A 57671-nucleotide genomic window follows, 5' to 3' on the forward strand; every position below is an offset into this window, starting at 1 on the left:
ATTCCTAGACAGTTCTCACTGACCATCGCACGATGGCTCACCAACGTCTACGACGAAGGCGACCCTGCCGGAAACCCCACCACCCCAGGGGACGTCACCCACAACTTCGGCCGTGAACCCTGCGGCAACCTCCAGCGCTGCTACATTCGTGCCACCCTCAGGGACTGCGGTACCCGGCGGCACCGACGATGGTGACGCGCCATTCGCATGTCGGCCCTCCTGGCGGCGCGACATCCCGCAGATAGCGCGATGCGCACTCGATGACCCGCACCGTCATCGTCTTGCACCCACCCCGGGCGATGACGTGCGCCGTCGCGCCCGAGCGACCACAGGAGCCCTCAATGACGAGATTCGATTCCACAGCACACCAGCACGGCACGGGGGTGAAGGTCACGGCCGTGATCCTCGCGATCGCGCTCGTCGCACTCGCCGCGTTCTTCCTGCTCACGACCGGCAAGCTGCACGACGGAGCCACGCTGCTCTCTTCGGGCGCTGGAAAGGTCGGCGACGGTTCCACGCAGCTCGCCGACGGGGCCGCCCAGCTCTCGGCGGGCGCCGGTGACCTCGAAGACGGCGCGGCGAAGGCCGACGCGGGGGCCGACAAGGTCGCTGCAGGAGCCACGTCGGCAGCTGCCGGTGCCGCGAAGCTCCAGGCTGGTGCCGACAAGTCCGCAGCGGGCGCCTACGCCCTGGCCGACGGAGCCGCGACGAGTGCGAACGGGGCCTCGGAACTGAGCAACGGCGCCGGCCGGCTCGTCGCCGGAGCCGGCGACCTGGACAGTGGTGCCCAGCGATTGAACGCGGGCATCGGCTCCGCGAACTCCGGCGCCAATCGACTTTCGGCCGGCATCGGCGCCGCGAACACCGGCGCCGGCCAGCTCGCCGCCGGGATCGGCCGGGCGAACACCGGCGCCAACCTGTTGTCGGCCGGAATCGGCGCCGCGAACACCGGCGCAGGCCAGCTCTCCGCCGGAATCGGCGCCGCGAACACCGGCGCCGGACTCCTCGCGACCGGCAGTGCCGATCTCGCCGCCTCGACCGGCACGGTCGCCGCCGGCAACACCGCGCTCGCAGCGGGTGCCGCGAGCCTGTCCGCCGGGGTGTCGCAGCTGGCCGGTGGGGCGGCCCAGGCGAAAGCCGGTTCCGACACACTTGCCGGCGGCCTGACATCGCTCAAGACCGGCGTGGCGTCATTGCGGTCGAACGCGGCGACACTCGCGACGGGCGCAGCGACAGTGCATGGCGGTGCCCGGCAACTTGCGACGGCGAACAGTGAGCTGGCCTCGGGCCTCTCGGCCCTTCACTCCGCGCTGGTCGCCTCGGGCGCCGACGCCGCGCTCGTGGCGCAGGTCGCGCAGTGGCGCGACGGGTCGATCGCCGCCCGCGACGGCGCGTCGGGTCTCGCTGACGGAGCAGAGACGGTCGCATCCGGCATGACGCAGTTGAGCGGCGGCATCGCAGCGGCGAAGGGTGCAGTGGACTCGTTGGATGCGGGTGCCTCGACGCTCGCAAGCGCGCTCGGGCAGATCACGACGGGTAGCGCCGATGCGGCAGCGGGCTCGTCACGCCTCGCCGAGAACGCCGTCCTCCTCGCGAACGGATCCGGCCAGCTCGCCGCAGGAGCCCAGCTGCTCGGCACCAAGGCCGGCGAACTCGCCGCAGGCACCAACACCCTCTTCACCAAATCCGGCGAACTCGCCGCCGGCACCAACACCCTCTTCACCAAATCCGGCGAACTCGCCGCCGGCACCAACACCCTCTTCACCAAATCCGGCGAACTCGCCGCCGGCACCAACACCCTCTTCACCAAATCCGGCGAACTCGCCGCCGGCACGGATCGCCTTGCGACAAAGTCGGGCGAGCTCGCCGCAGGCGCCGGTCGACTGGCCGACGGCACGCAGCGACTCTCGACCGGAGCAGGCACGCTGTCGGTCGGCGCGAGCGCGCTGAGTGCGGGTGCGGGAAACCTCGCCGCGGGCACGAGCACCCTCTCGAGCGGCGCGGCAGAGCTCGCCGACGGCACGCAGCAGCTCGCCGACGGCAGCGCGACCCTCGCATCGGGCGCCGGCGAGCTCGCCGATGGCGCCGGCGAACTCAGTGACGGCAACGGGCAGCTCGCCACCGGCACCGAGACCCTCGCCGCCGGCACGTCGACGGTCTCGCCGATGACGCTGCTCCCCTGGCTGCTCGTGCTGCTCGGAGTGGCCGCTGCCGCAATCGCGGCGTGGATCGTGCACCGCGTACGGTTCCGCAGCGCGGAGACCGCGACGGCGTAGTCAGACACCGAACGGGGCGGTCGAGATCCTCGACCGCCCCGTTCGTGCGCCCGAGTTCAGTCGCCGCCGTCACCGCCGTTGCCGTTGCCGCCATTGCCGTTTCCGTTGCCCTGGCCGCCTCCGGGCCCATTGCCGTCGCCGTTGTTGCCGCCACCGCCGTCGGAATCGTCTCCGAAGGACTGGACCGGGCCGGGCGCTGCCTCGGTGAACCCGTCCCCGCCGTACTTCGCCGCGGCGACCGACATCACGATGGGCCACATGCGGTGCCGGGCCGTCGCCGCCTGCCCGCTGTCGAAGAACGTGCCGCGTTGATTGCGGTCGCCGGTGACACTGACGACCGCCGCCACGGTCGCGACCTTCGTGCTCGCGCCGGCCATCCAGGTGTCCTTTGCGCCATCGGTCGTTCCGGTCTTGCCGATGAGCGGCACGTACGGCACGGTGTTCTGGTCGGACTGCTGGGCGGTGCCGCTGGTCATGACGCGTCGCAGTGCGTAATGCATGCTGGCGGCGACCTCGGGCGAGACCGATGTCGAGCAGACGGACTTCGGCGGCGCGACCTCTTCGCCGTCGCGGCCGACGATGCGGTCGATGGCGATCGGGCTGCACGTCACGCCGTTGTTGGCGATGCCGGCGAACGAGACAGCGAGGCTCAACGGAGCAATCTCGTTCGTGCCGATCACCGTCGACGGAAACTGCTGGAGCGGGGTGCCATCCGCACGGTGCATCCCGAACGCTTCCGCCGTCTTCCGGATGCCGCAGAGGTCGAGCCTCTTCGCCATACCGACGAACCCGGTGTTGATCGAACCGATCGTCGACTCGAGAGCCGAGTAATTGCCGCCGGATTCGTTCGCGTCGTTCCTGGGGTTCCACCCTTCAGCGTTGGTGTTCCAGTCGCCGAGGCAGCTGTCGCGGAAGGTTCCCCAGTTGGACTTCACCGCCGAGTCGACGCGCTCATTGAGCGAATGACCCTCGTTCAGCCATTGTGCGAGCGTGAAGACCTTGTAGGTCGACCCGGGCTGGAACCCGCTCGACCCGCCCTGCGAGTAATCGGTGTTGTAGTTGATGCTCGTGTACTGCGGCCCCTTCTGCAGCACGAGCGGGTCTTGGCTGTACAGCTTGTTCTGCACCATGGCGAGCACCCGACCGGTGCCGACCTGCACACTCGAGATCACTCCCCCGACATCCCACCCGGGATAGGTCATCGGCACGTTCTCGCGCATCGCACGATCGGCGGCGACCTGCAGATCGAGGTCGAGCGACGTGTACACGTCGTAGCCTCCGCGTCGGAAGTTCATCATGCGCGTCTCGGCGTCTTCACCGAAGATCGGGTCGGTCTGGAGGATGTTCTTCACGTAGTCGCAGAAATACGCGTTCGTGCCCGCGGTGTGGCAGCCGGTGCTCGGCTCGACGATCTTCGGCTCGACCGGGGTGGCGACCGCCTCGTTGTACTGCTCGCGGGTGACCTTGCCGAGGGCGAGCATGCGGCCGAGAATGTAGTTGCGCCGGCCGAGGTTCTGCGCATAGCCGTTCGCCACACCGTTGGTCTCGCTGTTCGGCTTGTCGAGCTGGAACTTCACGGGGTTGTTCACGATCGCCACGAGCGACGCCGCCTGCGCGAGCGTGAGGTTCGACGCCGAAGCTCCGAAGTAGTAGTTCGCTGCCGCCTCGATGCCGTAGACCGTGCCGCCGAAGCCTGCGATGTTCAGGTAGCCGAGCAGGATCTCGTCTTTGCTGTAGCGCTTCTCGATGCCGATTGCGAGGCGCATCTCTTTGATCTTGCGATCGATGGTGGTCTCGGTCACTGCGTCGTAGCAGTCGTCCTGGACGGCTTCGTCGGGATTCAGCTCGCATTCCTGGACCCGCACGTTCTTGACGTACTGCTGGGCGATCGACGACCCGCCCTGCGTCTCGCGCCCGCTCGCGGTCGTCACCGCCGCACGCAGCGTGCCCTGGATGTCGACACCGCCGTGATCGTAGAAGCGCGGGTCTTCGCTCGCGATCGTCGCGTCCTTCACGTCCTGATCGATCGCGCTCCAGCTGACCTCGACCCGATTCTGGTCGTAGAACGACGCGAGCAGCACCGGCTTCTTGTCGTTGCCGATGGCGTAGATGTTGCTCTTCTCGGACAGTTCGTCGATCTCGAGGTATCCCGGCAGGTTGTCGAACATGCCGATGGTGCCGGATGCCGCAAGGCCGACCATCGCGATCGCCGGCGTCGCGGCGGCAACGACGAGCGCGGCGACCGCCGTGGAGGCAGCGACGAGCCCGATGAGCCCGCCGATGACGCCGACCGGAGTCCGCGTCTCGGCGAAATCCCGGTTGCGCTTGTTTCGTTCGACCATGGGCAGGGTCCCCCGCGGTGAGTGTGCGATCCGTCTGCATCAATGGAACCTCAGCGAACGCGCGCTGTCCAGCAGCGAGCGACGTGAGTCGCCGGGCGTCGGCCCGATGGGGCGGTGCTCAGCGGTGTGTTGCCGGCGGCTGGTGGGCGGGAGGCCGCTGCGGCTGCGGCATCCGTCGGACCGACCCGAACCGCTCGGCGACCGGTACCAGCAGCAGTGGCCGGGCGAGCACCCACCCGCCGACCATCGCGACGATCGAGAGCGCGAAGATCACGAACCCGACCCAGTCATCGCCCTCGCGCGCCGCGTACATGTGGTTGAGGTTGCGCAACGTGTTGGTCGCGAGCACGAGCACGACGTGCACGAACGTGAACAGCAGGAAGAACAGCATCACCGGGTAGTGCACCGCCCGGGCGAAGCGCTCAGGCGGGGCCTTCGCGAGCGCGCCCCGCATCGGCCAGCCCGGGGAGAGCCGAAGCCCCGTGAGGATGGCGAGCGGTGAGGCGATGAAGACGACGGCGAAGTAGGCGAGCACCTGCGCGTCGTTGTACGACACCCATGAGTTCTCGACAGGCCAGTCGAGCGAGAGGTATTGCAGCGCGACCGAGATCGAGTTCGGCACCACCGACCAGTCGGTGGGAACGATGCGCACCCACTGGCCCGTGGCGAACAGCAGCACGACGTAGACGACGCCGTTCAGCACCCAGAATGCGTCGACCACGAGGTGCAGCCACACCGAGATGCCGAGGCGGCGCGGAGCGCCGTCGGTGCGCGGCCAGCGGGTGTTGTCGCGCGTCCAGAACGCCGGCGGGCGCACTTTCGACCGGACGATCAGGCCCGTGCGCACGATCATCACGAGCAGGAAGGCGTTGAAGAAGTGCTGCCACGCCAGCCAGGCCGGGATGCCCACCGGTGCATCGTCGGGCAGTACGCTGTGGCCGGGATACTCCGCGATGAACGCCTGCACCCCCGGCAGGGTGCGCAGACCGCGCGCGATGAGGACGGCGATGCCGAGCAGGAGCACCGCGCCGCCCGCGATCAGGAGGAGGCGCTTCACGGAGAGACCCGCGAACGCGGAGCGCGAGGATGACGGCACGCCTCACAGCGTGACAAACGCGGCGGTCGGATGCAAACCCGGATGTCACGCAGGCTCGCATGCGCGGCGAGTGGCATCGTGGGCGCTGCTTCGACTCAACCCGGCAGGAGCCGCGTCGTGCCACCTCGAGGCCTGGGGCGCGGGGCGCGCGAGCCCCGGCCGCGGGTCGCGCATGCGACCCGGAGCATGAAGAAAGCCCGGAATTCCCGGGCTTCGATCACTGCAGAATGTGCTGGGGTACCTGGACTCGAACCAAGAACAACGGTACCAGAAACCGCCGTGTTGCCAATTACACCATACCCCAATGGCCTGAAACCGAAGCCTCGGGCCGAGAGTCAACTGTAGCCTACCGGGCTGCCCCCGGCCAAACTGAGCTGGTCTCGATACGTGCCGCCCCGGGCGGCGCTCCTCGGCCGCCGGGCGGGCTACGCGATGAGCGCGGCGAGCCGGTCGATGCGTGCGAGCGAGTCGACCTTGCCGAGGATCTGCATGGACTCGAACAGCGGCGGTGAGACGCGCCGCCCCGAGACCGCCGTGCGCACCGGACCGAACGCCACGCGCGGCTTCAGCCCGAGTCCGTCGATGAGGGCGCCGCGCAGCGCCTCCTCGATCTCGGCGTGTGTCCACGCCTCGGCAGGAAGCCGGTCGAGTGCATCGCGAGCGGCGACGAGCACGGCGGACGCGTCTGCCGGGAGCGCACCGACGGCGGCTTCGTCGAATTCGAGCGACGCGGCATCGGTGAACAGGAAGCCGAGCATGCCGGGTGCCTCGCCGAGCAGGCCGATGCGCTCCTGCACGAGCGGCGCGGCCTCGACGAGGATCGCCTCCTCGCCGGGCGTGATCGGCGAGGAGACGGCGCCCGACGCCTGCAGGTAGGGCACCGTGCGTGCCGAGAAGTCGGCGACGTCGAGCTGGCGGATGTGGTCGCCGTTGATGGCCTCGGCCTTCTTGAGGTCGAATCGTGCCGGGTTCGGGTTGACGTTCTCGACGTCGAACGCGGCGACGAGCTCGTCGCGGCTGAACACGTCGCGGTCGGCCGAGAAGCCCCAGCCGAGAAGCGCGAGGTAGTTGAGCAGGCCCTCGGGGATGAACCCGCGGTCGCGGTGGTGGAAGAGGTTCGACTCGGGGTCGCGCTTCGAGAGCTTCTTGTTGCCATCGCCCATGACGTAGGGCAGGTGGCCGAAACGCGGGATGAACGACGTCACCCCGATGTCGATGAGTGCGTGGTAGAGCGCGATCTGCCGCGGCGTCGAGCTCAGCAGGTCTTCGCCGCGCAGCACGTGCGTGATGCCCATGAGCGCATCGTCGACGGGGTTCACGAACGTGTAGAGCGGCACGCCGTTCGGGCGCACGGCCACGAAGTCCGTCGTCGATCCGGCGGGAAAGTCGATACGGCCCCGAACGAGGTCGTCGAAGGCGAGCTCGACGTCGGGCACGCGCATGCGCAGCGCGGGCTCGCGCCCCTCGGCGCGGAATGCCGCACGCTGCTCGTCGGTGAGGTCGCGATCGAAGTTGTCGTAGCCGTGCTGCTTGGGACGGCCGTTGGCCTCGTTGCGTGCGTCGATCTCTTCGGCGGTCGAGTAGCTCTCGTAGAGGTGGCCTGCGGCCTTCAGCTGCTCGATGATGCCTGCGTAGACGTCACCGCGCTGCGACTGCCGGTACGGGCCGTGCGGCCCGCCGACGTCGATGCCCTCGTCCCAGGTCAAGCCGAGCCAGGTGAGCGCGTCGATGATCTGCTCGTAGCTCTCTTCGCTGTCGCGCGCAGCGTCGGTGTCTTCGATGCGGAACACGAACGTGCCGCCGGTGTGGCGTGCGTAGGCCCAGTTGAAGAGGGCGGTGCGCACGAGACCGACGTGCGGCGTGCCGGTCGGTGAGGGGCAGAAGCGCACACGGATGTCGCTACCGGTGGCCTGGGTGAGGGGGTGGGCTGTCTCAGACATACCCTTCAATGCTAGCGACCGGCGAGCCCCTCGAGCGCGGCGATCGCGGCACCGACGGCGGGCACCCGTTCGGCGCCCTTCGCGGTGACGAGATGCAGCGACCGCACATCGGCGTGGGCGGTCGGCCGCACGACGACTCCGCGATGACGCGGTGAGGCGGCGAGCGCGAGGTCGGGCAGCAGTGCCACCCCGAGCCCTTGCGCGACCATGCCCTCGACGGCGACGAAGTTGTCGGTCTCGAACGCGATGCGCGGCACGAAGCCCGCGGTGGCGGCCAGCTCGAGCAGGTGACCGCGGCAGCGGGGGCAGCCGGCGATCCAGGGTTCGTCGCGCAACTGCTCGAGACCGACGACCTCATCAGCGGCCGCAGGGTGAGTGACGGGCAGCACCAGTCGCATCGGCTCGTCGCCGAACGGGCGAACCTCGAGGCCGCGGGCGCTCGCCCGATGGGGGTCGTCGCGGTCACCCGGATAGCTGAACGTGAGCGCGAGGTCGGCGCGATCGACGCGCACGGCCGCCACCGCCTCGGGCGGTTCCGCCTCGACGTAGGTCAGGTCGAGACCGGGATGCGAGGCCGTAAGCCGCGCGATGAGTCGCGGCACGAGCGTCGCCGACGCCGACGGGAAGGCGACGAGCCGCACCCGTCCCGTGCGCAGGCCGCGGATCTCGGCGAGCTCGCCGGCTGCCTCCTCGAGTGCCGTCGCGACGGCGTTGGCGTGTCGCGCGAGCACCCGGCCCGATTCGGTCAGGCGGATGCCCCGGCCCACGCGCTCGACGAGCGCGATGCCGGTGCGCTCCTCGAAGCGGCGCAGCTGCTGGCTCACGGCGGGCTGGCTGTACCCGAGCGCCTCGGCGGCTGCGGTGAGCGAGCCGCGCTCGGCGATCTGGCGCACGACGCGCACGGTCTGCAGGTCGAGCGCGGCGGCGAGTGCTTCGGTCGAGGCATCCGACATGCCTGAATCATAATCGAAGGGAATGCATGTGATCCAATACTGGCGGTTGTCGAATGAATGTCTCCCGCCAAGACTTGACGGCATGCACCCATCACGCGATCGTTTCTCGGCCGGTCGGGGCTATCTCGCGGCCTGCACGCTCGGCCTGCCCGCCGACGTGACCCGCGACGCCGTGCGCCGTGACCTCGAACGCTGGTCGGCGGGCGAGGCGACCGCCGCCGACTACTCGTCGGCACTCGAACGCGCTCGCGGCCACGCCGCAACCCTGCTCGGCACGCGCGCCGACCGCATCGCAACCGGTTCGCAGGTCTCGGTGTTCGCCGGGCTCGCCGCGGCGTCGGCTCCGGCGGGCGCCGAGGTACTCTGCGTCGACGGCGACTTCTCGTCGGTCGTCGCACCGTTCCTCGCGCGGGGCGACCTGCGGGTTCGGCACGTGCCACTCGGCGCGCTCGCCGATGAGATCACCCCGTCGACCTGGCTGGTCTCGTACTCGCTCGTGCAGTCCGCCACGGGCGAGGTCGCCGACGCGGCATCCGTCGCCGAAGCGGCTCGCGCGGCCGGCGCGCTCATCCTGCTCGACACCACGCAGGCCACCGGGTGGATGCCGACGACCGGCCTCGACGCCGACCTCATCGTCTGCCACGCCTACAAGTGGCTCGGTGCTCCGCGCGGCGCCGCGTTCGCCGCCGTCAGCGACCGCGCCGTCGACGAATTCATTCCGCACACCGCGGGCTGGTACTCGGGCGACGACCCGTGGGCGTCATGCTACGGCCCGGAGCTTCACCTCGCCGAGGGTGCCCGCCGGTTCGAGGTCTCCCCCGCATGGCATGCCTGGGCCGGGGCCGAGGCGGCCCTCGGGTTCGCGGCCGCGCTCGACATGCGCGAGGTGCAACTGCACGATGTCGGGCTCGCGAACGCATTCCGCGAGCGGCTCGGGCTCGCGGCATCCGACAGCGCCATCGTGACGTGGCCCGACGCCGACGGCAGCGACCTCGCGGCGCTCACCGCGTCGGGCGTGGTCGCCTCGGGGCGCGCAGGCCGGGCGCGCGTCGCCTTCCACCTCTGGAACGACGAAGACGATGTCGCAAGCGCGGCCGCCGCCGTCACCGGGCGGCGGATGCCGCTCAGCGCCTCGCGCTGAGCGCGACGAGGCAGCGCTCGGGCGTCACGAAGGGCATCAGGCGCGCTTCGATCGGCGGGTGGTTCGCGTCGGATGCCTCGCCCGCGAGCACTTCGCGGATGAGCCCGTCGTGCACCGAGCAGACGATGTTGCGGTGAGCTCGCGCAGACTCGCGGAACGGACAGGCGTGCAGTGCGATACCCTCTGGGGTCGCCTCGGGCGCGAAGCCGAGCTCATCGAGGATGCGGGTGAGGCGGACCGGCGGATCGGCTTCGTGCGCCTCGAGGCTCGCCGCCCAGCGTCGCCCGGCCGAGCGAGCGAGCGAGCGCCCCGCGTCGGCGCCCTGCGCCTCGAGCGTCTCGGCGAGCACCTCGATGAGTCGGTCGCGCGCGCGCTCGTCGCGGGCGCGGGGATCAGCGTCGGCGACGAGTGCGTACCGCAACCGCGGGCGTCCCCGGCGCGCGGTGCGTTCGGCGGTCGCGGCGACGACGCCGGCCTCGACGAGTTGATCGAGGTGGAAGCGCGCCGTCGTGACGTGCACGCCGAGCGCCTCGGCGAGAGCGGCGGCGTCGACGGGCGCTGACACCTCGCGCAGCGCGGCGAGCACGCGACGCCTCGCCGACGACAGGAGGGCGAGCGAAGCCGGCTCGCCGTGGCCGCCGCGCGGGGGGACCTCGTCAGTCGCGGCCGAGCGCATCGAGAACTCCCTCGTACTCGAGCTTTCCGCGGGTCGAGAGCGTCTCGAAGCTCGAACCCGAGCGCCCCTCCAGGCGGCGGCGGATCGACCCGGCGATGCGCCGGGCCTGCGTCTTCGCCCGTTCGGCCGCATCGCCCGTGAACTGCTCGTCGACGTTCGCGACCCAGAGGTCGAGCCAGCGGTCGAAATGCGCCGCGCCGAGCGGGGACTTCGCGTGAAGACCGACGTGCAGCGCGAGCGCGTTGCGCCGGTAGGCGCCCGTGCGGAAGAGCACCGTCTCCCAGAAGTCGCACATGATCGGGAGATGGTGGTTGAGGTCCATCCGCGCCACCTCGGTGAAGATGGGGCCGATGAGCGGGTCGGCGAACGCTTTGCGGTAGAAGGCGTCGACGAGCCGGGCGATGTCGTCGCGGTCGCGGATGTCGCGGGATTCGCGTCCCTCACTGGGTTCGCGGCGTTCGCTCGGCTGCGGTGTCATGGCTCAAGCCTAACGATTTTCCGCGAATAAACCGGACTCTGATACGTTAAATTCAACTGGATCTCGAGCGATCGGGAGTCGAGACATCGGATTCGTCGGAAGGATCGGGCTATGGACTCGGGCTATCGGATCATCGCCGCGGACGAGGCGCACCTCTTGGATGAGCTGCCGCCGGAGGACGGCGAGGTGCGCACCCGCCGGGTCTTCGCACACGACGGAGTCTCGCTCGTGCTCATCAGCCTCGGCCGCGGTGCCGTGCTGCGCGACCACACTGCGGTGGCGCCGATCCTCATCCGCGGGCTGTCGGGGCGCTCGGTGGTCACGATCGGCGATGACCGCGTCGACCTCGCGGTCGGCGCGATCGTGCAACTCGACACCGGTGTGCGGCACGCCGTCGAGGCGATCGGGCCGGCGCAGCTCCTGCTCACCGTGCTCGGCACGGGGCGCGGGCGCGCACGCGGGGGGCGTGCCTCGATCGCCGCCGACAGCGGCGCGCCCGCAGCGGCAGCGGGCGCGATTTCGGTGGCAGAGCCGGTCGATTCGGCTGAGGCCGGGCGGTGACCGCTGCATCGACGGTCGCCGTCAGATCCAGCATCCGGCCCACCGCCGTGGGCGAGGCGCTCGGCGTCGCACTCGTGATCGCCGGCGGGCTCGTCGCTGCAGTAGCCGGGCCGCTGCAACTCGAGCGCGGCAGTTGGCTCGCCGCCTACCTCGTGCTCGTCTGCGGCGTCGCCCAGTGCCTCGTCTTCCGATCGTTCGCGCACGTCGGCTGGGCCAACGGCCGTCGGGGGTGGGGCGCGCTCGCGGCCTGGAATGCGGGCAACCTGCTCGTCATGGTCGGCGCGCTCGCACGTCTGCCGTTGGTCGCCGATGTCGGCGGGCTGCTGCTCGTCGTACCGCTCGTGGCCGCACTGAGGGCGACCTTCGCGACGCCCCCGGCTTCGCGAGTGTCGGCGGGGCGCTCGACCCGTGTACTCGCGAGACTCGTGCTGGCCGCGGTGCTCATCGGCGTACCGGTCGGTCTCGTGCTGACGCACCTTCGTTCGGCCGGCTGACGAGCCGAAACGCCATCAGCCGCCGCCAAGCGCCGCTCAGGCGGAGCGCACCGAATTCGAGAGCGTGCCGAGGCCCGAGACCGTGACCTCCACGGTGTCACCGTCGACGATCGGGCCGACACCCGCTGGGGTGCCCGTGAGGATCACGTCGCCGGGCAACAAGGTGAACACGCTCGAGGCGTAGGCGACGATCGCGGGCACCGAGTGCACGAGGTCGGCGAGCCGCCCCTCCTGCTTGCGCACGCCGTTGACGCTCGTCTCGATGGTTCCGCCGACGAAGTCGACCTCGGTGTCGATCACCGGACCGAGCGGACAGAAGGAGTCGAACCCCTTCGCCCGCGTCCACTGGCCGTCGCGTCGCTGCAGGTCGCGAGCGGTGACGTCGTTCGCGATCGTGTACCCGAAGATCACGTGCTCGGCATCGGCCTCGCTGACGTTCTTCGCGATGCGCCCGATGACCACTGCCAGTTCGCCCTCGTGCTCGACCCGCTCGCTCTGCTTCGGCAGCACGATGGCGTCGTCTGGCCCGATCACCGACGTGTTCGGCTTCAAGAACAACAGCGGCTCGGCCGGGGCCTCGCCTCCCATCTCGGCGGCGTGGTCATGGTAGTTCCTGCCGACCGCGACGACCTTCGACCGTGGGATCACCGGAGCGAGCAGCTTCACCTCACCAAGGGGCACACGCTCGCCCGTGGGCTCGTAGCCCGCGAACATCGGGTCGGCCTTCAGCACGACGAGTTCGTCCTCCTCCTCGTCGATGATGCCGAACGAGATGGTCTCACCATGGCTGAACCGCGCGATCTTCATGCGCTCAAGACTAGAGCTTGGCGCTCGGGGGTGGTCAGGCACTCAAGGCGTCGAAGAACTGCAACATCGACCGGTGTTCGCATCGAGCACGGTGCCCCGAGATCAGAAGGGCGGCGGGTCGGTGTATGCGCGGCCGGTGGGACTCAGCCAGGTGACGGTGTCGTCGCGGTTCTTGGTGTGAGTGAACTGGCTGGCATGTTTGAGGCGGTGATCGCCCCGGCATGCGGGGCTGAGGTTGTCGGCGTTCGTGGCTCCGCCGTGTTGCCAGTCGATCTGGTGATCGATATCGGCGCTGATGGCGAGTCGATCGCAACCCGGCCTCGTGCAGCGGCCGTGCGTGAGGGTGAGCCAGAGGCGTTGCGCCTTCGTGGGCCGGTATCTCGTGCGGTCGAGCGCCAGCGGAGCCGCGGTGATCGGGTCGACGGCGAGCCGCAGGAACGAGGGCGCATCGGCGAACAACTGCCGGGCGGTCGCGACATCGATCGGGCCGACCCCGTCGAGCATGCCCGGCGCCGTGTCGACCCCTGCGATGCTCAACACCGGGACGGTGACGATCACTTCGGCGCGAGCCGCGCTCGGGGTGCCGTCGCCGGCCAGCCACGCCACCGCGGCGTCAGCACGCAACTGGTCGAGGTTGCGCGGCTCGTCGGCCGCGCCGACGTCGCGTCGGGCGGTCGCGTCGAGCCTGGCCCACACTCGGGCCGCGTCGACCTGGCTGGTGTACAGGCTCACCCACGCCATGCCGTCATCGACATGCTCGACCACGACCCGACGCTGCGCGAACGCGCGCGTGTGCCGCACCTCGAGGCGGTCGCGCTCGAGCCCGGCTCGCACCGTGCGAGCCCGCTGCCGGAACCGCGCCGTGCTCACGGTGCCGATCACCGAGGAGAGCGCGTCGTCGAGCTCGGCAAGACGCGCATCACCCGCGCCGAACCCGGCCGCCGCGTCGACCGCGACCCTGGCATCGACATACCCGGCGACCCCATCGACGAACCGGGCCCACACTCCCGGCAACCGGGTCTGCAACACCGTCGCCTCGTGCGCCCGGGTTCGGATCGTGCCCGCCGGAACCTGCAACCGCATCGACAACTCGGCTGCCGCCGCCCGCACCGCCAGCTCCGCCGCATCCGACCCCGCGCACGCGTGGCCCCGCAGATACAGCCCCGGTTGCCGCGCCGCCAGAGCGAGAGCCCGGGCGACCGCATCAAGATGGGCGGCCATCGCCCAGTTCACCTCGAACTGCGCCGACTCGGCCGCATCCAACGCGGAACACAATTCCGCGAACGCGTCAGCCGGAGCTGACGCCTCCGAGAACTCGAACCACGCATCCGACTCGAACGGAGACACGTCGAACGACGTCGCATCTGAATCAGCGGCCCCTTCTGGACCCACGGCCGCCTCGGACTCGAAGAACGCAGTCAGATCGACACCCGCGAGCGGGTCGAGCAGCCCGGCCCCTGCGTTGTCGAATGTCTCTGCCATGGAACGATGATCCCAGCACCCACCGACATCGAACGCAATTTCGAGGCATCCGAATCGGTCTGCACCCGCGACGACGACAGCGGCCTCGAGCAGATCGACGCGCACCCCCGCGCCCCCTGGTCAGGTTGAGCTTCGCGCAGCCGGACTCACGCGTCGAGGCGGGTCAGCCAGCCGTGACGGTCTTCGACGCGGCCGTATTGGATGCCGGTGAGCTCTTCACGGAGCGACAGTGCAAGCTCTGAAGCGGCGTCGCCCGCGTGCACGATCTCGAAGTCCTCTGCGAGCAAGCGCCCGATGGGCGTGATCACGGCGGCAGTACCGCACGCGAACGCACCCACGATGTCTCCGGATGCCGCTCCTTCGCGCCACTCGTCGATCGTCACCCGCCGGCTCTCGACCGCGTGCCCACGGTCGCGCGCGAGCTGCAGCACCGAGTCGCGCGTGATGCCCTCGAGGATCGAGTCGGACTCGGGGGTGACGAGCGTGCCGTCCCTGTAGACGAGCACGACGTTCATGCCGCCGAGCTCCTCGAGGTACGTGCCTTCATCGAGGAACAGCACCTGCTGGCAGCCGTGCTCGGCCGCCTCGGCCTGCGGCAACAGCGAAGACGCGTAGTTGCCGCCGGTCTTCGCAGCACCCGTGCCGCCCTTGCCGGCTCGCGCGTACTTCGTCGACAGCCAGATCGACACCGGCTGCACACCGCCGTGGAAGTACGCGCCGGCGGGGCTCGCGATCACGTAGTAGGCGACCTTCTTCGCGGGACGCACGCCGAGGAACGCCTCTTTCGCGAACATGAACGGACGCAGGTACAGGCTCGTCTCGGGCGCGCTCGGCACCCAGTCGGCGTCGACCGCGATGAGCTGCTTGAGCGACTCGATGAAGATCTCGCTCGGCAGCTCGGGCAGCGCGAGACGCGCCGCCGATCGCTGCATGCGCGCCGCGTTCTCGTAGGGCCGGAACGTCCAGACCGATCCGTCGGCGTGACGGTAGGCCTTCATGCCCTCGAAGATCTCCTGCGCGTAGTGCAGCACTGCAGCCGAAGGGTCGAGTGCGATCGGGCCGTAGGGCGAGACGCGCGGGCGATGCCAGCCGCCCTTCTCACTCCAGCAGACGTCGACCATGTGGTCGGTGAAGTGGTTGCCGAAGCCCGGGTCGGCGAGGATCGCGTCGCGCTCGGCGGGCGTCTTCGCCTGCTCGTTGCGCGTGACCTGCCAGATGAGCCCTGCGGCCGACGGTGCCTGGAGCGGGAGGTTGATCGTCATGATGGTCTTCTTTCGTGCGCTGGATCAGTCGAGTGCGCCGATTCGGGCGACGATCGCGTCGCCGACCTCGGAGGTCGATCGTTTCGCGTCGCCGCGTTCGGCGACATCGGCGGTGACCGCCTCGCGGACCTTCGAGGCGACCTCTGCCCGACCGAGGTGGTCGAGCAGGAGTGCGATCGAGAGGATCGCGGCGGTGGGATCGGCGATGCCCGTGCCGGCGATGTCGGGTGCGGAGCCGTGTACCGGCTCGAACATGCTGGGGAATCGGCCGTCGGGGTTGATGTTGCCCGAGGCTGCGAGGCCGATGCCGCCGCTGATCGCGCCGGCCAGATCGGTGAGGATGTCGCCGAAGAGGTTGTCTGTGACGATGACATCGAATCTAGCAGGATCGGTGACGAGGAAGATCGTCGCCGCGTCGACGTGCAGGTAATCGACGGTCACCTCGGGGTACTCGGCCGCGACGGCGTCGACCGTGCGCTTCCAGAGCGAGCCGGCGAACACGAGCACGTTGGTCTTGTGCACGAGGGTGAGCCGCTTGCGCGGGCGAGCGGATGCCGCGGCGAACGCGTATCGCACGACCCGTTCGACCCCGTAGGCGGTGTTGACCGAAACCTCGTTGGCCACCTCATGCGGCGTACCCGCACGGATCGCGCCGCCGTTGCCGACGTAGGGCCCCTCGGTCCCCTCGCGAACGACGACGAAGTCGACGTCGCCGGGATCCGCGAGCGGGCTCGCGACACCGGGGTAGAGCACCGACGGCCGCAGGTTGACGTAGTGATCGAGCTCGAAGCGCAGCCTGAGCAGCAGCCCGCGCTCGATGTTGGCGCCGACGAGTCGCGGATCGCCGGGCACGCCCCCGACCGCGCCGAGCAGGATCGCGTCGTGTCCCTTGATCGCCGCGAGGTCGTCGTCGGTCAGCACGTCGCCGGTTTCGAGGTAGCGCTGGGCACCGAGTGAGAAGCGAGTCTGCTCGAACACGAGATCGGTGCCCTCGGTCACCGCGGCGAGCACCCTGAGTGCCTCGCCGACGACCTCTGGACCGATCCCGTCACCGGGAATCACCGCGAGCTTGACCGCTTCACCCATGAATGCTCCTCCGAATGTCAACCCCTCCAGCGTACTGTCCACGAGTGTGGCCTCTCGATACACTCGGGCTCAAGACGAGGCATCCGCCTCATCGAGAGCCGCGGCCCACGAGACCGCCGAAGAGAAAGCAGGACCCACATGAGTATCGGCCTCGGAATCGTGCTCGTCGTCATCGGCGCGATCCTCACCTTCGCGCTCAACATCAGTGTCGAATGGATCAACCTGCAACTGGTCGGCTACATCCTCATGGCGGCGGGCGTCATCGTGATCATCTTCGGCATCGTGCTGCTGGCACGCCGCCGCCGAACGGTGGCGACCTCTCGCACCACGGTCGACCCGGCGACCGGAGACCAGGTCACCCGCAACGAGCGGTCCACGCCCGAAGAGCTCTGAGCGGTTCGCTCACTCCACGTGCGATTCCGCCCGCGCGGGCGTCGGGTTGCGCAGGGATACCGCCCCGATGATCGCGGCGACGACCATGAGCGCGACCCCGATCAGCGAGGTCACGACGACCCCCTGGTCGAAGGCGAGCGCAGCGGATGTCGCAAGCTGGTCGGCGATCGATGCCGGAAGCTGCTCGGCCACGGTGACTGCGCCCGCGAGCGTCTCGCGAGCCGTTTCGGCTTGGGCGGCCGTCAGTGCGCCGGGAAGTTCGATGGCCGCGCGGTAGTGCGCCGCCAGGATCGACCCCAGCGCAGCGGTTCCGAGCACGGCGCCGAGCTCATAGGCGGTCTCGGAGACCGCTGACGCGGCGCCCGCCTTCGCCGGCGGTGCGCTCGAGAGGATGAGCTCGTTGGAGACGGTCTCGGCCGCGCCGATTCCGACGCCGAGCAGCACGAACGCGATGACGAGCGGGGCGATCGAGTCGGCGGTCGCGTTGGACGCGACGATCGCGTACCCGGTGGCCGAGAGCCCGAGCGCCACGGGAACGATGACACGGGGCCGCACCCGTCGGGCGATCGGCACGACGACGAGGCCCGCGACGATCATCGCGACGAGCCCGGGCAGGAGTGCCAGCCCGGCCGCGACCGGACTGAGTCCAGAGATCAGTTGCAGGTGCTGCGAGACGAAGAAGAGGAACCCGACGAGCGCGATGACGCTGAACAGGTTGATGAGCACCGCACCGCCGAACGATCCCTTTCGGAACAGCCGCACGTCGAGCATGGGCGAGCCGCTGCGCAGCTGACGGCGTACGAACCAGGCGCCTGCGGCGACGCCGACCGCGATCATGAGGATGCCTCCCCCGGCGACCCCCTCGGTCGCGAGCGACTTGATGCCGTACACGACCGGTCCCATTGCGGCCAGCGAAAGCAGCACGCTCACGAGATCGATGCGACCCGGCGCGGGATCGCGGCTCTCGGGGATGAGCAGCGGCACGAGGATGAGCATGGGTACCAGCACCGGCACGGCGAGCAGGAACACCGATCCCCAGTGGAAGTGCTCGAGCAGCACCCCGCCTACGATGGGGCCGAGGGCCGAGCCGGCCGCGAATCCCGACGCCCAGATCGCGATCGCGAGTCTGCGCTGCTCGCGATCGGCGAAGACCGTGCGCAGCAGCGAGAGCGTCGACGGCATCAGCATCGCGCCGAAGAAGCCGAGGGCCGCCCGCGCCGCGATCAGCGCCTCGGCGGTCGGCGCGAACGCCGCGGCGACCGAGACCACGGTGAACCCGATCGATCCGACCAGCAGCATGCGACGGCGACCGTAGCGGTCGCCGGCGCTGCCCATCGCGACCAGCAGCCCGGCGAGCACGAGCGGATAGGCGTCGATGATCCAGAGCTGCTGCGCCGCCGTGGGAGCCAGGTCACGCGAGATCGCGGGCAGGGCGAAGCTCAGCACGGTGTTGTCGACCGAGACGAGCAGCGTCGGCAGCATGAGCACGGCGAGGGCGAGCCAGGCTCGGCGAGGTGCTCGGGCGCGCGCAGCGGAGCTCGGCGCCTGTACCGGCGCGGGGCGTGTCGTCTGGGTGAGGTCGGTCATGCTCTACTCGTTCGTCGTGGTTCTGTTACTGTACCGTCCGGTTGGTATAGTAACAGCATGAGCACCCAGCCGTCCACCACAATGGGGTCATGAGCCGCCCCCCAGTCGCCCGCGAGGCGGTTCTCGACGCCTTCGAGCGCATCATCATCGCCGAGGGCGAGCGCGCCGCGACGCTCGACGCCACCGCCCGCGCCGCCGGCGTCTCGAAGGGTGGTCTGCTCTACCACTTCGGCTCGCGGCATGCGCTCATCGCCGGGCTCATCGAGCGGTTGCATCGACTCGTCGACGACGACGTCGACCTCATCCACACCGCTCCCGAGGGCGCGATCTCATACTTCGTACGCTCGTCGGTCGACGTCAAGTCGCCCCTCGATCACAGCTTCGTCGCCACCGTGCGCCTCGCGCAGGGCGGCGACCTGCAGGCTGCCGAGGCGATCGATGCCGTGCAGTCGCGGTGGCTCATCGAGATCAGGCGGCATGTCGCCGACCCGTCGCTCGCCCTGGCGATCACGCTCATCGGCGACGGGCTCTACCACCATGCCGCGCTCCAGGCCGACCTCGGTTCCCGCATCGACGCCGACGACCAGGTCGGCCCGGCAGAGATGGACGCCCTCGTCGCCCTGCTCGAGCGCATCGCCCGCGACGCACGTTGACACGACGGATGCCCCGACACCAACGCTGCGGACAGCGCCGCGCCGAGGCATCCGGAACATCGATGGTCTCGATACGGCCCTGGCGGGCCGACTCGATCGACGAAGTCGCTACTCGGTGATGTCGACCTCGACGAAGAGCGTCGCGTCGATCGCCTCGCGCACGCGGTCGAGCACGTCGGTCGGCACGGGCGAATCGACCGTGAGCACGCTCAGTGCCGAGCCGCCGGCCTCGCGGCGCGCGATCTGCATGCCGGCGATGTTGATGCCGGCGTCTCCGAACTCCTGGCCGTAGACCGCGACGATGCCCGGGCGGTCGGTGTACTCCATGATGATGTGCGTCGTCGCGATCGGCACCTCGATCTCGAAGCCGTTCACACCGACGAGCTTCTCGATCTGCTTCGGACCGGTGAGCGTGCCCGCGACCGAGACCTGCGTGCCGTCGGCGAGCGCGCCCGTCAGCGTGATGACGTTGCGGTACTCGGGCGAATCGGGCGAGGTGATGAGGCGCACCTCGATGCCCCGTTGCTCGGCGAGCAGCGGCGCGTTCACGTACGACACCGTCTCGCTCACGATGTTCGTGAACAGGCCTTTGAGGGCGGCGAGTTTCAGCACGCTCACGTCGTAGTCGACGAGCTCGCCGCGCACCTCGATGTCGATGCTCGTGAGCCGGCCGTGGGCAAGACCCGCGAACAGCTGGCCGAGCTTCTCGACGAGCGGGATGCCCGGACGGACGTAGGGGTCGATGACCCCGCCGGCCACGTTGACCGCGTCGGGGACGAGTTCGCCGGCAAGGGCCAGGCGCACCGACTTCGCGACCGAGACGCCCGCCTTCTCTTGCGCCTCGTCGGTCGACGCGCCGAGGTGCGGCGTGACGATGACGTTGGGCAGGGCGAGCAGGGGTGACTCGCGCGGCGGCTCCGCGACGAACACATCGAGGCCGGCGCCGCCGATGCGCTTCGCGACGAGCGCGTCGTGCAGCGCTTCCTCGTCGATGAGGCCGCCGCGGGCGACGTTCACGATGAACGCCGTCGGCTTCATCTTCTCGAGCTGCTCGGTGCTGATCATGCCCGTGGTCTCGGGGGTCTTCGGCATGTGGATGGTGATGAAGTCGCTGCGCTCGAGCAGCTCGTCGAGACTCACCGTCTGCACGCCGAGCTGCTGCGCCCGTGCCGCAGTGATGTAGGGGTCGTAGGCGATGATCTCGGTGCCGAACGCCTGCAGGCGGGCGGCGATGAGCGCGCCGATGCGGCCGAGGCCGATAATGCCGATGGTCTTCTCGTAGAGCTCGGTGCCCGTGTAGTGCGACCGCTTCCACTCGCCCTGGGCGAGCGCGGCGTGCGCGGCGGGGATGTGCCGTGCGAGGCTCAGGATGTGCCCGACGGTGAGCTCGGCCGCCGAGATGATGTTCGACGTCGGGGCGTTCACGACCATGACGCCCGCGGTCGTGGCGGCCTTGATGTCGACGTTGTCGAGCCCGACGCCCGCGCGGGCGATGACCTGCAGCTTCGGTGCCGCGGCGATCGCCTCGGCGTCGACCTTCGTCGCCGAGCGCACGAGGATCGCGTTCGCATCGGACAGCGCGTCGAGCAACGCTGGACGGTCGGTGCCGTCGACGTTGCGGATCTCGAAGTCGGGCCCCAGGGCGTCGACGGTGGCGGGCGAAAGTTCTTCGGCGATCAGCACGACCGGCTTTGACACGTACGGTTCCTTCGGGACGATGCGCGACTCGCGCGCCAACGAGAGCGCCCCCGCCTTTGGCGGCGCCGATACCGGCACTACTTTACGGGAGAGGCTGTCGCGCAGCCGACTCCGTGACGTCACGGGACGTGCCGTCAGGGGACGACGATGCCGCCACTGACGTTGAGCAGCACCGTCAGCGTGAGGAACAGCGCGGCCGAGACGGCGAGGCCCGCCAGGTACAGCGCGGCCTTCGCGACGACCCCACGCCGCCGGCCGAGCGCGAACGCCGCGACGAACGAGGCGACCGGCGCGAGCAGAGCCGCAATGAGCAGCACCCAGCCGACGGCCGAGAAGGCGAGACCCAGGCCGGTGAGCTGCACGATCGACCCCACGACCTCCCACACGTCGTAGGCGAAGAAGAGCCCGAACAGCACCGCGAGCGCGACGTCGAGCCAGAGCGGGGTGCGGGATTCTGCCGCCGATGGCATCACGTCTGCCGATTCGGCACTCATGCGGTCACCCCCAGCACGAACGCCACGGGCACGAGCACGATCGCACCGCCGATGAGCCACAGCAGGCGCGAGCGCCGACTGCCCGAGAGCCAGAACGAGAGCCCCAGCCAGAGCGCCGGTGCGAGCACCGCCAGCCACAGCCCGAGGGTGTACATCGCGTCGTCGACGATGCCGAGGCCAGGTGCCGGAGTGCGCATCGCGGTGATGAACCACCCGATCGTGTACAGCAGGTAGATGCCGCCGAGAATGCCGAGCACGACGAGTTCGACCGAACCGGTCTGCGCTGCGCCGGTGTGTTCGCTGTCGGATGCCTCGGCACGGGCTTCATCGTCGAGCGTCGTCGTCGAGTCATCCGTCGAGCCTTCAGTGTTGCCGACGAGCGGTACGGGCGTGCCGACGGTTTTCCACCCGGGGGCGAGCGTGGGGTCGTCGTCGCCCTCCCAGCGCAGTGCGTCGTCGTCGGGGTCGGGCGTCATGCGACCAGACTAGCCAGTCGGATGCGCCGCGACCCGCGTCGACGCACTGCCCGATCCGGGAGGCGCTCGGACAGGTCCAATCAGCCCGCGGAACGCTGCTCGGCGAGCTCGCGATACATCTGGGCGCGAGCCTCGGCGAGGTCGAGCATTCCCTGCGCCCGCTCTGCGTCGGCGGTGGCACGCTGCTCGGCGAGGTCGCGAGACAGCTGCGCACGGCTCTCGGCGAGATCACGCTGACCGGCGATCCGTTCGGCGTTGATCGCGGCGCGCTGCGTCGCGAGATCGCGAGACATCTGCGCCCGGCTCTCGGCGAGATCAGCGAGGCCCGACCGCAACTCGGCGACCTGCGCATTCGTGAGTTGTCGGACGGGTTCGGGAACGACCTGGGTGGCGCACGAAGCGAGTGCGAGCCCGGCCGTGACCGCGATGATCGCGGTGGCGATGATGCGCTGGGTGTTCTGCGTGGTGTTCATGACCGCACCATCTCGCAGGCCGGTACTCGTCGCGCTCGCGATCGGTACTCATCGGGTACTCGTGGTCACCACTCGTCGTTGACACCCCGGACCACCGGTTCGACACTTCTCTCGTGGGCATTCGCGTGCTCGGCGCAGTCGAGATCGACGAAGGACCGCTCAGCCCGCGAGCGCGGGCGGTGCTGTCGGTGCTAGTGCTGTGTCGCGGTGAGCCTGTCGCGCCGGCCGTGATCGCCGATGCGGTGTGGGGCGAGCATCCCCCGGCCACTTGGCCGAAGCAGGTGCAGACCACGATGGTCGGGCTGCGGGCGAGCCTCGGACGTTCGTCGATCGCCACCTCGTCGATCGGGTACGTGCTCGATGTGGACCCCGAGGCGATCGATGCGGTCCGGTTCGAGAGGTTGGCTCAGGCGGCTGCGGAGCTGCGCTCGCGCGGCGACCCCCAGCGCGCCGTCGACGACGGCCGGCGCGCCCTCGCGCTCTGGCGCGGCCCCGCGTACGGCGCGATCTCCTCATGGGAGCCTGCTGTCATCGAGTCGGCGCGTCTCGAGGAGGTTCGGAGCACGGCCGAGGAGGAGCTCGCGGCAGCGCACCTCGACTGCGGCGAACAGCACAGCGTGATCGCGGGCGCCGAAGCCCTGGTTCGCGAGCAGCCGCTGCGCGAACGCCGATGGAGCCTGCTCGCGACCGCGCTCTACCGCAGCGGACGGCAGGCCGACGCCCTCGCCACCCTTCGGGCCGCCCGCGTGCGATTCGCGGATGAGCTCGGGATCGAGCCCGGCCCCGAGCTCAGCGCCCTCGAGGCTGCGATCCTGCACCAGGATCCCTCGCTCCTGCCGCCGCCCCGCAGCCCGCAGCCGAGCGCGGACTGCCCGTACAAGGGCCTGCACCCGTACGGGATCGATGACGGGGAGGAGTTCTTCGGTCGGGATGCCGACATCGCGGCCATCCTCGCTCGCCTCGACCGTGCTCCGTTCATCGCGGTCTCGGGCCCATCGGGATGCGGCAAGTCGTCGCTCGTCCTCGCGGGCGTCGTCCCCGCCCTCGCCCGTCGGGGCCTCGCGGTGCAGGTGGTCTCACCCTCCCCCACGATCGCCGCGCAGCTTCGCGACGCGCTCTACAGCCGACGAAGCGCCGATGTCGTCGTCGTCGACCAGCTCGAGGAGCTGTTCCACGTCGGGTTCCCGCCCGACGAGGTGCACGGAGTCGGCGAGCTCATCGCCGAGGCGGCTTCGTCCCGGATCGTGGTGGCGACCGTTCGGTCGGATTTCCTTGACGAATGCAGCGCGGAACCGTCCCTCGCGGGCCTCCTCTCTGAGAGCGTGCAACTCGTCGGCGCGATGGACAAGCAGGACCTTCGCGCCGCGATCGAGCAGCCGGCACTGCGGGCCGGGCTGCGGCTCGAAGCCGGCTTGACGGAGTTGATCCTTCGCGATGCCTCCGGGCACAGCACCGCGCTCCCGCTGCTCTCTCACGCGCTCGTCGAGACGTGGCTCCGACGCGAGGCGAGCGTGCTGACGGTCGCGGGCTACGAGGAGGTCGGAGGACTGACCGGTGCGATCGCCCGCACCGCCGAGCACCTGTTCGACGAGCTCACACCAACGCAGCGAGACGTCTGCCGGTCGACGATGCTGCGGCTCGTTGAGCTGGGCCCCGACGGGCGGCCGATGCGCCGATACGCGAAGAGGAGCTCACTGAATGAAGACGCGGTGCGAGCGGCCGTCGTGGCCCGGCTGATTCACGCGCGACTGCTGAGCGCCTCCGACGACACCGTCGCCGTGACGCACGAACTCCTCGCCTTCGCCTGGCCGCGCTTGCACGACTGGCTCGAGGAGGACGCCGCGGGTGCACGCCTGCTCGGCAAGTTGACGCTGGCGGCAGACGCGTGGGAAGCCGACGGCGAGCGAGAGGACGACCTCTACCGAGGGGCCCGGCTCCAGAACGCCCTCGACTGGCGTTCGACATCGAAGCCCGACCTGACCTCGACCGAGTCCCGATTCCTCGACGCAGCAGAGCAGCGGGCCCGTCGCGAGGAGGCCGAAGCGCGCCTCCAGCTGCAGCGCGATCGGCGGCAGAACCGCCGTCTCCGCGTGCTGTTCGGAGCCACGGCCGCCCTGCTCGGGCTCTCGTTGCTCGCCTCCGTCCTCGTCGTCGGCGCGACGCAGGAGGCCGATCGCCAGCGCGAAGCCGCCGTCGTCGAGGCGACGGTCAGCACGTCGTTCGCGCTGCGCGGGTCCGAGCGCGACGTCGCCGCACTCATCGCGGCCGAGGCGTACCGGCGATGGCCCGATGACCCACGCACGAGAAGCGCCCTGCTCGGCGTCTTCACCGCCGCGCAGGGATTCCTCGGGAGCCGGTATGTGTCGGGGACGGATTCGATCGCGGGGGCGGTGATCGGGGATACCGGGCAGGCAGTCATCGTCCGCGACGACGAATCGGCCGCGGTCGTCGACATGGGGTCCGGGCGCTCGGTGCGTGAGCTCGACATCGGCGCACCGCCGGGTGGTTTCGGGCCTCCACCGCTCGTTCGGGTGAGCGCCGACGGACGTCTCGCCGCGATCCTCCGCCCCATCGATTCGCCGACGGACTTCACCGGAATCCCCGATTCCGGCCCCGACGAAACCTCCCAGTTCCTGCTCGTCGATCTGACGGCCAATCGCACCCGGCTGGGACCCGTCGCGCTCGACCTCGGGGTAGGAGCGCTCGCGCTGAGCCCCGACGGCCGACATGTCGCCGTCGCGGATTCGCGGTTCGAAGGACAGCTGGGCGTGGTCACGGTCGCGACGATCGACCTCGAGTCGGGCGAGTTCCGTCGGATCGAGGGGATCCATCAGTCTGCCCAACCGTTCTCGCGCTCCGTCGCCCTCGTCTTCACGCCAGACGGACGGCTCGTCGTCGGGACGGGCGCCACCCAACTCTCTGTCATCGACCCCGACTCGGTCGGCATCGTCGCGAGCATTCGGGTCCCGAGGGCGTCAGCCAACGCCGCCATGGCGGCGACGAGTGACGGCCGACTGATCGCCAGCGGCGACGACGCGCTCGTCGCGGTGGATCTCACGTCCGGGGACCTGCTGTGGTCCCAGGAGTTCGCTACTGCGCAACCAGCGCCATGTCCGTGGCTCACGGTCGCGCAGTCGCGGTCGACGGTCTTCTGCGGTGATCTCTGGGGCCGAATCGAGGAGCGCTCGCTCGACACGGGACTCCCGACCGGTCGCCACCTGGATCCGCAGCTCGGCGCGGTCGGCCCGCTCACCGTGTCCCCGAACGGCGACGAACTCGTCGCGATCGGCGCCGGGTCCTCGGCGATCTCCCGATGGCGCCTCGACGGCTCAGGGGCGATCACCCGGATGATCGCGCACGGACAGGTGGCGACTGGCGGCTACGACCCGTCGGGAACGTTGATCCTCGTGGCCGAACGCGCTCCCTGGGCGACGGAATGGAGCGATCTCACCCAGCACTCGGTGTGGGATCCACGCACGGACGCCACGCGCCTACGGGTTCCAGGGGTGGGCGGGTTCGTCGACTGGGTAGACACGGACGTGCTGCACGGGGTAATTCCCGGTTACACCGGCACCGGGTATTTCGACGCATCCACTGGAGCGCACCTCGAGGGCGACCCCGTTCCTTGGCCCCTGAACGTCTTGTTCCGCGATTCCGGGCGTCGCATCTACCTCGCCGACGGCACCGGTGCCATCACGCCGGTCGATCCAGGCACGCGACGGCACCTCGAGCCGGAGATGCACTTCGACGGCGTCACCGTCGCGATCAGTGCGAGTACCGATGGCGCCACGCTCGCCGTCACGACGGTCAAGGATGGAGTCTGCACCACCCGGCTGGTCGACGCCGCGACCGGCACGGCGATCTCGCGCGAGCTCATAGGGCCCGAGCTCACCGTTCTGGCAAGACCCGGCGAGCTGATCGCGGCCGACGACAACCGACTGTTGCGGTACAGCGTTCCCGACCTGGACCCGATCGACGCGCTCCCCGGCGTGAAGGGCGGCCTCGCGAGCCTGCAGGTCAGCGACGACCGCCGCACCCTCGTGGCGGGGGCGAACGACGATACCGTCACCCTCTACGACCTCGTAGCCGGGATCCGGCTCGGCGATCCGATCCCGAGCGAATCACCGCAAATCACCCCCGGGTACCTGCGACCGGACGGCCGGGAGCTGCTCGTGAACATGCGCGACGGCGTCGCCGTGTGGGACCTCGATCCGGACGCGCAGCTTCGTGCGGCCTGCCGCCTCGCCGGACGCGACCTCACCCGCGAGGAGTGGGCAACGCACTTCGGCGCTATCGCACCGTACCGTGAGACCTGCGGCTGACGCGGCGTGGCAGTCACCTGCGATCGCCCTTCGGCAGCGGCCGCACCGTCGACTGCGGCACATCGGATGAGACCACAGGTGGACGGTCTTCCTCGGTCAGTTGCGGCGCCGGCTCGTTCGCCGGGCTGGGCGCCACAACGGGAGGGTGGTCCTCCTCGGTCAGCTGCGGCGCCGGCGTGTCCGACGGTCGCTGCGCGGCGCCGGGGGGATGGTCCTCCTCCATCAACTGCCTCAATGACTTGTCGGTCGGTCGAACCAGCACTGCAGGAAGACGGTCGGCCTCCATCACCTGCCGCAGCGTCTTGTCCGTCGGTCGGACCAGCACCGCAGGCGCACGGTCGGCTTCGACGAGCTGCCGCAGGTTCTCGGTCGCCGCGAGCACGATGTCGGGCCCGGACGGCACCATCGCCGGCGTAGCGCCGGCCTGGCTCGCATGAGCGGTGACCGGCGTCAGGGCGAGCGCGACACCGAGAAGGATCGCAGACGCCGCTCCGGTCCGATGGGTGTTCTTCGTGGTGTCCATGTGGACGACGATCCGCCTCGGTGGTATGCGATCGCGATTCGCGCGGTATGGAACGGGTATGCACCGACCCGAGCCTTCGTTGACAGCCCATCCGCCCGAGTCGCCAATGCAGGTGTCGCCGGCGGGGTCGCGGTCTGGGATCTGCGGCCCATGACGCACGCGGATGCCGCCTGCCGCATGGCAGGGCGCGACCTGACCCCCGAGGAGTGGACGTGCGGGTTCGGCAACGATTGACGCGAAACGGCGATCCGATTCAGCGGCTGAGCCGGGCCGCCGCGACTGCGGCGCGCACGAGTCCGGGGTCGGTCACGTCGAATCCTGCGACTCCCCCGCCCGGCCCGCTCAGCCCGCCGCGGGTCGTTGTGCCGCGAGCCGAGAGGTGCACGGCATCGACGCCGGCAGCCGCGAGGTCGGCGATGTCGGGAATGCGCACGCCGCCGCCCGCCATCACTTCGAGCGGGCCGGATGCCGCGACCATGGCCTGCAGCGTCGCCAGGCCCGCGCGACAATCGGGGGCTCCGCCCGAGGTGAGCACGCGGCGCACGTCGAGCGTCGCGAGTGCGGCGACGGCGTCGACCGGTCGGGCCGACGCGTCGACCGCGCGGTGCACCGTGATGTCGGCATCTTCCGCCGCGTCGACGAATCGGGCGATCGCCTCGAGGTCGAGCTCACCCGCGTCGGTCAGCGCACCGACGACCACGCCATCGGCGCCCAGCGCGACCGCCGCGCGGATGTCGCGCACGATCGTGTCGAGCTCGTCGGCCTCGTAGACGAACCCACCGCCGCGCGGTCGAACGAGCACGTGCACGAAGCCGGTCGCCGTGGCCGCGGCGGCCGCGGCGACGGTCGCCTCGATGAGGCCTGCCGACGGAGTGAGTCCGCCGAGCCCGAGCGCCTGGCAGAGCTCGACACGAGCGGCGCCGGCCTCGAGCGCGATGCGCGCGCCCGCGACATCCTGAACGGCGATCTCGACGGAAGGAACAGCTGCGACCATTCCCGACACGCTACCGGCCGCGCCGCAGACTTCCAGACGTCACGGCACGCGACACCGGGATCATCGCCGGGTCTGGGGCAACAGGTGGTGACCTCGTGGGTCGTCATCGCTCACGAGCGGCGGTGTCGGCACTCCGAATCCATCCGCGCCCTCGATCGCAGGCAACCGGTGGTGACCGCGGGGATCGTTGTCGTTGACGCGCGGAGTCGGCGACGGTGCGGTGCGTGGCTGTTCGGATGTCTGGGGCGGCAAGCCCGTCATCCCGCTGATCGGGGCGAGGCGATGGTATCCGCGCGGGTCGTTGTCGCTCGGCAGGGGGGCGGCGGCGCGGTCGAGCCTCGCTTCTGCTGCCTGCTGATGAGCGGAGACCAGGCTGGGTCCATCGGCCGGAGTGGCCGCGCATCCGCTGAGCGCGAGCACGACGATCGCGACGGCGACGACGAGGCTTCGGTGTTCGTGTGTGGTGTTCATGGACGCAGCGTCCCGCGGCCCGGTATCCGCACGCGTCGGGGCGGGTATCCCTCCGGTATCCGTCGAGCTCGCGATTCTTGACGACTACTCATCTCTGGCTGGACAATGCGAACGTGACCGTCGCAGTGCTCGGCTCCACCGTCGTCGAAGGCGGAGAGCGGCTGAGCCCGCGGGAGCGCGCCATCCTCGCAGCACTCACGCTCCGCGCGGGCAGCACCATCCAACCCGACGAACTCGCCGACGCGGTCTGGGGCGAGTCGCCCCCGAAGACCTGGCCGAAGCAGGTGCAGATCGCGATCGGCCGGCTCCGGCGCCACCCCACGGTGCCGGCAATCACCACCGCCGACGGCGGCTATCGGCTGGATGCTCCCGACGACATGTTCGACGACCGCCGGTTCGAGCAGCTCGTGGCGAGCGCGCGCGACCACGCCGCACACGGCCAGCCCGATCGGGCGATCGCGGCCTTCTCGTCGGGACTGCGACTGTGGCGAGGCTCGCCGTACCTCGACCTGCCCGACTGGGCGCCCGCCCGCAACGAGGCGGGACGACTCCTCGACCTCCGTTCGGCGGCCGAGGAGGAGGTGCTGCGCGCGCGGCTCGATGCCGGCCACGGAGCCGACGTCGTCGCCGACGCTGAGCGCCTGGTTCGCGAGCTGCCGCTGCGGGAGCACCGATGGGAGGTACTCGCGACCGCGCTCTACCGGGCCGGGCGGCAGGCCGATGCGCTCGCAGCCATCCGTTCGGCGCGTGAGCGGCTCGCCGACGAACTGGGCGTCGATCCGAGCCCTGAACTCGTCGCCCTCGAAACCGCGATCCTGCGGCACGACGCCGCCCTGGACCGCGACGACGCTGGGGTTCCTGACACCGGAACTTGCCCGTACCGGGGCCTGCGCGCGTTCGATGCTGAGGACGAGGAGGAATTCTTCGGGCGCTCGACCGAAGTTGCGGCCTCGCTCTCGCGGGTCGACCGGTCGCGATTCGTGGCCTTCACCGGGCCATCCGGATGCGGCAAGTCCTCGCTCGTGCTCGCGGGAATCGTGCCCGTGCTGCGGCGGCGCGGCCTCGTGGTGGAGATTGCGACGCCACGACATTGGCTCGTTGCCCCGCGCACCGCCATGATCGACGCCGATGTCATCGTCATCGACCAGTTCGAGGAACTGTTCACCCTCGGGCTCGAGCCGGACGCACTCACCGACGCAGCCCAAGCGCTCGAGGACCGGCTCGAGCGGGGTGGCACGGTGCTGCTCACGGTGCGCAGCGACTTCCTCGACGACTGTGCGCGTCTGCCGCGATTCGCGGACCGGTTCATCGAAGGCGTCCAGCTCGTGCCGCCGATCGGCCCCGACGGACTCCGTGAGGCGATCGAAGGGCCCGCCCGCATCAGCGGACTCCGCCTCGAGACCGGACTCACCGAACTCGTGCTCCGCGATGCGGCCGGGCGGCCGGGCGTTCTCCCCCACGTGTCGCACGCGCTCGTCGAGACATGGATCCGCCGCGAGGGCAGCACGCTCACGGTCGCGGGATATGAGGCCTCCGGTGGCATCTCCGGCGCGATCGCGCAGTCGGCCGACCGGCTCTACCTGCGGATGACCCCGGCAGAGCGGGTGGTGTGCCGCTCGACCCTGCTGCGCCTCGTCTTCCTCGGCGCGGATGGGAGCCCGGTTCGCCGCAGCCTTCCACTCCGCGCCGTCCATGGTGCCGCGCAGCACGACCGGGTTCTCGGAATGCTCACCGCCGCGCGGCTGGTGAGCACCGACGAAACGAGCGTGCTCGTCTCGCACGAGGCGCTCGCGGACGCGTGGCCGCGCCTGCGGAGCTGGCTCGAGGACGACGCCGACGACATCCGCACAATGCACGCACTCGGCAACGCCGCGGAGGCCTGGGATGCCGGCGGACGCACAGAGGAGGACCTCTACCGCGGCGGTCGGCTCGAGACCGCGCTCGAGTGGCGATCGGGCGAGGACCGCGACCTCACCGAGGTCGAGGCCGCGTTCCTCGACCGATCTGGCGAACGCGAGGCATCCGAGCGGCGTGAACTGGCGACGCGTGCGACGCGAGAGCGCCGGCAGAACCGTGTGCTCCGCGGGCTGCTCGTCGCCGGAGCCGTGCTCCTCGTCGCCTCGATCGCCGGCACCGGATTCGCCGTCACGGCGACGCAGGAGGCCGAGCGACAATCGCAGGAAGCTGCGCGACAGAGCGAGGCAGCCGTCATCGAGGCGGTCACTTCGACCTCCCTCGCGCTGCGCGAGTCGGAGCGTGATGTCGCTGCGCTGATCGCCGCGGAGGCGTACCGCCGTTGGCCCGACGACGCGCGAGCACGAAGTGCGCTGCTTGCGACCTTCACTGCGAGCGAGTCGTTCCTCGGCAATCTCCATGTACCGGAGGCCGACCGCATCGCCGGCGATCTCATTCCCGGCACGGATCACGCCATCGTCGTCCGCGACGATGCGAGCGCCGTGATCGTCGACGTGAGCACGGGCGCAATCGTGCGGGAGCTTGCCTACGGGGAGCCCCCGGACGTGTGCTGCAGTGTTCCGTTCGTCCGTGTGAGCTCCGACGGCGACTTCGCGGCCGTGCTCCGCCACGTGGATCCTGGGCGAGGCAACAACGTCTTCCCGGGCGTCGGACAATCGGAGGCATCGACCCTGTCCGTGATCGACCTCGAGACCGGCGACGTGCGACTGGGCCCGATCCCGCTCGACATCGGGGCGGGAGGACTCGAGGTGAGTCCCGACGGCACCACTGCCGCCGTCGCCGACTCCGGGCTCAGGGACGGCACCCTCGACGACTTCGGCATCATGGTCGTGGACCTCGGCTCGGGACGGGCGGAGCGGGTCGTCGCCGCGGGCGGTCCACCGCAATCGGCGGTCCCGCCGACGGCCATGACCTTCGCTCCGGACGGTACGCTCATCGTCGGCACCACGGGCGATCGCCTCAGCCTCATCGATGTGGCCGGCGCCGAGGTGATCCGTGAGATCCCGGTGCCCGTCTACGCGGCCAATGTCGCGCTGACTGCGACCACGGATGGTCGCGTCTTCGGCGCCGGGCAGAACATCATCTTCGCGGTCGAGATCGCGTCCGCGACCCTCATGTGGGAGCACCGGCCCGGCACAGTGAATCCCTCCCCGTGCGGGTGGGTGGCGGTCGCCGAGTCACGGGACACCCTCTACTGCGCCGACCTGTGGGGTGGGATCGAGGAACGGTCGATGACGACCGGGGAACCGACCGGGAGACGATTCGATCCCCAACTCGGCGCCGTCGGTCCGATCGAGGTCACCCAGGATGGCACCGAGTTGGTCGCCATCGGCGCCGATGCCCCGGCGATCTCCAGCTGGCGCCTCGACGACTCGGGACTCATCACCCGGATCGTCGCCGAGGGTTCTGCGGTGATGGACGGATACAGCCCGGACGGCTCCTCGATCATCACCGCCGAGCGCCCTCCCGGGGCCGTGTGGTGGGAAGAGATGGGCGACTTCGCCATCTGGGATCCCGAGGCGGATCGCGAGCGCGTGGTGATCACGGGAACGGATCATCTCGGGTGGGCCGGCACCGACTCGGTGTTCGGGCAGATCGGCGATGGTCAGTGGGGATTCCGCGACGCCTCGACCGGGGAAACATCACCCGGTCCTGCGGTCACCGATGACGCATTCGGTTGGTGGCTGCTCGGATCAGGATCCCGCCTGTACGTCATCGACGATCCAGACGGCGACGATGTCGGTGACCGCGTCAGGGTCTACGACGGGCAGACGCACGAGCGCATCGGCCGTGCGCTGCGATTCGACGGCTTCGTCTGGTCGATCAGCGGCACCTCGTCGGCATCGATGCTGGCGGTGACGGTCGAGAAGGACAAGCGATACACCACCAGCCTCGTCGACGCCGACACGGGGCGGGTCATCTCCACGGGCGCCGAGGGTGCGACGATCAGCGTCATCACGGGCGCCGAGGAGCTGATCGCCGCGTACGACAACCGAGTCGCTCGCCACGAGATCCCGGACCTCTCGACGTCGGGATCGTTGGCGGGACTGAACGGGGGAATCGGTCACCTCCAGGTGACCGAGGACGGGGCCACCCTGCTGGTCGGCTCGAACGACGGATCGGTCGCTCTCTACGACTTGGCTTCGGGAATCCGGCTCGGCGACGCGATCGCGACCTCCGGTCCGTTCATCATCCCGGGCTACATCCGGCACGACGGACGGTTCCTCGTCGTGAACGAGAAGGAGGGGGTCGCGGTCTGGGACCTGGACCCCGAACATCACCTGGCGGCGGCGTGCACCATGGCCGGTCGCGATCTCACCCATGAGGAATGGACGACGTACTTCGGCGAGCTCCCGTACCGATCCACGTGCGGCTTCTCGGAATGACGCGCCTTCGACAGCGGGATGAAATGACGCCCGTCGATGGGAACGACGCCGCACGAACCACGCGCAAGAAGCGGGTGACCGAGCGTCGCGGCTCATCGCCGGAGTCGCGACAGCACGTGGTGGCCGCGCGGGTCGACATCGCACATGCGCGGCGCAGGCACCCCGAACCCATCCGCGCCCTCGATCGCCGGCAACCGATGGTGACCGCGGGGATCGTTGTCGTTCACCCTCGGGGTGGGCGGCGGCGTGCTCGACTCGGATGTCTGGGTCGGCATGCCCGTCATCCCGCTGATCGACGCGAGACCGTGGTAGCCACGCGGGTCATTGTCGTTCTGCAGGATCGCGGCCGCGCTGTCGAGTTGCGCGGACGGTGCACGCTGTGGAGCCGGATCGGGTGCGGCTGCCTGCGTGGTCGCGCATCCGCTGAGCGCGAGCCCGACGATCGCCGCGGCGGCGAGGCTGTGGGGTAGGCGTGTCGTGTTCATGGTCACCACGGTGACGAGCGGCGGTATCCGGAGACCGCACTGTCGGTATCCGTTCGGTATCCGTCGCCCCCGCAGGTGATTGACGCACTGCCGCGGCTGCGAGCACAATGCGAACGTGAGCGTGAGCGTCCTCGGGGCGCTCGTCGTCGACGGGAGCCCGATCAGTCCGCGGGAGCGAGCAGTACTCGCCGCGCTGGTGCTGAGAGTAGGCTCGGCGCTCTCCCCCGACGAACTGGCCGACGCACTATGGGGTGCGAACCCGCCGGCGACGTGGCCCAAGCAGGTGCAGATCGCCGTGGCGCGACTCCGGCGGAACGCCGGGGTTCCCCCGATCGAGACCGTCGCTGAGGGGTACCGCGTCGAGGTCGCCCCCGACTCGATCGACGCCGTCAGATTCGAGCGCCTCGTCGACGCGGGTCTCACCCACGCCGGCGACGGCGATCCTGATCGCGCCGAGTCCGAGTTCTCGCGGGCGCTCGAGCTCTGGCGCGGCCGCGCCTATGCCGACCTGCCCGACTGGCCGCCCGCGATCGCCGAAGCACAGCGCCTGGTCGGGCTCCGCGCCGTCGCCGAGGAGGAACGCGTCAGGGTGCGAGTCGAGCTCGGCCGGGAAGCGGGAGCCGTTGCCGAGGCGGAACGGCTCGTGCAGGAGGCGCCGCTGCGCGAGCCCCGCTGGGGAATCCTGGCGCTCGCGCTCTACCGCGGCGGTCGACAGGCCGACGCGCTCGCTGCAATCCGCGAGGCTCGGCGCCGCCTCGACGATGAGCTCGGCATCGACCTCTCCGACGAGCTCGCGGCCCTCGAGACCGCCATCCTGCGTCACGACCCCGCCCTCGACGGAGCGCCGGCCTCAATGGCGAGCGCCGACGCCACATGCCCGTACCGAGGGCTCGACGCGTTCGATGTCGGCGACGAGGCCGAGTTCTTCGGCCGATCGCGCGACATCCTCGCCGCGCTCGCGCGCGTCGACGGCTCGCGTTTCGTCGCACTCACTGGAGCGAGCGGCTGCGGCAAGTCGTCGCTCGTGCGCGCCGGAGTCACTCCCGCGCTGCGTCGCCAGAACCGACGGGTCGAGATCCTCCTGCCGCGTCGGTCGACAGCCACGCTCGTGCGCGACCGAGTCACCGCGGTGCGGGCAGGTGACGTGCTGGTCGTCGACCAGTTCGAGGAACTCCTGCACCTCGACCTCGCCGACGTCGCCGTCGAGGACACCTGCGCTGCGCTCGCCGAGTACATGCACGCGGGCGGCACGCTGTTGCTCACCGTTCGCAGCGACTTCCTCGACGAGTGCGCGCGGCTGCCCCATCTCGGGCCCGCCTTCACCGACGGCGTGCACCTCGTGCCGTCGATCGGCGCCGACGGCCTCCGGGAGGCCATCGAAGGTCCGGCGCGGCAGGCCGGACTACGGCTGGAACCCGGCCTCACGGAGCTGATCCTGCGGGATGCCGCGGGGCAGGCCGGAGCGCTTCCGCTCGTCTCGCACGCACTCGTCGAGACCTGGCTGCGCCGCGACGGATCCACCCTCACGGTCGCCGGCTACGAGGAATCCGGCGGTCTGTCAGGAGCGATCGCCCAGTCGGCAGATCGCCTCTATCAGCGGATGACCCCCGCCGAACGTACGCTCTGCCGGTCGACCATGCTCAGGCTCGTGTCGCTGAGCGCCGACGGCAGCCCGGTACGCCGGACCTTGGCGATCAAGTCGCTGCACGACGACGACGCACGAGACCGGGTGCTCACCATGCTCGAAGCCGCACGTCTGGTAAGCGCTGACGAATCGACCGTCGTAGTGTCGCATGAGGCACTCGCCGACGCGTGGCCGCGCTTGCGCAGTTGGCTCGAGGAGGATGTCGACGCCCAACGCACGATGCACGCGCTCGCCAATGCGGCCGAGTCATGGGAGGCCGACGGCCGGCGCGACGAAGACCTGGCTCGCGGCGCCAGGCTGCAGGCCGCGCTCGAATGGGCGGACGGTGCGGACCCCGACCTCACCGCGACCGAGTCGGCATTCCTCGCCGCGTCCGCCGAGCGGGAGGCATCCGAGAGCCGTGCGCTCGTCGAGCGGGCGCGCACCGACCGCAGGCAGAACCGGCGACTGCGCACGCTCCTCGCTGCGGCAGCAGCCCTCATCATCGCGCTCGTCGGGGTCGGCACCTTCGCCGGGTTCAGCGCGAGCGAGGCCGAACGGCAGCGCGGCGACGCCGCGATCGAGGCGCTCGTCGGCACGGCGCTGTCGCTGCGCGACTCCGAACGGGATGTCGCGGCCCTGCTTGCAGCGGAGGCGTATGACCGCTGGCCCGACGATCCGCGCGCTCGCGCGGCACTCATGGGCATTGTGACCGGTGTCGGCGGGTTCCTCGGGAACGCATTCATGAACGTCGGCGCACAGGCCGTCGGAGCGGTGATCCCCGGAACCCGAACGGCGCTCGTCGCGACCGACGACGGCGGGCTGACGGTGCGCGACCTCGCCGACGCGTCCGTCATCCGCGAGATCGACCTCGGCTTCAGGTCCGAGCCCCAAGACCGCCTCGTCTCCGCGAGCGGCGACGGCCGGGTCGGCGCCGTGCTGTGGGCCGACGACACCGACCCTGAGACCGGCGCGACGCGATACGGATCCGCGAGTTCGTCGACCCTCGTCGTGGTCGATCTCACCGACGGCCGACGACTCCATGGCCCGGTCCGCATCGACGTCGGGGCGGGCGCGCTCGCACTCGATCACTCCGGTCGCACGGTGGCGATCGCCGGCTCTGACGACGGTTCGCTCCGTCTCGTCTCGACGGCGACCGGCAGGATCGACCGACTCGCCGACGAGCAAGTTGTGCGGCACGGCACCGACGACGGCAGCTCGGTCGCGGCGCTCGCATTCGGCGCCGACGGTCGGCTCTACCTCGGCCGGCTCGACGATCGCGTCGAGGTCGTCGATGTCGCGACGGCCACGATTATCGCCACCATCACGGTGCCGCCGGCCTCCGCACACGTGGCGATGGCGATGCAACCCGACGGACTCCTCGTCGCGGCGGGCGGGGACGCGGTGATCGCCGTCGACACCGCGACCGGGCGCGTGAACTGGGTGACATCCCTTCCGCCGGAGCTCCCCGAATCGTGCGCCTGGGTCGCGGCGTCGGAACTCGCCGGCGGGGTCTACTGCGCGGGCGTGTTCGGGCGCATCCAGGAGTATCGCCTCGACGACGGTCGGCCGACTCGACAGCTCGATGCCATGCTCGGGACGGTCGGACCGATCGCGACGGTCGATGACGGCGCCGAACTCGTCACGATCGCCATCGGCCGCGCCGCGATCTCGCGCTGGCGGCTCGACGGAGGCGGCCCGGTGAGCCGCCTCATCGCGCCCGAGTGGTACGCGACGGGGGGCTACGCGTTCGAGGGCAGCACGCTCCTCGCGATCCGCCGTCCGCCACCGGCCGGTCGCATCGATGAAGACGTGGCTCCCGCGACGATGATAATCGACACCGCCGACGGCTCGATGCGTTCCGTCGGCGGCGACCTGGATGTCCTCGGGTGGGCGTCGGGCGGGCGCCTCATCGCCTACGCGATCGATGCCGACCGGTACCGGATCATCGACGCCGAGAGTGGAGAGGTCATCGCAGATCTCCCGGAGGGCGCCTACCGCTGGTGGACTTCAACAGACGGCCGTCGTATCTACGTCGCGCTGGCGAACGACTCGGTCGTTCGCGTCGATGCGGCGACGGGCCGAGTCACCGGGCCCGAGTTTCCGGCGCCCGGTGGCCTCATGGGCATCATCGGGCTCACCGAGAGCCCAGACGGCACCAGGGTCTCGATGAATTCGTTCCATGGCCGGAACCGCAATGAGATCTTCGACGCTCGCACCGGCGAACGCCTGGCGCTGAACGAACACTACGTCACGGTGCTGCTCGACGACGGCGGCATGATCGCGTTCGACGACAACCGCATCACCAGGTTCTCCGACATCGACGGATCGGGTGCCGTCGCCATGGCCGGCACCGCGGGGGGTCTCGGCTCCGTGTCCCAGAGCTCCGACGGCCGGCTGGTGCTCGTGCGAGCGGCCGACCGATCCGCTTCGCTCTTCGAACTTCCGAGCGGAGTGCGCCTCGGCGAGCCGTTCAGCATCGACTCACCAGGTCTGGTGGACGCCTACCTCCGCCCCGACGGCGGCGAGCTCGCCGTAAGCGTCGCCGAGGGCATCATGATCTGGGACCTCGACCCCGACCACCAGTTCGAGGCAGTCTGCCGCATCGCGGGCCGCAACCTGACTGAGCAGGAGTGGCGCGCCTACCTGCCGGGCTTCGACGGTCCGCAGCCGACGTGCGGATGACCGCCGTGCGGGTGAACCCCGCAGAGCGGCGGTGGGGTTGTGGGGTTCATGCCCCACGCTGCGCCGACGAGGTATGCAGCCGTATCCCGAAGGTATGCAGTCGGTATGCGCGGTATGTGCGGTTCGTTGACGGCCGGCCCGGAAGGGCGAACAATGCGGAGCATGAGCGTGGTGGTGTTCGGCCCGCTCACCCTCGAGGGGGTGACGCTCAGCCCGAGAGAGCGTTCAGTGCTCTCGGCGCTGGTGCTTCGCGCCGACCGTCCGGTCACGACCGACGAACTCGCCGACGCACTCTGGGGCGACGAGCCGCCCGGCACTTGGCAGAAGCAGCTGCAGGCCTCGATCGGCCGGGTGAGGGCGGCCATCGGACGCAACGCGATCGCCACGTCTCCAGGCGCCTACACCCTGCGAATCGACCCCGAAACCGTCGACGTCGAGCGCTTCGAACGGCTCGCGGCATCCGCCCGCCGTCACCTCGACGATGATCCTGCACGCGCGCTCGATGCCGTCGAACGGGCGCTGGAGCTCTGGCGCGGCACACCATACGCCGACCTGGCGACGTGGACGCCTGCCGTCGTCGAGGCGGAGCGCCTCGACGAGGTGCGTATGGAGCTCGAGGAGGCGCGGGTCGACGCGCACCTCAGGCTCGGCGAAGATGCGGCATTCGTCGCAGACGCGGAACGACTGGTGCGCGTGGCACCGCTGCGGGAGCGACGGTGGGTGCTGCTCGCCACGGCGCTGTACCGCGGCGGCCGCCAGGCCGACGCGCTCGCGGCCATCCGCGCGGCCCGCGAGCGACTCGCCAACGAGCTCGGCGCAGAGCCGGGCGCCGAGCTGGCCGAGCTCGAGCTGCGCATCCTCCGCCACGACGAGGCCCTCGACCTGGGCGAGGCGCCCGCCAGTACGAGCGCCGCCTGCCCCTATCGCGGGCTGCAGCCGTTCGGCGTGGAAGACGAGGACGACTTTTTCGGACGTGATGCCGATGTCGAGGCCGCGCTGACCCGACTCGGTAGATCGCGCTTCCTCGCCATATCCGGCGCCTCGGGCAGCGGCAAGTCCTCGCTCGTGCGCGCCGGCGTGATCCCCGCCCTGCAACGCCGCGGCGACCGCGTCGTGATCCTCACGCCGGAGCACGACCTCGATGCACGGATCCGCGAGGCCGTGTGGTCGGGGCGAGCCGATGTCGTGATCGTGGACCAGTTCGAGGAGGTGTTCCACGCCGGCGAGGCCGACGTCGACGCGGCCGCCCGTGCGATCGCCGAGGCGCCGGTCACGGGTGCGACGGTCATCCTCGTCGTGCGCGCCGACTACCTCGGCGACTGCGCAGCGCACCCCGACCTGGCGCCCCTCGTCGCCGAGGGCGTGCACCTCGTCGGCCCGATGGCGCCCGCCTCGCTGCGCGAGGCCGTCGAGGAGCCCGCCCGGCGCGCCGGCCTGCGCATCGAGCCCGGGCTGGTGGAGATCATCCTCCGGGACGCCGCGGGCGAGACCGGCGCGCTCCCCCATCTCTCGCACGCGCTCGTCGAGACCTGGCTCCGGCGGGAGGGTTCGACGCTCACGGTCGCCGGTTACGAGGCCTCCGGCGGGATCTCGGGCGCGATCGCCCAGTCGGCCGACCGCCTGTACCACTCGATGGACCCCGACCAGCGTGTGACCTGCCGCTGGCTCCTCCTGCGACTGGTGGCCCGCGGGCCAGACGGCAATGCGGTCCGCCGCCGGGTGCCCTCCAAACCCCTTCGAGCGGATGCCTCGCGGGAACAGGTGCTGTCGATGCTGGCGCGAGCGAGGCTCGTCACCGCGGAGGCCGACTCGATCGAGGTTGCGCACGAGTCGCTCGCGACCGCATGGCCGCGCCTCCGGGCGTGGCTCGATGAGGACGCCGAGGGCACGCGCATCCTCACGACAGTCGCCGCGGCCGCAGAGGCGTGGAGCGCCGCGGGCCGTCTGGAGGACGATCTCCTGCGCGGCGCACGCCTGCAGTCCGCCGTCGAATGGCGGGATGCAGCACCGCGAGACCTGACCGACGTCGAGCGCGAATTCCTCGATGCGTCCGCGGCCCGCGCCACCGCGGAGCATACGCAGTTCGAGGAGCGCGCGCGTCAGGACCGTCGCCAGAACCGACGCCTGCGTGTCCTGCTCGGAGTCGCGGCCGGCCTGATCGTGCTGCTCGTCGGCGCCGGATCGGTGGCGGTGGTGTCCTCCCAAGAGGCGAACGCACAACGGGACAGGGCCACGCTGGAGGCGCTCGTTGCCACGTCGCTCGCGCTGCAGACGACGGAGCGCGACGTCTCCGCCCTCCTCGCCGCCGAGGCGTATCGACGGTGGCCCGACGACCCACGCGCACGATCGGGACTCATGAGCGTGCTCCAGGGGGCGGACGGATTCCTCGGCACGGCTGTCCTGGCGTCGAGCGGGAACACGTACGGAAGCCTCATCCCGGGCACCGAGCACGTGCTCGTGGTCACGACCGCCGGGGATGCCGCGATCCGTGAAGCCGCGACCGGGCAGATGGTCCAGGAACTGGACCTCGGGTTCGATCCCGGTTCGGCCAATCCCCCTCCCCTCGTCGAGGTGAGCGGCGACGGCCGGATCGGTGCGGTGCTGTGGTCGGCTGACGCGCAACCGGTCCACCCGAACGCGCCTGGAGCATCCACGCATTCCGACCTCGTGGTGTTCGATCTCCAACACGCCGAGCGCATTCGGGGACCGATCCCGATCGACGTCGGAACGGGTGCGCTGGCCGTGAATGCCGACGGTTCGACCATCGCCGTCGCCGGTTTCCGCAATGGCGCCGTAAGAGTCGTGTCGACCGCGGACGGCCGGATGCGCGGCATCGCCAATGAGATGACTCCCTTGGCTCGCCACGATCGACAGTATGCCGCTGAGCCGCCGGTCGCCGCCCTCGCGTTCGACGGCAGCGGCCGGCTCCTGGTCGGACGGTTCGACGACCGCATCGACATGATCGATCCGACATCGGCGACCATCTCGGAGAGCATGGTAGTGCCCCGCAGTTCTGCGCATGCCGCTCTGGCGGTCGGCGATTCCGGAGTGGTGATTGCGTCCGGCGGCCTCGCGCTGATCGCCGTCGAACCTCACGATCAGCGGGTGCGTTGGTCGACAGACCTCAGCCCCGCACCCGACCAGTGCAATTGGATTGCCATCTCGGAGCCCTTGGAACGTGTGTATTGCGAAAGCAGATTCGGTCAGATCAGCGTCTTCGATCTCGCCGACGGCGCGCCGATTCCCGCCGAGGAGATCGGCCCCCTGAACGAGGACATCGGAACGATCGACGTGAGCACGGACGGCGCTATCCTCACGGTGATCAGTCGCGGTGGGCCGACCATCTCCCGGTGGCATCTTGACGGGATCGGTCTCGGCCGCCGGCTCATCGCTCCCGGCCACTTGCTGGCAGGAGGGTACTCGTACCAAGGCTCGTCCGTCGTGACGGCACCCCAGGTCGATCCCCCGGCCCCCGGTTTGGAAATCGGACGGATCGTCGACGGTGTCCTCGAGGATGTCGTCGTGGTGGATACGGCGACGGGTGATGTGGCGTATCACTTCGACGAGGCGGTGAGCGATATCGGCTGGGCACCCGACGGACGGGTGTACGCGCGTTCGGAAGCGGACGGGGGGTTCCGCCTCTTCGAGGCGGACACGGGAGAAGAGGTGGAGATGACGATGGACCCGTGGGTCGACAAGCTCTGGCCATCGCCCGACGGCAAGTTGCTCCACGCCTCACGAAACGGGCTCATCCAAGAGCTCGATCCGCGGACCGGTGACGTGGTAGGCGAGCCATTGGCAGTCGATTGGTCCCCGCTTTGGATCTCGGTCGCACCCGAGGGTGACCGGATGGCCATGACGTACGCACGCCCTGAGCCACCGAGCGCGACCGGCAAGGAGTCGAAGTTCCGGCTGGCGATACTCTCCGCCGAAGATCATCGAATTCTCTACGACGAGCCCGTCGACATCCAAGCCCACGTCATGCTCGCGGACGGCGAACTCCTCGGTATGGAGGGCACTCGAATTGGTCGGTACGAGACGGATCCGCTCGCTCGGTTGGGGTCGATCCCCGGCGCGGTGGGTGGCCTCGAGCAGCCATCGCTGAGTCGTGACGGCCGGGCCATGCTCGTGATGACTGACGATGGAACAGCGTTGCTGTACGACACGGCGACGGGAATCCGGATCGGCGCGCCGTTCCGGACCGACGACCGAGCCGTCGCTCCAGGCATCTTTGGTGGCCCAGGTGCCACCATCGAGTTGGAGCTCCCCATCCCCGACGGTGCCATACGCCCCGATGGCCGCGAGATCGCACTCTCACTGCCCGAGGGCGTCATGGTGTGGGACATCGATCCCGAGCACCAGTTCCAGTACGCCTGCCGGATCGCCGGTCGGGATTTCACTCGTGAGGAATGGGCGACGTTCTTCTACACGACGCCGTTCAGTTCCACATGCGGCTTCAGCGACGAGTGAGCCACCCCAAGGCGGCCTCGCGACACCGAACGGCCCGCCCCGGAGCATCCGGAGCGAGCCGTTCTGGTCTCGATACGCGCTGCGCGCTACTCGATGGGTCTCGATGCGCGCGTGCGCGCTATTCGACCTACGATCCGGTCAGCGAGCGACCTCGCCATCGACGTAGTCGTCGTCGTTCGAGGCGTTCCACGCGAAGAGCTTGCGCAGCTCGCGGCCGGTCGCCTCGATCGGGTGCGCCTCGCCCTTGGCGCGGAGCTCGAGGAACTCCTTCTGCCCATTGTCTTGGTCGGCGATGAAGCGCTCGGCGAACGCGCCCGACTGGATGTCGCCGAGCACGGCCTGCATGTTCTCCTTGACGTGCGGGTCGATGACGCGCGGGCCGGACACGTAGTCACCGTACTCGGCCGTGTCGGAGACCGACCAGCGCTGCTTGGCGATGCCGCCCTCCCACATGAGGTCGACGATGAGCTTCAGCTCGTGGAGCACCTCGAAGTATGCGACCTGCGGCTGGTAGCCCGCCTCGGTGAGGGTCTCGAAGCCGTACTGCACGAGCTGCGAGACGCCGCCGCAGAGCACAGCCTGCTCGCCGAACAGGTCGGTCTCGGTCTCTTCGGTGAACGTGGTCTTGATGCCGCCGGCGCGCAGGCCGCCGATCGCCTTGGCGTACGAGAGCACGAGCGGCCAGGCCTCCCCTGAGGCATCCTTCTCGACGGCGACGATCACGGGCACGCCGCGGCCGGCCTCGTACTCGCGGCGCACGGTGTGGCCAGGGCCCTTGGGGGCGACCATGACGACGTCGACGCCCTCGGGCGCCTCGATGTAGCCGAAGCGGATGTTGAATCCGTGCCCGAATACGAGGGTCTTGCCCGCGGTCAGGTTGTCCTTGATCGACTCGGCGTAGATGTGGCGCTGATACTGGTCGGGCGCGAGGATGACGATGACGTCGGCACCGGCCGCCGCGTCGGCGACGCTCAGCACCTGGAAGCCCGCCTCTTCTGCCTTCGGCTTCGACCGCGAGTCGTCCTTGAGGCCGATGACGACCTCGACGCCGGAGTCGCGCAGGTTCTGCGCGTGTGCGTGGCCCTGCGAGCCGTAGCCGATGACGGCGACCTTCTTGCCCTGGATGAGGGCCAGGTCGGCGTCCTTGTCGTAGTAGATCTCAGCCATGTGCTGTTCTTTCTCCTCGTTGTGGTTCAGATGACGGATGCCGCGACGCCGTGCCGCGGCATCCGCGGTTCAGTTCTTGAAGACGCGTTCGGTGATGGACTTGCCGCCACGGCCGATCGCGAGGAGGCCCGACTGGGCGATCTCTTTGATGCCGTAGGGCTCGAGCACCTTGAGGAACGCGGTGGTCTTGCCGGAGTCGCCGGTGACCTCGATCACGAGCGCCTCGGTCGATACGTCGACCACGCGCGCGCGGAAGAGGTTCACGGCCTCGAGCACCTGCGAACGCGTCGTGTTGTCGACTCGCACCTTGATGAGCAGGTGCTCACGGTGCACCGACTGGTTGGGGTCGAGCTCGACGATCTTGATCACGTTCACGAGCTTGTTCAGCTGCTTCGTGACCTGCTCGAGCGGGAGGTCTTCGACATCGACGACGACCGTGATGCGCGAGAGCCCCTCGATCTCGGAGTGACCGACCGCGAGCGACTCGATGTTGAAACCGCGTCGGGCGAAGAGCCCGGCGACCCGGGTGAGCAGACCCGGCTTGTCTTCGACGAGGAGCGAGAGCACGTGTGTCGACATGGTCAGTCCTCCTCGCTGAATGCCGGCGAGTGGTCGCGGGCGTACTGGATGTAGCTGTTCGACACGCCCTGCGGCACCATCGGCCACACCATGGCGTCGGCCGAGACCACGAAGTCGATGACGACGGGCCGGTCGTTCGTCTCGAGCGCGAGCTTGATCGCCGCGTCGACCTCCTCCTTCTTGGTGACGCGGATGCCGAGTGCACCGTAGGCCTCGGCGAGCGTCACGAAGTCGGGGATGCGCACGGTGTCATGCCCGGTGTTCAGATCGGTGTTCGAGTACCGGCCGTCGTAGAACAGGGTCTGCCACTGACGCACCATGCCGAGCGAGGAGTTGTTGATGACGGCGACCTTGATCGGGATCTTGTTCAAGGTGCAGGTCGCCAGCTCTTGGTTCGTCATCTGGAAGCACCCGTCGCCGTCGATCGCCCACACGACGCGGTCGGGTTCAGCGACCTTGGCACCCATGGCCGCGGGCACCGCGTAGCCCATGGTGCCGGCGCCGCCCGAATTGAGCCACGAGTTGGGACGCTCGTACTTGATGAACTGCGCGGCCCACATCTGGTGCTGGCCGACGCCCGCGGCGTACACTCCCTCGGGGCCCGTGAGCTCGCCGATGCGCTCGATGACGTACTGCGGCGCGAGCAGCCCGTCGCTCGGCTCGGTGTAGCCGAGCGGGAACTCGCTGCGCAGCCCGTCGAGCGTCGCCCACCACTCGTCGAGGTCGGGCTTCTCGCTCGCGATCGCGTCGCGGTAGGCGGCGGCGAGGTCGACGAGCACGTCTTTCAGGTCGCCCACGATCGGCACGTCGGCGGTGCGGATCTTCGAGATCTCAGCGGGGTCGATGTCGACGTGCACGACCTTCGCATTCGGGGCGAAGAGTGCGGCCTTGCCGGTGACGCGGTCGTCGAACCGCGCGCCGAGCACGACCAGCAGGTCTGCCTCTTGCAGCGAGATCACTGCGGGAACGGTGCCGTGCATGCCCGGCATGCCGAGATGCTGCTGGTGCGAGTCGGGGAAGGCGCCGCGCGCCATGAGGGTCGTCACGACGGGTGCGTTCGTCAGTTCGGCGAGCGCGAGCAGTTCGTCTGACGCGTGCGATCGGATGACCCCACCACCGACGTAGAGCACGGGACGCTTGGCCTCGGCGAAGAGCTGTGCTGCCGCGGCGACCTGCTTGCCATGCGCCTTGGTGATCGGCCGGTACCCCGGCAGGTCGACCTTCGGCGGCCAGCGGAAGCTGAACTTGGCCTGCTGCGCGTCTTTCGTGATGTCGACGAGCACTGGGCCGGGGCGACCGGTGGTGGCGATGTGCACCGCCGCCGCGATCGTCGCGGGGATGTCCTCGGCACGCTTCACGAGGAAGGAGTGCTTGGTGACGGGCATCGTGATGCCGACGATGTCGGCCTCTTGGAATGCATCGGTGCCCATGAGGTTCGAGAACACCTGGCCGGTGATGGCGAGCATCGGCACCGAGTCCATGTGTGCGTCGGCGATGGCGGTGACGAGGTTGGTGGCACCGGGGCCCGAGGTGGCGATCGCAACGCCGAGCTTGCCGCTCGACGACGCGTAACCCTCGGCAGCGTGGCCGGCGCCCTGCTCGTGGCGCACGAGGATGTGCCGCAGCTTCTTGCTGTCGAGCAGCGGGTCGTAGACCGGGAGGATCGCGCCGCCGGGAAGCCCGAAGACGTCGGTGATGCCGAGCATCTCGAGCGAGCGGACGACGCCTTCGGCACCCGTGAGCTCCACGGGTGCGCCTGGCGGCACTGCAGCGGGCGATGGCACGGGAGTGGATTCCGTGGTCATTCGATTCCTGTTCTGGTGGACGGTGTGTGTGCGGGGAAGCGCAGCATTCAGCCCGTCGTTGCGCCTTCGGCGGCGGAACGCACGAGCTTCGAGTACTTCGCGAGAACGCCTCGGGTATAGCGCGGAGGAAGCGGAGCCCAGCCTTCACTGCGGGCTGCCAGCTCGGTCTCGTCGACCAGTAGGTCGATGGACCGGGCCGCGATATCGACCCGAATCAGATCACCATCGCGCACCAAGGCAATAGGACCTGCGTCTACTGCTTCGGGTGCCAGATGGCCGATGCACAGCCCGGTTGTGCCGCCTGAGAATCGACCGTCAGTCAACAGTAGTACATCTTTTCCGAGCCCAGCGCCCTTGATGGCGGCGGTGATCGCGAGCATCTCGCGCATGCCTGGGCCGCCCTTGGGTCCTTCGTAACGGATCACGACGACGTCGCCGTGCGTGATCTCGCCGGCGGTGAGGGCGTCCATCGCGGCGCGCTCGCGCTCGAACACGCGAGCCGGGCCCTCGAAGGTCGCGGCGTCGAAGCCGGCGGTCTTGACGACCGCGCCCTCTGGTGCGAGCGAACCGTGCAGGATGGTGAGTCCGCCGGTCTCGTGGATGGGGTTGTCGAGCGAACGCAGCACCTCGCCGTCGAGCGGCTCGATCTGCATCTCGGCGAGGTTCTCGGCGAGGGTTCTGCCGGTGACCGTCATGCAGTCGCCGTGCATGAGGCCGGCGTCGAGCAGCGCCTTCATGAGCACGGGCAGGCCGCCGCGTCGGTCGACGTCGTTCATGACGTACTTGCCGAACGGCTTGAGGTCGCCGATGTGGGGCACCTTCGAGCCGATGCGGTTGAAGTCGTCGAGGGTGAGCTCCACCTCGGCCTCGCGCGCGATGGCGAGCAGGTGCAGCACGATGTTCGTCGAGCCGCCGAGCGCCATGCCCACGGCGATGGCGTTCTCGAAGGCCTCTTTCGTGAGGATCTGCCGCGCAGTGATGCCGTGCTTCAAGAGGTTCACGACAGCCTCGCCCGAGCGGTGCGCGTAGTAGTCGCGGCGACGATCGGCCGATGCCGGCGACGCCGAGCCGGGCAGCGAGAGTCCGAGCGCCTCGGCGACCGAGGCCATCGTGTTGGCGGTGTACATGCCGCCGCAGGCACCCTCGCCGGGTGCGAACGCGCACTCGATGCGCTTCGCGTCCTCCTCGCTCATGGTGCCGGCCCTGACGGCGCCGACCGCCTCGAACGAGTCGATGATCGTGATGTCCTTCTCGGTGCCGTCGGAGAGGCGCACCCAGCCGGGCGCGATCGACCCGGCGTAGAGGAAGACCGAGGCGAGGTCGAGTCGTGCGGCCGCCATGAGCATGCCGGGGATCGACTTGTCGCAGCCAGCGAGCAGCACCGAGCCGTCGAGTCGCTCGGCCTGCATGACGACCTCGACCGAGTCCGCGATGACCTCGCGCGACACGAGCGAGAAGTGCATGCCCTCATGGCCCATCGAGATGCCGTCGGACACGGACACCGTGCCGAACTGCAGCGGGTAGCCTCCCCCGCCGTGCACGCCCTCCTTCGCGGCCTGTGCGAGACGGCCGAGCGAGAGGTTGCAGGGAGTGATCTCGTTCCACGAGCTCGCGATGCCGATCTGGGGCTTGTCCCAATCCGCATCGCCCATGCCGACCGCGCGGAGCATGCCCCGGCTCGTCATGGCTTCGATGCCGTCGGTGACGGTGCGGCTGCGCGGTTTGGGATCGAACTCTGGCATGGGACGAGTCTATGACCAGTGCGAGGAGCGACCGCGTTCTGCGTCACGGGCTGAAGCGAGGTGCTCGAGCAGGATCGCGACGTCCTCGGGACTCCGCAGCCGGTACGACGCGACCGACTTTCCCTGCCCCACCTTCACGCCCACGTCGTCGCTCTCGAGGGCGGCGAACGCGTCTTCGTCGGTGACGTCGTCGCCGACGTAGATGACCGCGCTCGACCCGGCATGCTGGCGCAGCCGGGTGAGGGCCTCGCCCTTGTCGGTCGAGCGGACTGCGAACTCGAGCACCCCCTTGCCGGTGCGCACCGACAGGTCGGGCACCGCGCGCTCGACGCGCTCGCGGGCGAGACGCTGCAGCTCGGTCGCCGCCTGCGAGGCGACCTTGCGGGTGTGCAGTGCACGGCCGGCCGGCTTGTGCTCGACCCAGGCTCCGTCGGCACCGGATGCGACCTCGTCGAGAATGCGCGTGAGGCGTTCGAGGGCATCCAGCTCCCCGTCGCGCAGGTCGATCGTGACCGTGCCCCCGTCGAGCTGCAGCTCGACGCCGTGCGAGCCGCTGAGCAGGGCACCGGTCGGCGGGTCGGCGACCCCGCGCAGGCTCGCGAGGGCCCTGCCCGAGACGATCGCCACGCGGGTGTCGTCGGTGGCGGCGAGTCGCTCGATCGCCGCGCGAGCGCGCTTGGTCGCCCGCGCGTCTTCGGGCCGGTCGACGAGGGGCGCAAGTGTTCCATCGAAGTCGAGCGCCACGAGCAGCCGCTCGGTCGACGCGATACCGGTGACCGCGGTCAGGAGGGCGTCGGGGACTCCCGGCGCGATGATGCCGGCGCCGGTGAGCGTCTTCAGGAAGGTCGCCGACCACCTGGCGACGTCGTTGTCGTTCACGCGCCTGCGAAGCGCGCGCATGCGCCGGGTGCGCTCGCGCTGGGGCATCTCGACAGCCTCGACCATCGCGTCCTTGAGTCCCTCGATGTCGTGGGGGTTCACGAGGACGGCCTGCCGCAGCTCATCGGACGCCCCGGCGAACTCGCTCAGCACGAGCACGCCGTCCTGATCGAACCGGCACGCCACGTACTCCTTCGCGACGAGGTTCATGCCGTCGCGAAGTGCCGTGACGAGCATGACGTCGGCGGCGAGGTAGAGCGCCACCATCTCTTCGCGCGGGTAGCCGTGGTGCAGGTACGCGATCGCCTGGTGCCCGAGCGTCGAATGGTCGCCGTTGAGCCGCCCGACCATGAGCTCGATCTCGTCGCGGAGCTGCCGGTACGTCTCGACGCGCTCGCGTGACGGGCTCGCGACCTGCACGAGGGTGGCCCGTTCGACCGAGAGCCGGTCGTCGCGCAACAGCTCGCCGAACGCCTTGAGTCGGTGCCGGATGCCCTTCGTGTAGTCGAGCCGGTCGACGCCGAGCATGATGACCTCGGGGTCGCCGAGGCTCGATCGGATCTCGCGTGCACGCGCCTGCACCTCTGGCCGGCGGGCGATCTCCTCGAATCCCGCCGCGTCGATCGAGATCGGGAAGTGACGGGCGACGACCCGCCGAATCTCGCCGTCGTCGCCAGGCACCTCGATGAGGGTGCCGCGTGTCGTGTAGCCGAACAGGCGGCGAACGGCACGCGAGAAGTTGCCGGCATCGGCGGCGCGCTGGAATCCGATCACGTCGGCGCCGAGCAACCCGCTGAGCACCTGCCGACGCCAGGGCAACTGCGAATAGATGCCGTATGCCGGAAACGGAATGTGATTGAAGAAGCCGATGACGAGGTCGGGCCGGCTCTCGCGCAGCATCTTCGGCACGAGCTGCAGCTGGTAGTCCTGCACCCAGACGACCGCACCGGGCGATGCCGCTCGCGCCGCCGCCTCCGCGAAGCGCCGGTTGACGCGCACGTATGCGTCCCACCATTCCCGGTGGAACGAGGGCGGGGCGATCACGTCGTGGTAGAGCGGCCACAGCGTGTCGTTCGAGAAGCCCTCGTAGTATTCCTCGAGCTCGGGCGCCGAGAGCGGCACGGGGATGATCGAGATCCCGTCGTGCTCGAACGGGTCGAACTCGCGGTCGGCGACTCCGGTCCAGCCGATCCAGGCGCCATCGGCGGCGCGCATGACGGGTTCGAGCGCGGTGACGAGTCCACCGGGTGAGCTGCGCCAGAGCGTCTCGCCGTCAGGGCTCTCCTGGTAGTCCACCGGAAGCCGGTTCGAGACCACGATCATGTCGTAGGCGCCGTCGACGTACAGATCGTCGCGTGTCGGCTGAGCAGCGTTCATGAAGCGGATGTCCCTCCTCGCGCTCCGATCAGGCTAACAGTCGGCACCGCGCGCTCGGTCCGCACGCGTGCGAGCATGGGGACATGGGGACATGGTGACGCTCTTGGGGGGCCGAGCATGGAATGGGTGATCCTGATCGCGTCGGGTGTGCTCGAGGCGGTGTGGGCGACCGCGCTCGGCGCGTCGAAGAACTTCCGCCGCATCTGGCCGACGGTGATCTTCGTGGTCGCGCTCGCGCTCAGCATGACCGGGCTCGCGTACGCGATGACCGCGATCCCGGTCGGCACCGCCTACGCCGTCTGGGTCGGCATCGGCGCCGTGCTCACGGTAGCGTACGCGATGATCTTCGGCCTCGAGAGGGCGAGCATCGTGAAGATCCTGCTGCTGCTCGGGATCATCGGTTGCGTCATCGGACTGAAGGTCGTCGGGGAGGCCTGAGATGTACTGGGCGATCCTCATCGCGAGCGCGGTGCTCGAGGCGGTCTGGGCGACCGCGCTCGGCTACTCCGACGGATTCTCGGTGTTCGTGCCGACGCTCGTGTTCTTCGTCGCGCTCGCCGCGAGCATGGCGGGGCTCGCGTATGCGATGCGCGGGATTCCCCTCGGCACGGCGTACGCCATCTGGACGGGACTCGGCGCGGCGCTCACGGTGACCTACGCGATCGTCTTCGGAGGCGAATCCGCGAGCATCGCGAAGGTGCTCTTCCTCACGGGCATCATCGGCTGCGTGGTCGGCCTGAAGCTCGTGCACTCGCATGAGGAGAAGGTCGCCGCCGAGGTCGGCGCGATGCCGCCGCCCGACGAGCCGCCCGGCGCCTGACTCCGGGGGCTCGCCGGTGGTCAGCCGAGCGCGGCCGCCGCGAATCCGATCGAGCGGATGCCGCGGCGACGACTCACGACGATCGTCGTGCCGACGACGCCGATGAGGCCGAAGAGCGCGATCACGCCCGCGGCAGCGGCCACCGTTCCCCCGGCAGCGCCCGCGACGATCAGCTGCATGCCCTGCACCGCCCACGTGAGCGGGAGGAACGGGCTGATCGCCTGGAATGGACCGCTCAGGATCTCGACGGGGTAGAGCCCACCCGATGCCGCCAACTGCAGCGCCACGAGCACGAGCGAGATCAGCAGCCCGGCCCGGCCGAGCCACACCGTCAGGAACGAGTGCAGCGCCGTGAAGGCGAGCGCCAGCAGGGCGGCGAACGCGAGGGTCTGCGGCAGCAGGCTCCAGTCGACGCCGAGTGCTCCGTGCAGCAACGCCACGACGGCGAGCGCCTGGGCGAGCGCGAGCAGACCGGCGCGGGCGAACGCGCGCCAGACGAGTCCGCCGGTCGACGCGGTGCTGCGGAGCGCTTCACGGCCGAACGCCGGGAGCACCAGGAACATCGCCATCGCGCCGAGCCACAGGCCGATCGGCACGAACAGCATGCCGACGACCTCGCCGGTCGATTCGATCGCATGGTCGCGCGTCGCGTCCACGGTCACCGGCTCGGCGATGACCTCGGCCGTGGCCGCCGCGTCGATGTCCGTGAGCGCCGACGCCTCGTCGGCGCCGGTCGCGAGCCCATCCGCGAGGGTGCCCGCCCCGTCGGCGAGCTTGGTTGCGCCGGTCGCCGCTTCTTCGGTGCCGGTGTGCAGCGATCCGAGTCCGCCGGCGAGTTCGCCGACGCCCGAGGCGAGTCCGTCGGCGCCGGAGCGCACTCCGTCGGAACCCGACGAGAGCTGTGTCGCGCCGCCGGCGAGTTCGCTGATCCCGCCCTGCAGTCCGTCGATGCCCGCGCCGGTCTGCGCCACGAGGGTGTCGCCGCCCTGAGCGAGGCTCTCGAGCCCGGCACCGCTCTCGGCGGCGAGCATCTCACCGCCGGCGGCCAGCTGCTCGAACGCGGTCCGGTTGCCCGCGGTGAGCTCATCGGCGCCGTCGGCGAGCGCGCGCACCTGCGCAGAGTACTCGGCGACGGCCTGCTGCGCCGCGGCCCCGGTCGGGTCTGCGGCCAGCAGCTGCGGAATGGAGGCGGCGAGCGTGTCGCCTCCGGCGGCGAGGAGGTCGGCGCCCTCGGCGTAGGCCTCGGTGCCCGCGGTGAGGGCCGCACCAGTGCCGCGCACGCCGTCGTCGACGTACTGCTGGATGCCGCCGCTCACGCCCGCGCCGGTCTGACGCACTCCCGCCACGTACTGTGCCATGCCGTCGGTGATGCCGTCGAGCCCACCGGCCTGCTGCGACAGCGTGGCGACGCCGCCGGCGATGCCGTCGACGCCAGACGTGTACTGATCGACCCCCGACGCGTACTGTGCGGCTCCGTTCGCGGCATCCGTCGCCCCGGACGCGGCCGAGCCGACCCCGTCGGAGAGGGTGCCGAGTCCGCCCGCGAGCGAGTCGACACCCGACGACAGCTCGGTCGCGCCGTCGGCGGCGTCGCCGAGCGCGCCCCCCATCGTCGCGAGGTTCTCGTAGAACCCCTCGAGGTACTGGCTGGTGAGTTCGCGGCCGAACGCGGTCGACATCGCGTCGCCGACCGACTGCGCGACCGAGCCGGCGAGGTAGCCGTGCGCGTCGTCGGTGCGGATGTCGAGGTTCGCCTGCGTCGGAGCCTCACCCGAGATCGAGGTCACCGCCTCCGAGAAGCCCGCGGGGATCGTGAGCACGGCGTAGGCGTCGCCCGCGGCGAGCATCTCGGCGGCCTCGTCGTCGTTCGAGATGGTCCAGGCGAACCCGGCGGTGTCGGGATCGGTGAGCTCGGTGACGAGCTGGCGGCCGGCGAGCACGGGCTGCTCGGTGCCGTCGGGCAGCGTCATCGTGACCATCTCGTCGTTGTTCACGACGACGGCGGGAACCTGCTCGAGGTTGTCGCCGGCGCCGCCGAGCGCGCCTGACATGATGCCGGCGACCGCGAGCGGCACGGCGATGACCGCGGCGACGAGCACGCCGTAGCGGGTGCGGCGCTGCGCCGGCGTCGTGCCGAAGAGTCGGGAGAGTCGTGTGCTGGTTGACAATCGGAGTCTCATCGCAGGGCCTCCATGCTGGCGTCGACTCGGTCGGGTGCGGAGTCGGGTTCGATGGTTCGGATGCCCCGTGCCGAGAGTTCGGGCGAGACATGGGGCGGGGTCGCCGCGGCGCCGAGGCCGACGACGAGGGTGACGGTGGCGGGCACGAGTCGAGCCAGCGCATGCCACAGCGCCGGGTCGGCCTCGCTCGGGTCGTCGTCGAGATCGATCACGACGACCCTCGGCCGCTCGGCGAGCGCCGCCGCGACGGCGACGACCGCGCGCGTCTCGGCACCGAGCGAGGCGATCGGCGTGTCGGCACCGAATCGCGGATCGTCGGGCGTGCGCCCGACCGCATCGGCGGCTCGGGTCGCCCAGTCGTCGACGAGCGCCCACGACGGACGCAGGCGATACCAGGGGCGAGTCGCGTCGAGGCGCGCGGCGATCAGCTCGCCCACGGTGCCGCCGGTCGGGACATCCGTCGCCCCCTCGGCGATCGCGACGACGCGCATGACCTCGCCCGCGCCGGTCGGCAGCGGCGATCCCTCTACCGCGAGCCGGCCGTCGACGAGCGGAAGCCGTCCGGCGAGCGTCGCGACGACGACCCGGCGATCGACGGGTTCACCGCGCACGACGAGCACGCCGCCGGCGGGAACCTCGACCGTCAACGGGCCGATCGGCCGATCGACGAGTCCGAACACCGCGGCCTCTGCGTTGATCGCGGCGGGGCGCGCCGCGGCCCACTCCTCCTGTTCGAGGTGGGCTCGCAGGCCCTCACCCTCGATGTCGACGTTCGGCAGTCGGGCCGCGAGCCACTTCGGCAGCCACCAGGCGGCCTTGCCCGCGAGCACCATGGCTGCCGGCACGAGCGTCATGCGCACGAGGAACGCGTCGAACGCCACGCCGATCGCGAGGGCGAACGCGATCGCCTTGATCGCCCCCGAGCCCTCGGGGACGAAGGCGAAGAAGACGAAGAACATGATGAGCGCCGCCGCCGTGACCACGCGCGCGGCGTGCTGGAACCCGTGTACGACCGAGCCCCTGGGCTCGCGGGTCTTCACGAACTCCTCGCGCATTCCCGACACGAGGAACACCTCGTAGTCCATCGCGAGGCCGAAGAGCACCGCGATGAGCAGGATCGGCAGGAAGCTCAGGATGGGGCCCGGCTCGATGTTGAGGAGCTCGGCCGCCCAGCCCCACTGGAACACCGCGACGCTCACGCCGATGGCGCCGAACGCCGACAGCAGGAAGCCGAGCGCCGCCGTGATCGGCACGAACACCGAGCGGAACACGAGCAGCAGCAGGATGACCGAGAGTCCGACGACGATGAGGGCGAACGGCACGAGGGCGTCGTTCAAGCGATTCGAGATGTCGATCGACACGGCGGTGTAGCCGGTCACTGCGATCGGAGTGCCGAAGTCCTGCTCGATCTCGGGCTGCAGGTCGCGGATGTCCTGCACGATCTGCTTCGTCTCGGGGTCGTTCGGCGCACTCTCGGGGATCACCTGGATGATCGCCGTGTCGACCGTCTCGTTGGGCAGGCCGTCGCCCACGTACACGACCCCGTCGACCTCGGCGAGGCGTGCGCCGATCGCATCGAGGTCGTCGAAGATGTCGGTCGTCTGCGTGATGTCGACCGTCACGATGAGCGGGCCGTTGTAACCCGGCCCGAAGCCGGCTGCGATCATGTCGTACGCCTCGCGCTCCTGGCTTCCGGCTTCGGCGGTCGCGCCACTCGGCAGGTTCAGGTCGATGCTCGCCGCCGGGATCGCCGCCGTGCCGAGCACGCCGACGACGAGCACGAGGAACACGACCGGCGCCTTCAGCACGAGGTCGACCCAGCGGCGGCCCATCGTGCGCTTGCCGCCGTCGTCGTCGGCATTGGCGCGGCGGTGGGCGCGGCTGCCGGGCTTCGGGATCATGCGCCGCCCGAGCACGCCGAGCAGGGCCGGCAGCAGGGTGACCGCAGCCGCCACTGCGACGAGCACCGCGAAGGCGGCGGCGACGCCCATGACGCTGAGGAACGGGATGCCGACGACGAGCAGCCCCAGCAGGGCGATGATGACCGTCAGCCCGGCGAACACCACGGCGCCGCCGGCGGTCGCGACCGACTCGGCCGCACTGTCTTCGGGCTCCTGCCCTCGAGCGAGCTGGGTTCGATGGCGCGACAGGATGAAGAGGGCGTAGTCGATGCCGACCGCGAGCCCGATCATCACCGCGAGCATCGGCGCGGTCGACGACACCGGCGCGAACGCCGCCACGATCGAGATGCCCCCGAAGGCGATACCCACGCCGACGAGCGCCGTGAGCAGCGGCATCCCGGCGGCGAGCAGCGAGCCGAACGCGATGATGAGCACCACGCCGGCGAACACGACGCCGAGCACCTCGGTGACCGTGAGACCGAAGCTCGTGTCCTGGAAGACCTCGCCGCCGAACGCGACGCGCAGCCCCGCGTCTTCGCCGACCGCACCGGTCGCGACGACCGCATCTTTCGACTCGACCGCGACCTCGGTGTTCGGCCCGTCGAACTGCACCTGGATGTAGGCGGTGCGTTCGTCGTCGGAGACCTGCTTTCCTGCGAACTCGTCGAACGGCCCGAGCACGCTCACCACGCCGTCGACGTCTTCGAGCGCGGACTCCATGTCGGTGATCGCGTCGCGATACCGTGCGTCGTCGACGGCTGACCCGTCGGGGGCCTCGACGACCGCTTTCGCGGACGCGCCCGCGGTCTGCGGGAAGACGGCGGCGAGCTGGTCGATCGCGGTCTGCGACTCGGTGCCGGGGATGGCGAACGAGTCTTTCAGCTGGCCGCCGAGTCCGAGTCCGAGTCCGAGGATGCCGCCGAGGACCACCATCCAGGCGACGATGACGAGCCACGCCCGCCGATAGGCGAAGCGGCCGATGCGGTGGAGAAGGAGTGCCACGATCTCTCTCAGTCGGTGGTGGTCTGGTGGGGGCGGTCGCCGGGTGCGAGCAGTTCGCCGAGCACGACGTGCAGCACCTCGCGGAGCTCGTCGTCAGCCGGCAGCGCGTCGGCGTCGGAGAACGAGCGCCCGGCCGTGAGGAGGAACGCGGCGCCGCCGAGGCCGATGCCGAACCGCACCTGGTCGACGACGCTCTCGCGCTCCTCGCCGATCGCATCGGCGAGCCGCCGCACGGCGTCGTTCGCCCGCGCGATGATGGGCAGTTCGGCGAGGCTCGGCCCCTGGATGAGGAAGACGTGGACCGCCTGCCGGTTGTCGAGGAGCAGGTCGACGACGCGGGCGACGAGCCTCCGGCGCCGGCCGCTGCCCCGCCCCGCGATGAAGTCGTCGAGGACCGCCTCGAACTCCGAGATGGCGGGTTCGATCGCGGCCTCGAGCAGCGCCTCCTTCGACGTGAAGTGGTAGAGCACGCTCGACTTCGAGTAGCCCGCGTGGTCGGCGATGTGCTGCAGTGACGTTGCGGCGAAGCCGACGGTCGCGAACTGCTCGAGGGCGACCTGCTTGAGTTCGTCGGCCGCGCGCACGCGTGTCGTCGGTTGGGCATCGATGGGCATGTCGTCGACGCTACTTGACCGATCGGTCAGATCCTGCACGATCGGTCAGATTCGCGGATGACTCACAGCGCCGGTTCACCGCACGGTAGCGTTGCCGTCATGCGCAAGTACCTCTTCAGCGGGGCCGTGATCGGCGCCGTGCTCAGCGGCATCGGCATCGTGCGCGCAACGCTCGCGGGTCCCCGTGATTGGCGCCTGCTGCTCACCTGGGTGGCCTGGGCCGCGAGCCTCGCCATTGCGATCGGCACGGTGTCCGAAGAGACCAAGCGCAGCGAACTCGGCGAATAAGGGCGACCCCGCGCTCGCGCGGCGTGTCTCGCGAGATCTTCGACGGCGTGCCCGAAACTGGGACGAACGACCCGAAGAGAACGAACCACGAGAGGGGTCACCGATGTTCCGCCGCTGGCGCCGTGCACGACTCGCCGCTCAGGCGTCTGCCCATGCTGCCGCCCCCACGCCACGCCAGACGTCGGCCGACCTCCGCGGCGAACACCTCTTCGAGCTCCTCAACGCGAAGCTCTCGGAGTTCATCGGCCCCGGCGGCACCTGGTCGCTCGTGCGCCGCTCTCCCGAAGACACCGACCAGATCTTCCACGCGATGCTGACCCACCAGATCGCCGCAGACCTCACCCGCAGCGTGCTCGACGAGCGCGACGCCGTCGCCGTGGTCGTGCCCGCCGAGAACGAGCCGCTCGCCCTGAGCTGGCAGCCGGCACCGCTCGTCGTCTGGGCCGAGCCGGTCCTGCCGCTCGACGCCGCGACCGACGAGAGCGCCGACGACGTCGATGCCTCGCTTCCCACGATCGGCCCCGCCGCCGCCCTCGACGCGCGCGCCGCCTGAGCCCCGTCCAAAATCCGGGCTCCATTCTTGTAACGCTGCGGCGACGCGGCCCTCCCCCGCCCTCATAGCGTGAACAGCGAGGCACAGACGCCCGCACACCATTCACCGAGGGGATCGAACATGACCGCCCAGACTTCCGAACGCCGAATCGCACGCTCGTCGGCGCGCGACCTCGCGCAGATCGCCGTCTTCGCCGCCCTCATCGCCGCCCTCGGCCTGCCCGGTGCGCTGCAGATCGGTGCGACCGGTGTGCCGATCACCTTCCAGACCCTCGGAGTCATGCTCGCCGGCGCCCTCCTCGGTGCGCGCAAGGGCTTCCTCGCCGTGCTCCTGCTCGAGGTGCTCGTCGCCGCCGGCCTGCCCCTGCTCTCCGGCGGGCGCGGCGGACTCGGCGTGTTCATCGGCCCGTCCGCCGGCTACCTGCTCGGCTGGCTGCTCGGCGTGGTCGTGATCGGCTGGTT

Annotated in this window: 44 protein-coding genes and 1 tRNA gene (1 of these 45 running past the window's edge); 17 read left to right on the forward strand and 28 right to left on the reverse strand. The window is 69.9% G+C overall.

Annotation, left to right across the window (positions count from 1 at the left end; genetic code table 11):
* Both LSF15_RS11165 and LSF15_RS11170 read left to right on the forward strand, forming a co-directional pair.
* Positions 1 to 195, forward strand: a 195-nt coding sequence (locus LSF15_RS11165; protein WP_232498616.1) for a hypothetical protein, incomplete at its 5' end; no start/stop codon positions are given.
* 146 nt (positions 196 to 341) lie between these two features.
* The gene (locus tag LSF15_RS11170; RefSeq protein ID WP_232498617.1) at positions 342 to 2276 is read left to right on the forward strand and encodes a YhgE/Pip domain-containing protein; all 1935 of its coding nucleotides are present in this window, start codon (positions 342 to 344) and stop codon (positions 2274 to 2276) included.
* A gap of 56 nt (positions 2277 to 2332) precedes the next feature.
* Here LSF15_RS11170 and LSF15_RS11175 read toward each other — a convergent pair whose 3' ends face one another.
* The 5 genes from LSF15_RS11175 to LSF15_RS11195 form a co-directional block, all read right to left on the reverse strand.
* On the reverse strand, positions 2333 to 4618 hold the full coding sequence (locus LSF15_RS11175) for a transglycosylase domain-containing protein (RefSeq protein ID WP_232498618.1): 2286 nt from the start codon (positions 4616 to 4618) through the stop codon (positions 2333 to 2335).
* A gap of 118 nt (positions 4619 to 4736) precedes the next feature.
* The gene (locus LSF15_RS11180) at positions 4737 to 5675 is read right to left on the reverse strand and encodes a cytochrome b/b6 domain-containing protein (RefSeq protein WP_232498619.1); all 939 of its coding nucleotides are present in this window, start codon (positions 5673 to 5675) and stop codon (positions 4737 to 4739) included.
* Between the two features lie 271 nt (positions 5676 to 5946).
* Positions 5947 to 6018 (reverse strand) — tRNA-Gln (locus LSF15_RS11185).
* Positions 6019 to 6139: 121 nt separating this feature from the next.
* Positions 6140 to 7654 (reverse strand): glutamate--tRNA ligase, encoded by a 1515-nt coding sequence (gene gltX, locus LSF15_RS11190; protein ID WP_232498620.1) that lies wholly within the window; start codon positions 7652 to 7654, stop codon positions 6140 to 6142.
* Between the two features lie 11 nt (positions 7655 to 7665).
* On the reverse strand, positions 7666 to 8607 hold the full coding sequence (locus tag LSF15_RS11195) for a LysR family transcriptional regulator (RefSeq protein ID WP_232498621.1): 942 nt from the start codon (positions 8605 to 8607) through the stop codon (positions 7666 to 7668).
* Between the two features lie 82 nt (positions 8608 to 8689).
* Here LSF15_RS11195 and LSF15_RS11200 point away from each other — a divergent pair, with 82 nt between their 5' ends.
* Positions 8690 to 9748 (forward strand): aminotransferase class V-fold PLP-dependent enzyme, encoded by a 1059-nt coding sequence (locus LSF15_RS11200; RefSeq protein ID WP_232498622.1) that lies wholly within the window; start codon positions 8690 to 8692, stop codon positions 9746 to 9748.
* Here the strand turns inward: LSF15_RS11200 and LSF15_RS11205 are convergent.
* Together LSF15_RS11205 and LSF15_RS11210 are read right to left on the reverse strand one after the other, a co-directional pair.
* On the reverse strand, positions 9732 to 10424 hold the full coding sequence (locus LSF15_RS11205; protein ID WP_232498623.1) for a helix-turn-helix transcriptional regulator: 693 nt from the start codon (positions 10422 to 10424) through the stop codon (positions 9732 to 9734). The two genes, LSF15_RS11200 and LSF15_RS11205, sit on opposite strands and share 17 nt — an antisense overlap.
* Positions 10405 to 10902 (reverse strand): group III truncated hemoglobin, encoded by a 498-nt coding sequence (locus LSF15_RS11210; RefSeq protein WP_232498624.1) that lies wholly within the window; start codon positions 10900 to 10902, stop codon positions 10405 to 10407. The genes LSF15_RS11205 and LSF15_RS11210 overlap by 20 nt, the downstream gene beginning before the upstream one ends.
* 111 nt (positions 10903 to 11013) lie before the next feature.
* Between LSF15_RS11210 and LSF15_RS11215 the strand changes: the two genes are divergently transcribed.
* Positions 11014 to 11463, forward strand: coding sequence for a cupin domain-containing protein (locus LSF15_RS11215; protein WP_232498625.1), 450 nt, complete (start codon positions 11014 to 11016; stop codon positions 11461 to 11463).
* Positions 11460 to 11957, forward strand: coding sequence for a hypothetical protein (locus tag LSF15_RS11220; protein WP_232498626.1), 498 nt, complete (start codon positions 11460 to 11462; stop codon positions 11955 to 11957). Before LSF15_RS11215 ends, LSF15_RS11220 begins: the two co-directional genes overlap by 4 nt.
* A 36-nt stretch (positions 11958 to 11993) precedes the next feature.
* On the opposite strand, the gene LSF15_RS11225 is transcribed toward LSF15_RS11220, so the two are convergent.
* Positions 11994 to 12764, reverse strand: coding sequence for a fumarylacetoacetate hydrolase family protein (locus LSF15_RS11225; RefSeq protein WP_232498627.1), 771 nt, complete (start codon positions 12762 to 12764; stop codon positions 11994 to 11996).
* 102 nt (positions 12765 to 12866) lie between these two features.
* Positions 12867 to 14246: an HNH endonuclease signature motif containing protein gene (locus LSF15_RS11230; RefSeq protein WP_232498628.1), complete on the reverse strand. Its 1380-nt coding sequence runs from the start codon at positions 14244 to 14246 to the stop codon at positions 12867 to 12869.
* A 6-nt stretch (positions 14247 to 14252) separates the two neighbouring features.
* Between LSF15_RS11230 and LSF15_RS18820 the strand changes: the two genes are divergently transcribed.
* Complete coding sequence (locus LSF15_RS18820; RefSeq protein WP_269756392.1) at positions 14253 to 14375, forward strand: hypothetical protein; 123 nt, start codon at positions 14253 to 14255, stop codon at positions 14373 to 14375.
* Between the two features lie 17 nt (positions 14376 to 14392).
* Here the strand turns inward: LSF15_RS18820 and LSF15_RS11235 are convergent, their stop codons facing one another.
* Together LSF15_RS11235 and LSF15_RS11240 are read right to left on the reverse strand one after the other, a co-directional pair.
* Complete coding sequence (locus LSF15_RS11235) at positions 14393 to 15508, reverse strand: branched-chain amino acid aminotransferase (RefSeq protein WP_232498629.1); 1116 nt, start codon at positions 15506 to 15508, stop codon at positions 14393 to 14395.
* 24 nt (positions 15509 to 15532) lie between these two features.
* Complete coding sequence (locus LSF15_RS11240) at positions 15533 to 16594, reverse strand: 3-isopropylmalate dehydrogenase (RefSeq protein WP_232498630.1); 1062 nt, start codon at positions 16592 to 16594, stop codon at positions 15533 to 15535.
* Positions 16595 to 16732: 138 nt separating this feature from the next.
* On the opposite strand from LSF15_RS11240, the gene LSF15_RS11245 reads away from it, so the two are divergent.
* Positions 16733 to 16987 carry a DUF6458 family protein gene (locus tag LSF15_RS11245; RefSeq protein WP_232498631.1) on the forward strand — a complete coding sequence of 85 codons (255 nt, stop codon included), beginning with the start codon at positions 16733 to 16735 and terminating at the stop codon, positions 16985 to 16987.
* Positions 16988 to 16996: 9 nt separating this feature from the next.
* Here the strand turns inward: LSF15_RS11245 and LSF15_RS11250 are convergent, their stop codons facing one another.
* The gene (locus LSF15_RS11250) at positions 16997 to 18574 is read right to left on the reverse strand and encodes an MFS transporter (RefSeq protein ID WP_232498632.1); all 1578 of its coding nucleotides are present in this window, start codon (positions 18572 to 18574) and stop codon (positions 16997 to 16999) included.
* 89 nt (positions 18575 to 18663) lie between these two features.
* Between LSF15_RS11250 and LSF15_RS11255 the strand changes: the two genes are divergently transcribed.
* Positions 18664 to 19227, forward strand: a complete 564-nt coding sequence (locus LSF15_RS11255) for a TetR/AcrR family transcriptional regulator (protein WP_232498633.1) — start codon at positions 18664 to 18666, stop codon at positions 19225 to 19227.
* 108 nt (positions 19228 to 19335) lie between these two features.
* Here LSF15_RS11255 and serA read toward each other — a convergent pair whose 3' ends face one another.
* From serA to LSF15_RS11275, 4 genes are all read right to left on the reverse strand, one after another.
* Positions 19336 to 20925: a phosphoglycerate dehydrogenase gene (gene serA, locus LSF15_RS11260; RefSeq protein WP_232498634.1), complete on the reverse strand. Its 1590-nt coding sequence runs from the start codon at positions 20923 to 20925 to the stop codon at positions 19336 to 19338.
* 134 nt (positions 20926 to 21059) lie between these two features.
* On the reverse strand, positions 21060 to 21419 hold the full coding sequence (locus tag LSF15_RS11265; RefSeq protein ID WP_232498635.1) for a hypothetical protein: 360 nt from the start codon (positions 21417 to 21419) through the stop codon (positions 21060 to 21062).
* Positions 21416 to 21895: a hypothetical protein gene (locus LSF15_RS11270; RefSeq protein WP_232498636.1), complete on the reverse strand. Its 480-nt coding sequence runs from the start codon at positions 21893 to 21895 to the stop codon at positions 21416 to 21418. The genes LSF15_RS11265 and LSF15_RS11270 overlap by 4 nt, the downstream gene beginning before the upstream one ends.
* Before the next feature lie 80 nt (positions 21896 to 21975).
* On the reverse strand, positions 21976 to 22368 hold the full coding sequence (locus tag LSF15_RS11275; RefSeq protein WP_232498637.1) for a hypothetical protein: 393 nt from the start codon (positions 22366 to 22368) through the stop codon (positions 21976 to 21978).
* Positions 22369 to 22481: 113 nt separating this feature from the next.
* On the opposite strand from LSF15_RS11275, the gene LSF15_RS11280 reads away from it, so the two are divergent.
* Positions 22482 to 26690 (forward strand): nSTAND1 domain-containing NTPase, encoded by a 4209-nt coding sequence (locus tag LSF15_RS11280; RefSeq protein ID WP_232498638.1) that lies wholly within the window; start codon positions 22482 to 22484, stop codon positions 26688 to 26690.
* Positions 26691 to 26703: 13 nt separating this feature from the next.
* Here LSF15_RS11280 and LSF15_RS11285 read toward each other — a convergent pair whose 3' ends face one another.
* The 3 genes from LSF15_RS11285 to LSF15_RS11295 form a co-directional block, all read right to left on the reverse strand.
* Positions 26704 to 27213 (reverse strand): hypothetical protein, encoded by a 510-nt coding sequence (locus tag LSF15_RS11285; protein WP_232498639.1) that lies wholly within the window; start codon positions 27211 to 27213, stop codon positions 26704 to 26706.
* 253 nt (positions 27214 to 27466) lie between these two features.
* Positions 27467 to 28207 carry a copper homeostasis protein CutC gene (locus LSF15_RS11290; RefSeq protein ID WP_232498640.1) on the reverse strand — a complete coding sequence of 247 codons (741 nt, stop codon included), beginning with the start codon at positions 28205 to 28207 and terminating at the stop codon, positions 27467 to 27469.
* Positions 28208 to 28267: 60 nt separating this feature from the next.
* Positions 28268 to 28678 carry a hypothetical protein gene (locus LSF15_RS11295; protein ID WP_232498641.1) on the reverse strand — a complete coding sequence of 137 codons (411 nt, stop codon included), beginning with the start codon at positions 28676 to 28678 and terminating at the stop codon, positions 28268 to 28270.
* Between the two features lie 113 nt (positions 28679 to 28791).
* Here LSF15_RS11295 and LSF15_RS11300 point away from each other — a divergent pair, with 113 nt between their 5' ends.
* The gene (locus tag LSF15_RS11300; RefSeq protein ID WP_232498642.1) at positions 28792 to 33039 is read left to right on the forward strand and encodes an nSTAND1 domain-containing NTPase; all 4248 of its coding nucleotides are present in this window, start codon (positions 28792 to 28794) and stop codon (positions 33037 to 33039) included.
* Between the two features lie 92 nt (positions 33040 to 33131).
* Here the strand turns inward: LSF15_RS11300 and LSF15_RS11305 are convergent, their stop codons facing one another.
* Positions 33132 to 33524 (reverse strand): hypothetical protein, encoded by a 393-nt coding sequence (locus tag LSF15_RS11305; protein ID WP_232498643.1) that lies wholly within the window; start codon positions 33522 to 33524, stop codon positions 33132 to 33134.
* 115 nt (positions 33525 to 33639) lie between these two features.
* Between LSF15_RS11305 and LSF15_RS11310 the strand changes: the two genes are divergently transcribed.
* Positions 33640 to 37833, forward strand: a complete 4194-nt coding sequence (locus LSF15_RS11310) for an nSTAND1 domain-containing NTPase (RefSeq protein ID WP_232498644.1) — start codon at positions 33640 to 33642, stop codon at positions 37831 to 37833.
* A gap of 162 nt (positions 37834 to 37995) precedes the next feature.
* Positions 37996 to 42303, forward strand: coding sequence for an nSTAND1 domain-containing NTPase (locus LSF15_RS11320; RefSeq protein WP_372459984.1), 4308 nt, complete (start codon positions 37996 to 37998; stop codon positions 42301 to 42303).
* A 138-nt stretch (positions 42304 to 42441) separates the two neighbouring features.
* On the opposite strand, the gene ilvC is transcribed toward LSF15_RS11320, so the two are convergent.
* The 5 genes from ilvC to LSF15_RS11345 form a co-directional block, all read right to left on the reverse strand.
* Positions 42442 to 43470, reverse strand: coding sequence for a ketol-acid reductoisomerase (gene ilvC / locus LSF15_RS11325; RefSeq protein WP_232498647.1), 1029 nt, complete (start codon positions 43468 to 43470; stop codon positions 42442 to 42444).
* 69 nt (positions 43471 to 43539) lie between these two features.
* Positions 43540 to 44049, reverse strand: coding sequence for an acetolactate synthase small subunit (gene ilvN / locus LSF15_RS11330; protein ID WP_231047008.1), 510 nt, complete (start codon positions 44047 to 44049; stop codon positions 43540 to 43542).
* A gap of 2 nt (positions 44050 to 44051) precedes the next feature.
* A complete protein-coding gene (locus tag LSF15_RS11335) occupies positions 44052 to 45854 on the reverse strand; it encodes an acetolactate synthase large subunit (RefSeq protein WP_232498648.1) in 1803 nt (600 codons plus the stop codon).
* A 47-nt stretch (positions 45855 to 45901) separates the two neighbouring features.
* A complete protein-coding gene (ilvD, locus tag LSF15_RS11340) occupies positions 45902 to 47596 on the reverse strand; it encodes a dihydroxy-acid dehydratase (protein ID WP_232498649.1) in 1695 nt (564 codons plus the stop codon).
* A gap of 9 nt (positions 47597 to 47605) precedes the next feature.
* Positions 47606 to 49852 (reverse strand): bifunctional alpha,alpha-trehalose-phosphate synthase (UDP-forming)/trehalose-phosphatase, encoded by a 2247-nt coding sequence (locus tag LSF15_RS11345; RefSeq protein WP_232498650.1) that lies wholly within the window; start codon positions 49850 to 49852, stop codon positions 47606 to 47608.
* A gap of 117 nt (positions 49853 to 49969) precedes the next feature.
* On the opposite strand from LSF15_RS11345, the gene LSF15_RS11350 reads away from it, so the two are divergent.
* Both LSF15_RS11350 and LSF15_RS11355 read left to right on the forward strand, forming a co-directional pair.
* Positions 49970 to 50290 (forward strand): DMT family transporter, encoded by a 321-nt coding sequence (locus LSF15_RS11350; RefSeq protein WP_232498651.1) that lies wholly within the window; start codon positions 49970 to 49972, stop codon positions 50288 to 50290.
* A 1-nt stretch (position 50291) separates the two neighbouring features.
* Positions 50292 to 50672, forward strand: coding sequence for a DMT family transporter (locus LSF15_RS11355; protein ID WP_232498652.1), 381 nt, complete (start codon positions 50292 to 50294; stop codon positions 50670 to 50672).
* 20 nt (positions 50673 to 50692) lie between these two features.
* Here LSF15_RS11355 and LSF15_RS11360 read toward each other — a convergent pair whose 3' ends face one another.
* Genes LSF15_RS11360 through LSF15_RS11370 form a run of 3 tightly spaced genes read right to left on the reverse strand, consistent with a single transcriptional unit; the run spans position 50693 to position 56369 of the window.
* Positions 50693 to 52840, reverse strand: coding sequence for a YhgE/Pip family protein (locus LSF15_RS11360; protein WP_232498653.1), 2148 nt, complete (start codon positions 52838 to 52840; stop codon positions 50693 to 50695).
* 8 nt (positions 52841 to 52848) lie between these two features.
* Positions 52849 to 55755 (reverse strand): MMPL family transporter, encoded by a 2907-nt coding sequence (locus LSF15_RS11365; RefSeq protein ID WP_232498654.1) that lies wholly within the window; start codon positions 55753 to 55755, stop codon positions 52849 to 52851.
* Positions 55756 to 55763: 8 nt separating this feature from the next.
* Positions 55764 to 56369, reverse strand: a complete 606-nt coding sequence (locus LSF15_RS11370) for a TetR/AcrR family transcriptional regulator (RefSeq protein WP_232498655.1) — start codon at positions 56367 to 56369, stop codon at positions 55764 to 55766.
* Positions 56370 to 56468: 99 nt separating this feature from the next.
* Here LSF15_RS11370 and LSF15_RS11375 point away from each other — a divergent pair, with 99 nt between their 5' ends.
* From LSF15_RS11375 to LSF15_RS11385, 3 genes are all read left to right on the forward strand, one after another.
* Complete coding sequence (locus LSF15_RS11375) at positions 56469 to 56657, forward strand: hypothetical protein (protein WP_232498656.1); 189 nt, start codon at positions 56469 to 56471, stop codon at positions 56655 to 56657.
* A gap of 103 nt (positions 56658 to 56760) precedes the next feature.
* On the forward strand, positions 56761 to 57210 hold the full coding sequence (locus LSF15_RS11380; protein ID WP_232498657.1) for a hypothetical protein: 450 nt from the start codon (positions 56761 to 56763) through the stop codon (positions 57208 to 57210).
* A gap of 120 nt (positions 57211 to 57330) precedes the next feature.
* Positions 57331 to 57671: the 5' portion of a biotin transporter BioY gene (locus tag LSF15_RS11385; protein ID WP_232498658.1), read on the forward strand. Its footprint extends 325 nt past the window's final position; only the first 341 of its 666 coding nucleotides appear in the window; the start codon lies at positions 57331 to 57333; its stop codon lies off the right edge, out of view.

The organism is Agromyces humatus (genome assembly GCF_021228295.1).
Taxonomy (GTDB): Bacteria; Actinomycetota; Actinomycetes; order Actinomycetales; family Microbacteriaceae; genus Agromyces; species Agromyces humatus.

Bases quoted from the DNA above. Each gene is read 5' to 3' on its own strand.
- LSF15_RS11240 (WP_232498630.1), bottom strand. From the start codon at position 16,594: ATGGGTGAAGCGGTCAAGCTCGCGGTGATTCCCGGTGACGGGATCGGT.
- LSF15_RS11380 (WP_232498657.1), top strand. From the start codon at position 56,761: ATGTTCCGCCGCTGGCGCCGTGCACGACTCGCCGCTCAGGCGTCTGCC.
- LSF15_RS11170 (WP_232498617.1), top strand. From the start codon at position 342: ATGACGAGATTCGATTCCACAGCACACCAGCACGGCACGGGGGTGAAG.
- LSF15_RS11225 (WP_232498627.1), bottom strand. From the start codon at position 12,764: ATGAAGATCGCGCGGTTCAGCCATGGTGAGACCATCTCGTTCGGCATC.
- LSF15_RS11355 (WP_232498652.1), top strand. From the start codon at position 50,292: ATGTACTGGGCGATCCTCATCGCGAGCGCGGTGCTCGAGGCGGTCTGG.
- gltX (WP_232498620.1), bottom strand. From the start codon at position 7,654: ATGTCTGAGACAGCCCACCCCCTCACCCAGGCCACCGGTAGCGACATC.
- LSF15_RS11285 (WP_232498639.1), bottom strand. From the start codon at position 27,213: ATGGACACCACGAAGAACACCCATCGGACCGGAGCGGCGTCTGCGATC.
- LSF15_RS11235 (WP_232498629.1), bottom strand. From the start codon at position 15,508: ATGACGATCAACCTCCCGCTCCAGGCACCGTCGGCCGCAGGGCTCATC.
- LSF15_RS11205 (WP_232498623.1), bottom strand. From the start codon at position 10,424: ATGCGCTCGGCCGCGACTGACGAGGTCCCCCCGCGCGGCGGCCACGGC.
- LSF15_RS11375 (WP_232498656.1), top strand. From the start codon at position 56,469: ATGCGCAAGTACCTCTTCAGCGGGGCCGTGATCGGCGCCGTGCTCAGC.
- LSF15_RS11295 (WP_232498641.1), bottom strand. From the start codon at position 28,678: ATGAACACCACACACGAACACCGAAGCCTCGTCGTCGCCGTCGCGATC.
- LSF15_RS11370 (WP_232498655.1), bottom strand. From the start codon at position 56,369: ATGCCCATCGATGCCCAACCGACGACACGCGTGCGCGCGGCCGACGAA.
- LSF15_RS11290 (WP_232498640.1), bottom strand. From the start codon at position 28,207: ATGGTCGCAGCTGTTCCTTCCGTCGAGATCGCCGTTCAGGATGTCGCG.
- LSF15_RS11250 (WP_232498632.1), bottom strand. From the start codon at position 18,574: ATGACCGACCTCACCCAGACGACACGCCCCGCGCCGGTACAGGCGCCG.
- LSF15_RS11210 (WP_232498624.1), bottom strand. From the start codon at position 10,902: ATGACACCGCAGCCGAGCGAACGCCGCGAACCCAGTGAGGGACGCGAA.
- LSF15_RS11215 (WP_232498625.1), top strand. From the start codon at position 11,014: ATGGACTCGGGCTATCGGATCATCGCCGCGGACGAGGCGCACCTCTTG.
- ilvN (WP_231047008.1), bottom strand. From the start codon at position 44,049: ATGTCGACACACGTGCTCTCGCTCCTCGTCGAAGACAAGCCGGGTCTG.
- LSF15_RS11200 (WP_232498622.1), top strand. From the start codon at position 8,690: ATGCACCCATCACGCGATCGTTTCTCGGCCGGTCGGGGCTATCTCGCG.
- ilvC (WP_232498647.1), bottom strand. From the start codon at position 43,470: ATGGCTGAGATCTACTACGACAAGGACGCCGACCTGGCCCTCATCCAG.
- LSF15_RS11270 (WP_232498636.1), bottom strand. From the start codon at position 21,895: ATGACGCCCGACCCCGACGACGACGCACTGCGCTGGGAGGGCGACGAC.
- LSF15_RS11265 (WP_232498635.1), bottom strand. From the start codon at position 21,419: ATGAGTGCCGAATCGGCAGACGTGATGCCATCGGCGGCAGAATCCCGC.
- LSF15_RS11345 (WP_232498650.1), bottom strand. From the start codon at position 49,852: ATGAACGCTGCTCAGCCGACACGCGACGATCTGTACGTCGACGGCGCC.
- ilvD (WP_232498649.1), bottom strand. From the start codon at position 47,596: ATGCCAGAGTTCGATCCCAAACCGCGCAGCCGCACCGTCACCGACGGC.
- LSF15_RS11320 (WP_372459984.1), top strand. From the start codon at position 37,996: ATGAGCGTGGTGGTGTTCGGCCCGCTCACCCTCGAGGGGGTGACGCTC.
- LSF15_RS18820 (WP_269756392.1), top strand. From the start codon at position 14,253: ATGATCCCAGCACCCACCGACATCGAACGCAATTTCGAGGCATCCGAA.
- LSF15_RS11255 (WP_232498633.1), top strand. From the start codon at position 18,664: ATGAGCCGCCCCCCAGTCGCCCGCGAGGCGGTTCTCGACGCCTTCGAG.
- LSF15_RS11230 (WP_232498628.1), bottom strand. From the start codon at position 14,246: ATGGCAGAGACATTCGACAACGCAGGGGCCGGGCTGCTCGACCCGCTC.
- LSF15_RS11350 (WP_232498651.1), top strand. From the start codon at position 49,970: ATGGAATGGGTGATCCTGATCGCGTCGGGTGTGCTCGAGGCGGTGTGG.
- LSF15_RS11175 (WP_232498618.1), bottom strand. From the start codon at position 4,618: ATGGTCGAACGAAACAAGCGCAACCGGGATTTCGCCGAGACGCGGACT.
- LSF15_RS11195 (WP_232498621.1), bottom strand. From the start codon at position 8,607: ATGTCGGATGCCTCGACCGAAGCACTCGCCGCCGCGCTCGACCTGCAG.
- LSF15_RS11245 (WP_232498631.1), top strand. From the start codon at position 16,733: ATGAGTATCGGCCTCGGAATCGTGCTCGTCGTCATCGGCGCGATCCTC.
- LSF15_RS11335 (WP_232498648.1), bottom strand. From the start codon at position 45,854: ATGACCACGGAATCCACTCCCGTGCCATCGCCCGCTGCAGTGCCGCCA.
- LSF15_RS11275 (WP_232498637.1), bottom strand. From the start codon at position 22,368: ATGAACACCACGCAGAACACCCAGCGCATCATCGCCACCGCGATCATC.
- LSF15_RS11305 (WP_232498643.1), bottom strand. From the start codon at position 33,524: ATGAACACGACACGCCTACCCCACAGCCTCGCCGCCGCGGCGATCGTC.